The organism is Dethiothermospora halolimnae (assembly GCF_037577855.1).
GTDB lineage: Bacteria > Bacillota > Clostridia > Tissierellales > VENL01 > Dethiothermospora > Dethiothermospora halolimnae.
On record NZ_JBAKFX010000018.1, the window covers coordinates 1 to 57671 of the forward strand.

At 31.2% G+C, this 57671-nt stretch carries 54 protein-coding genes (1 of these 54 running past the window's edge); 49 read left to right on the plus strand and 5 right to left on the minus strand.

What is annotated here, in order from left to right; translation table 11 throughout:
• Positions 1-201 precede the first annotated feature (201 nt).
• The 6 genes from V6137_RS08970 (at position 202) to V6137_RS08995 (ending at position 4895) form a co-directional block, all read left to right on the plus strand.
• Positions 202-405 carry a helix-turn-helix transcriptional regulator gene (locus tag V6137_RS08970; RefSeq protein WP_425447579.1) on the plus strand — a complete coding sequence of 68 codons (204 nt, stop codon included), beginning with the start codon at positions 202-204 and terminating at the stop codon, positions 403-405.
• 162 nt (positions 406-567) lie between these two features.
• Positions 568-1443: a ParM/StbA family protein gene (locus tag V6137_RS08975; RefSeq protein ID WP_425447580.1), complete on the plus strand. Its 876-nt coding sequence runs from the start codon at positions 568-570 to the stop codon at positions 1441-1443.
• Positions 1436-1681 (plus strand): hypothetical protein, encoded by a 246-nt coding sequence (locus V6137_RS08980; RefSeq protein WP_425447581.1) that lies wholly within the window; start codon positions 1436-1438, stop codon positions 1679-1681. Before V6137_RS08975 ends, V6137_RS08980 begins: the two co-directional genes overlap by 8 nt.
• A gap of 249 nt (positions 1682-1930) precedes the next feature.
• Positions 1931-2248, plus strand: coding sequence for a hypothetical protein (locus tag V6137_RS08985; protein WP_425447582.1), 318 nt, complete (start codon positions 1931-1933; stop codon positions 2246-2248).
• The gene (locus V6137_RS08990; protein ID WP_425447583.1) at positions 2248-2556 is read left to right on the plus strand and encodes a hypothetical protein; all 309 of its coding nucleotides are present in this window, start codon (positions 2248-2250) and stop codon (positions 2554-2556) included. Before V6137_RS08985 ends, V6137_RS08990 begins: the two co-directional genes overlap by 1 nt.
• A complete protein-coding gene (locus V6137_RS08995) occupies positions 2553-4895 on the plus strand; it encodes a hypothetical protein (RefSeq protein ID WP_425447584.1) in 2343 nt (780 codons plus the stop codon). Before V6137_RS08990 ends, V6137_RS08995 begins: the two co-directional genes overlap by 4 nt.
• A gap of 80 nt (positions 4896-4975) precedes the next feature.
• Here the strand turns inward: V6137_RS08995 and V6137_RS09000 are convergent, their stop codons facing one another.
• From V6137_RS09000 to V6137_RS09020, 5 genes are all read right to left on the minus strand, one after another.
• The gene (locus V6137_RS09000) at positions 4976-5173 is read right to left on the minus strand and encodes a manganese catalase family protein (protein ID WP_425447585.1); all 198 of its coding nucleotides are present in this window, start codon (positions 5171-5173) and stop codon (positions 4976-4978) included.
• A gap of 13 nt (positions 5174-5186) precedes the next feature.
• Positions 5187-5450: a spore coat protein CotJB gene (locus V6137_RS09005; protein WP_425447586.1), complete on the minus strand. Its 264-nt coding sequence runs from the start codon at positions 5448-5450 to the stop codon at positions 5187-5189.
• 23 nt (positions 5451-5473) lie between these two features.
• Positions 5474-5665, minus strand: coding sequence for a spore coat associated protein CotJA (locus V6137_RS09010; protein ID WP_425447587.1), 192 nt, complete (start codon positions 5663-5665; stop codon positions 5474-5476).
• A gap of 225 nt (positions 5666-5890) precedes the next feature.
• Positions 5891-6235, minus strand: coding sequence for a hypothetical protein (locus V6137_RS09015; protein ID WP_425447588.1), 345 nt, complete (start codon positions 6233-6235; stop codon positions 5891-5893).
• 2 nt (positions 6236-6237) lie between these two features.
• Positions 6238-7503 (minus strand): DUF1576 domain-containing protein, encoded by a 1266-nt coding sequence (locus V6137_RS09020; RefSeq protein WP_425447589.1) that lies wholly within the window; start codon positions 7501-7503, stop codon positions 6238-6240.
• Between the two features lie 158 nt (positions 7504-7661).
• On the opposite strand from V6137_RS09020, the gene V6137_RS09025 reads away from it, so the two are divergent.
• The 43 genes from V6137_RS09025 to V6137_RS09235 form a co-directional block, all read left to right on the plus strand.
• Positions 7662-7937 (plus strand): ArsR/SmtB family transcription factor, encoded by a 276-nt coding sequence (locus V6137_RS09025; RefSeq protein ID WP_425447590.1) that lies wholly within the window; start codon positions 7662-7664, stop codon positions 7935-7937.
• A 473-nt stretch (positions 7938-8410) separates the two neighbouring features.
• Entirely contained in the window at positions 8411-10417 is a 2007-nt protein-coding gene (locus V6137_RS09030) for a CoA-disulfide reductase (RefSeq protein ID WP_425447591.1), read from the plus strand.
• Positions 10418-10449: 32 nt separating this feature from the next.
• Positions 10450-10935 carry a DsrE/DsrF/DrsH-like family protein gene (locus V6137_RS09035; protein WP_425447592.1) on the plus strand — a complete coding sequence of 162 codons (486 nt, stop codon included), beginning with the start codon at positions 10450-10452 and terminating at the stop codon, positions 10933-10935.
• Positions 10936-11188: 253 nt separating this feature from the next.
• On the plus strand, positions 11189-11737 hold the full coding sequence (locus V6137_RS09040) for a rubrerythrin family protein (RefSeq protein ID WP_425447593.1): 549 nt from the start codon (positions 11189-11191) through the stop codon (positions 11735-11737).
• A gap of 566 nt (positions 11738-12303) precedes the next feature.
• Positions 12304-14220, plus strand: coding sequence for a ribosomal protection-like ABC-F family protein (gene abc-f, locus V6137_RS09045; protein WP_425447594.1), 1917 nt, complete (start codon positions 12304-12306; stop codon positions 14218-14220).
• 153 nt (positions 14221-14373) lie between these two features.
• Positions 14374-14613 carry a hypothetical protein gene (locus tag V6137_RS09050; RefSeq protein ID WP_425447595.1) on the plus strand — a complete coding sequence of 80 codons (240 nt, stop codon included), beginning with the start codon at positions 14374-14376 and terminating at the stop codon, positions 14611-14613.
• A gap of 142 nt (positions 14614-14755) precedes the next feature.
• Positions 14756-16471: a PP2C family protein-serine/threonine phosphatase gene (locus V6137_RS09055; protein WP_425447596.1), complete on the plus strand. Its 1716-nt coding sequence runs from the start codon at positions 14756-14758 to the stop codon at positions 16469-16471.
• Positions 16472-16534: 63 nt separating this feature from the next.
• Positions 16535-17239, plus strand: coding sequence for a PrsW family intramembrane metalloprotease (locus V6137_RS09060; RefSeq protein WP_425447597.1), 705 nt, complete (start codon positions 16535-16537; stop codon positions 17237-17239).
• Between the two features lie 315 nt (positions 17240-17554).
• The gene (locus V6137_RS09065; protein WP_425447598.1) at positions 17555-18781 is read left to right on the plus strand and encodes a CapA family protein; all 1227 of its coding nucleotides are present in this window, start codon (positions 17555-17557) and stop codon (positions 18779-18781) included.
• A 111-nt stretch (positions 18782-18892) separates the two neighbouring features.
• Entirely contained in the window at positions 18893-19723 is an 831-nt protein-coding gene (gene cdaA, locus V6137_RS09070; protein WP_425447599.1) for a diadenylate cyclase CdaA, read from the plus strand.
• Positions 19707-21122 carry a CdaR family protein gene (locus V6137_RS09075; protein WP_425447600.1) on the plus strand — a complete coding sequence of 472 codons (1416 nt, stop codon included), beginning with the start codon at positions 19707-19709 and terminating at the stop codon, positions 21120-21122. The genes cdaA and V6137_RS09075 overlap by 17 nt, the downstream gene beginning before the upstream one ends.
• 32 nt (positions 21123-21154) lie before the next feature.
• Positions 21155-22870, plus strand: a complete 1716-nt coding sequence (locus V6137_RS09080; RefSeq protein WP_425447601.1) for a sigma-54 interaction domain-containing protein — start codon at positions 21155-21157, stop codon at positions 22868-22870.
• Positions 22871-23144: 274 nt separating this feature from the next.
• A complete protein-coding gene (buk, locus tag V6137_RS09085; RefSeq protein ID WP_425447602.1) occupies positions 23145-24236 on the plus strand; it encodes a butyrate kinase in 1092 nt (363 codons plus the stop codon).
• Positions 24229-25134, plus strand: a complete 906-nt coding sequence (gene ptb / locus V6137_RS09090; protein ID WP_425447603.1) for a phosphate butyryltransferase — start codon at positions 24229-24231, stop codon at positions 25132-25134. Before buk (V6137_RS09085) ends, ptb begins: the two co-directional genes overlap by 8 nt.
• A 12-nt stretch (positions 25135-25146) precedes the next feature.
• Positions 25147-26223 carry a butyrate kinase gene (gene buk / locus V6137_RS09095; protein ID WP_425447604.1) on the plus strand — a complete coding sequence of 359 codons (1077 nt, stop codon included), beginning with the start codon at positions 25147-25149 and terminating at the stop codon, positions 26221-26223.
• A gap of 14 nt (positions 26224-26237) precedes the next feature.
• On the plus strand, positions 26238-26921 hold the full coding sequence (locus V6137_RS09100; protein WP_425447605.1) for a nucleotide-binding protein: 684 nt from the start codon (positions 26238-26240) through the stop codon (positions 26919-26921).
• 25 nt (positions 26922-26946) lie between these two features.
• Positions 26947-27162, plus strand: coding sequence for a 4Fe-4S dicluster domain-containing protein (locus tag V6137_RS09105; RefSeq protein ID WP_425447606.1), 216 nt, complete (start codon positions 26947-26949; stop codon positions 27160-27162).
• A 19-nt stretch (positions 27163-27181) separates the two neighbouring features.
• Positions 27182-28243 carry a 3-methyl-2-oxobutanoate dehydrogenase subunit VorB gene (locus V6137_RS09110; RefSeq protein WP_425447607.1) on the plus strand — a complete coding sequence of 354 codons (1062 nt, stop codon included), beginning with the start codon at positions 27182-27184 and terminating at the stop codon, positions 28241-28243.
• Positions 28243-28989 carry a thiamine pyrophosphate-dependent enzyme gene (locus V6137_RS09115; RefSeq protein WP_425447608.1) on the plus strand — a complete coding sequence of 249 codons (747 nt, stop codon included), beginning with the start codon at positions 28243-28245 and terminating at the stop codon, positions 28987-28989. Before V6137_RS09110 ends, V6137_RS09115 begins: the two co-directional genes overlap by 1 nt.
• Before the next feature lies 1 nt (position 28990).
• Positions 28991-29530 (plus strand): 2-oxoacid:ferredoxin oxidoreductase subunit gamma family protein, encoded by a 540-nt coding sequence (locus V6137_RS09120; protein ID WP_425447609.1) that lies wholly within the window; start codon positions 28991-28993, stop codon positions 29528-29530.
• 305 nt (positions 29531-29835) lie between these two features.
• Positions 29836-30738, plus strand: coding sequence for a YitT family protein (locus V6137_RS09125; RefSeq protein WP_425447610.1), 903 nt, complete (start codon positions 29836-29838; stop codon positions 30736-30738).
• Between the two features lie 402 nt (positions 30739-31140).
• A complete protein-coding gene (locus V6137_RS09130; RefSeq protein ID WP_425447611.1) occupies positions 31141-33630 on the plus strand; it encodes an immune inhibitor A domain-containing protein in 2490 nt (829 codons plus the stop codon).
• A gap of 467 nt (positions 33631-34097) precedes the next feature.
• Complete coding sequence (gene glmM / locus V6137_RS09135; RefSeq protein ID WP_425447612.1) at positions 34098-35441, plus strand: phosphoglucosamine mutase; 1344 nt, start codon at positions 34098-34100, stop codon at positions 35439-35441.
• 793 nt (positions 35442-36234) lie between these two features.
• Positions 36235-38061, plus strand: a complete 1827-nt coding sequence (gene glmS, locus V6137_RS09140; RefSeq protein ID WP_425447613.1) for a glutamine--fructose-6-phosphate transaminase (isomerizing) — start codon at positions 36235-36237, stop codon at positions 38059-38061.
• Between the two features lie 279 nt (positions 38062-38340).
• Entirely contained in the window at positions 38341-39549 is a 1209-nt protein-coding gene (locus V6137_RS09145) for an AarF/UbiB family protein (RefSeq protein WP_425447614.1), read from the plus strand.
• 16 nt (positions 39550-39565) lie between these two features.
• Positions 39566-41080, plus strand: a complete 1515-nt coding sequence (locus V6137_RS09150) for a phytoene desaturase family protein (protein WP_425447615.1) — start codon at positions 39566-39568, stop codon at positions 41078-41080.
• 290 nt (positions 41081-41370) lie between these two features.
• Positions 41371-43422 (plus strand): sensor domain-containing protein, encoded by a 2052-nt coding sequence (locus tag V6137_RS09155; protein WP_425447616.1) that lies wholly within the window; start codon positions 41371-41373, stop codon positions 43420-43422.
• Between the two features lie 450 nt (positions 43423-43872).
• The gene (locus V6137_RS09160; protein WP_425447617.1) at positions 43873-45231 is read left to right on the plus strand and encodes a uracil-xanthine permease family protein; all 1359 of its coding nucleotides are present in this window, start codon (positions 43873-43875) and stop codon (positions 45229-45231) included.
• 264 nt (positions 45232-45495) lie between these two features.
• Positions 45496-45714 (plus strand): FeoA family protein, encoded by a 219-nt coding sequence (locus V6137_RS09165; protein WP_425447618.1) that lies wholly within the window; start codon positions 45496-45498, stop codon positions 45712-45714.
• A 20-nt stretch (positions 45715-45734) separates the two neighbouring features.
• Positions 45735-47588 carry a ferrous iron transport protein B gene (gene feoB / locus V6137_RS09170; protein WP_425447619.1) on the plus strand — a complete coding sequence of 618 codons (1854 nt, stop codon included), beginning with the start codon at positions 45735-45737 and terminating at the stop codon, positions 47586-47588.
• Positions 47589-47601: 13 nt separating this feature from the next.
• Positions 47602-47742 (plus strand): hypothetical protein, encoded by a 141-nt coding sequence (locus V6137_RS09175; protein ID WP_425447620.1) that lies wholly within the window; start codon positions 47602-47604, stop codon positions 47740-47742.
• 831 nt (positions 47743-48573) lie between these two features.
• Positions 48574-49083, plus strand: coding sequence for a sigma-70 RNA polymerase sigma factor region 4 domain-containing protein (locus V6137_RS09180; protein ID WP_425447621.1), 510 nt, complete (start codon positions 48574-48576; stop codon positions 49081-49083).
• A gap of 118 nt (positions 49084-49201) precedes the next feature.
• A complete protein-coding gene (locus V6137_RS09185) occupies positions 49202-49339 on the plus strand; it encodes a hypothetical protein (protein ID WP_425447622.1) in 138 nt (45 codons plus the stop codon).
• Positions 49340-49471: 132 nt separating this feature from the next.
• Positions 49472-49930, plus strand: a complete 459-nt coding sequence (locus tag V6137_RS09190) for a hypothetical protein (RefSeq protein WP_425447623.1) — start codon at positions 49472-49474, stop codon at positions 49928-49930.
• A 46-nt stretch (positions 49931-49976) separates the two neighbouring features.
• The gene (locus V6137_RS09195; RefSeq protein WP_425447624.1) at positions 49977-51344 is read left to right on the plus strand and encodes a phage tail sheath family protein; all 1368 of its coding nucleotides are present in this window, start codon (positions 49977-49979) and stop codon (positions 51342-51344) included.
• 12 nt (positions 51345-51356) lie between these two features.
• Positions 51357-51794 (plus strand): phage tail tube protein, encoded by a 438-nt coding sequence (locus V6137_RS09200; protein WP_425447625.1) that lies wholly within the window; start codon positions 51357-51359, stop codon positions 51792-51794.
• A gap of 211 nt (positions 51795-52005) precedes the next feature.
• Positions 52006-52443: a phage tail assembly chaperone gene (locus V6137_RS09205; protein ID WP_425447626.1), complete on the plus strand. Its 438-nt coding sequence runs from the start codon at positions 52006-52008 to the stop codon at positions 52441-52443.
• Positions 52444-52607: 164 nt separating this feature from the next.
• A complete protein-coding gene (locus tag V6137_RS09210) occupies positions 52608-55022 on the plus strand; it encodes a phage tail tape measure protein (protein WP_425447627.1) in 2415 nt (804 codons plus the stop codon).
• Positions 55012-55662 (plus strand): LysM peptidoglycan-binding domain-containing protein, encoded by a 651-nt coding sequence (locus V6137_RS09215; RefSeq protein ID WP_425447628.1) that lies wholly within the window; start codon positions 55012-55014, stop codon positions 55660-55662. Before V6137_RS09210 ends, V6137_RS09215 begins: the two co-directional genes overlap by 11 nt.
• Positions 55663-55674: 12 nt before the next feature.
• Positions 55675-56646, plus strand: a complete 972-nt coding sequence (locus tag V6137_RS09220) for an XkdQ/YqbQ family protein (protein WP_425447629.1) — start codon at positions 55675-55677, stop codon at positions 56644-56646.
• Between the two features lie 4 nt (positions 56647-56650).
• The gene (locus V6137_RS09225; RefSeq protein WP_425447630.1) at positions 56651-57121 is read left to right on the plus strand and encodes a DUF2577 family protein; all 471 of its coding nucleotides are present in this window, start codon (positions 56651-56653) and stop codon (positions 57119-57121) included.
• Positions 57122-57523, plus strand: coding sequence for a DUF2634 domain-containing protein (locus V6137_RS09230; protein WP_425447631.1), 402 nt, complete (start codon positions 57122-57124; stop codon positions 57521-57523).
• Positions 57524-57671 carry the start of a baseplate J/gp47 family protein gene (locus V6137_RS09235; RefSeq protein WP_425447632.1) on the plus strand. It continues 893 nt past the right edge of the window, so only the first 148 of its 1041 coding nucleotides appear in the window; the start codon lies at positions 57524-57526; its stop codon lies beyond the right edge, outside the window. It abuts the gene before it with no gap.

Below are 57671 nucleotides of genomic sequence, written 5' to 3' on the forward strand. Positions count from 1 at the left end.
TTATATAACGGAAATGGGAAGGTTATTTTTAACCTTCCTTTTTTTCTTTTTTGCATAAAAAAATAATATAATGGATATCCATTATACTATTTTTTATTAACTGTCTATTTCCCGACAGCCCCTTTCTTTTTTTGTCGAAACTTTTGTAAAGGATTATCAGTTAGCTTGTCCAATTTATATACTATAATGAGGGGTGAGTATATGGAAGTGAAAAATAATCTAAAAGAAATTAGGCTTAAAGAATATATGATAGATAGTAAAACTGAGTTTGCTAAAATGATTGAAGTTAATACACATACATATATTAAATGGGAGAATGGAAATAGTGTTCCGGTTTTAAAAAAGGCTTTGTATGTAGCTAATAAACTAAATAAAAAGGTGGATGAAATATGGTATCTTGAGTAGATACCATATTTTTTTATACTATTTTAGAAAATTTTTCACAAAAAACATACTGGACATGCAATATTTAGAACTAAATGCATATAGATATAGTGTAATACAAAATATTAAAAGTTAATACAGCCTGTATTACAAATTAATAAAAATTATTAAGGGGGCAGGGGTATGATAATTGGTGTTGATAATGGTTACACATACACAAAGAATAGCAAGGGGATTATATTCCCTAGTAAGGTTAGAGAGGGAGAGGATCTAGATATTAATAATGTTATTAGAGTGGAATATCAGGGGAGAAATTACATAGTTGGAGAAAAAGAATCCAATTATACGGTAGATACAAATAAAGCGAATGATGAAAAAACACTATTAAATATTATAACTTCGATAGGAATGAGTGTTAGTAATAAAAGCAATATAAAAGTTATGACAGGACTGCCTCCTTTACACTATAAGGCTCAAAAGGAAACCTTGAAAAGCAATCTTATTGATAGAAACTTTAATATTAAGATAAATGGAGACAACAAAAGTTTTCGTATATCAGATGCAGATGTATTTATACAAGGAGCAGGGCCAGTATTTCAGAACCCAACTAAATATATAAATTCCAAAACTATAGTGATTGATATAGGAGGTTTAACGGTAGATGTATGTTACTTTGAGGGATTGAAATTGCTAAAATACAGAACATACACATTGGGTATGCTTAAACTTTATTCAAATGTTATTTCGCAAATTAACGAAAAACTGGAATTAGACTTAATTGTAGCAGATGCAGAAAAGATTTTAAATGAAGGTATAAAGATTTATGGTGAACAGCAGGATATAACATTTTTAAAGCCTATATTAGATAGTCATATAAATAATATATTAACTAACATTAAATTAGATTTTCCATTAAAGACTATGGACCATATAATTCAAATTGGTGGAGGAAGTATATGTTTGAATTTAGATATACCTAATGCTGAAATATTACCTAATAGTCAGTTTATAAATGCCTATTGTTATGAGGAAATTGGGAAGGTGAGGTTTGATGGCTAGAAAAATAGTTCCTATATCAGTTAAGGATGAAGGGTTAATTAAATACCTGGAGAGCAAAGAAAATAAATCAAGATACATCAGAGAACTTATAAAAAAAGATATGAACAAAGAATTGGATCAATATACAAAAGATCTAATATTAGATTTTATAAAAAATAACTTCAAAGATATAGGAACCTCTAAAAATACAAACTTGAGTAGGTTTAAGAATGAAATTGACAGTATATTTGACACATAAAAAAAGAACCCTTTTTCAAGGGTATAGATATGCCAAGTAACTGAAAGTGTGTTCCGTTCGTTCAGAGAACTTCAACTACACTACACTTCCAGTTTATGCGACAAAATCGAAAATATGCATGTCAACCTTGTACTAATTTATATTTTGCTTGTACTTTTTTATCCGAATATAGATATTATTTCAGCTGCAACAACAAGACCGATTCCAAACCACATAGATTTTCACCAACTTTCTAAAGGGGGATTTATAATGTTAAAGAAAATATTTATTATGTTATTTGTTATTATGTACGTTTGTTTAAGTTTTTATTCGGTGGCTTTTGCAGAGGATGAAGTTGATGAAACAAGACAAAAAATTGACTCCAAAGTTATTAAAATAGTAAAAATTTTAGGTTACTTTGTTATATTGTTATTTGCTATAAAGGATGTTTTAAAAGAATTGCAGATGGGGGATATCCAAGGGATAGGTAGTGTAGTTATTAAATATCTTATTGTATATGCAGTATTACTAGGACTTCCAGTAGCTCTAAGATGGGTTGAGGTATTTATAGAGGAGTTGAAGATGTAATGCTAGATACTATTGATAAAATAAAAGAAATGTTAGAGCCTATATATGAGGTTTTTTATGCCATAATGCACCCTATACAGACTCTTAACAAGCTACTAGACATTTCTTTAGCTTACATTCCAATATTAATTGTAGTTATATTTTTCTTCTATATAGTAACTCAAAGCCCTAAAATATTTAGAGTTTTTACGGCTATGGTATTCTTTTTCGTAATGATAAAAATAGCTATAGTATTTAATATGTCATGGCTCCTACTGGTCGTAGTGGTTGCAGTGTTGGTTATTAGACTACTGGGGGTGGTTATGTGAAGTTATACAAGTATTTCGAGATAGTTAAACCCGAATACATCTATTTAAAACTAACTCCAAATAATAGTGTTAGGAACAATAGTACCGACCAGATTGCTAAGGCTATATGTAGCTTATACAAAAACTTAACTCAATGCATCAATCGTTATGAAAAAAAATTCTTTTATGAACCTAAATCAAAGGTAGCTTATTACATCTATATAGAGAAGTCTAAAGCAGAGTTTTATTTCATTATCAATAAAACATATCTACAATTAATAAAAGAGAAAATCCAAAACTCATGGAAAGGATTAACTATAAAGGAAGTTGAGAAAATGCCTAATTTTAGTGATAAAGCCGATAAATTTTATATGACTTATAAGAAAGAAGATGGATTAAGTCTTAGTGTAGATAAAAGATCTAATAGTTTATTATCATCCTTACTTAATGTAGTTCCAGTAATGAAAGAAGGGGATAAGGTTGGGATATTCTACAACTTTATCCCTTGTAGCCAGTATAGTTGGAGGGCCACCTATGATAAGACTATTCAGAAGTTAAAAGATGGTATGCCAGTAGATAAGCAAAAAACAGGTGGCTTTTTCATAGTCAAAATGCTAGGTTATATAATTACATTTATCCTAGAAATGATAGAAAATGCTATATTCGACCTTGCTAAAGTAGATAAGAAAGAAGATAGTTTATCGGATTTATTTTTCAAGAAACTTAACATGAGGGAATTATCTACTCCTACACAGCAAAAAAAGGACTTAAATGTATTAGACACCCAAATAGTAGTACTATCCGATAGCACAGATAGAAAACGTAAAATGAACAATGCTAGAGCCATAACAACAGCTTACAATCGAATAACAGGGGATAATGAGTTAGTGGCCAAGAAGTATAAAAAGAATTTTAAACCTAATGATCTATACTTTAAAAAGGCAGAAGTTATTAAAATAAGTACGGATGAATGTCAGAACTTTATTCAATTACCTGGTAGAGAACTTCTTGAAGAACATAACTGTATAGAAAAGATAGAAACCCAAGAAACTCAAGTACCTAAACCACTAAGGCATGGAATAATGTGTGTTGGAACTAACACATATAGAGGAATAAAGCAGAGAGGGTTTTTGTCTACAGATAGTGAATATCAGTATTTGACTTTAGTTGCTATTGGACCTACTAGAGCAGGAAAAACTAATTTTATAGCCAATATATCTAAAAATGCAGTAGATAATAATGAATGCATGATACTATTTGACTTTTGTGGAAATAATGAGTTATCTAATGAAGTGTCAAGTGTATTTCCTAATAGCCAAGTCCTAAGTATAGAGTGTGATGATATAGATAATTTGCAAGGATTAGGCTATAACGAAGTACCAAGAGGTAAAAGTACCTTTGAACAATATAGAAATGCTAAGAGGCAAACCTCACAACTTGTAACATTAATAAATAGTATAAATGCTGATGATAAAAAGTTAGCTCCTAGGATGGATAGATTTTTAAAATCAGCTGCATTAGTTGTGTTTATAAATAACGGAACTATAAATGATGTATTTGATGTACTTCAAAATCATAAAAAAAGATATGGTTATATTGAGAAGATACCTATGAATCAGATGAATAATTTGGAAGAATATATTTTAAGTTTGAAGGAATTAGATGATACATCAACAGTAACAGAAGAAACTGAAAAAGATGGGAAAAAGGTTAAGATAAAAAAAGAAGTAGTAACTGGAACTAGGATAAGTAAAATATCAGGTATAATAGACAGGATAGATAGGTTAAAAGATAATACCTACTTAGAAATGATGTTAAAACAAGATTGCAGCAATAATATTGATTTAGTCAAAGAAATGCAGAAAAACCAAGTTATATGTATTAAGATGCCAGAGCATATGTTTTTAACTGAAAAAGAAAAGGATATATATTCTACATATTGGATAACCAAGGTTTGGTTAGCTTTACAGATTAGAAAGTGGCAGATACCAAATAAGAAGCAAAGGAAAAAAGTTAATGTAGTTGTGGATGAATTATACCAAGTTCCTTATACTCAAGACTTTATAAGGAAGAAATTAAGTCAGATGGCTAAGTTCAGTTGTAAAGTTATAATAAGTTGTCACCATTTAAGTCAAATAGGCATAATAAGAGAAGAATTAAAGTCAGCTAATGCAAGTTATATGTTAATATCCGGTTGCGATAAAAAGAATTACAATGAATTAAAAGAAGAATTACATCCATATACATTAGATGATCTTCTTAATTTACCAAGGTTTCACTCTCTAAATTTAATTAAATATACAAAAGGATATGCAAAGTTTATAACTCACTTACCTACAGATATAATTATAGAAACATAATAATAAGTACTCTAGATTTATAACTAAGTTACCAAAACCTATATAAAATACTAATATTATAATTGATAACATGGTGGTACCTATTCTTCGGTACCAATATCTGTCAAAATTCCTTTAGCTTCATCAGTTGGCATAGCCCATCTCTGAGTTAAATATCTTATACCTGCAGACAATTCTCCATCTGCTCCGCCAAACTGTTCCAATATCATTTGGGCTAAGGCAGGATTACAAGAGTCTACTCTAACAGGATATTGTAATTTTTTTTCATAAATCCACATATATTAACCTCCTTTAGTCACATCCACAATAATCTATTTCCCAAGGCCAAGGCCCTTTTATATATTCCCAAGGACATCTACTCATAGACTGATGAGTAAGGGGTCCGTATTTGTTTTCATACATACATTTTAATTCATCATGTTTCTTAACAAAGGAATTGTGTAATCTTAAAGCTCTTTCATCTGTTGGATGAGTATCTAAATATAGATTTGTTTCAACCAAACAAAACTCAATAGCCATTAAGTCTTCTAATAATCTCAATTGTTTAGAGTCCATCAAGACACCTCCTAATATTCAATTTAACAATAATCTTTTTCATATTTATATGGTCTATATAGTTCAGGGAACAGTGTTCCTTTACATAAAGCCTTTCTGGGTTCGTAGACTTTACCCATTACTTGAAAAGGTACATATGCTTCAGCAAGTTCTTTCTTTGGGACCTTTCTAGGATCACAATAATTTTCATAGTCAGGATACATATTTCTATCCATAATCAACCCTCCCGGATTATTTATTTGTTTGCAATAATATAATACGTTAAAATAAGAGGATTTGTTACTCATTCAAATTAAAGAATAAAGAATAGAGAAGAAATAAGAAATAAAAAAATAGATGGACAAGTCCATCTATTTGGGTTGTTGGGGGATTCGTAATCCCCCAACTAATTTACAATTTATAATTTAAAATTTACAATTCCAAAGGTGATACACTTTGGATTATTCTTTGTACCTATAAAGTGTAATCTCCAAAGCATCACCATGGAACACTACTTTTGCCTTATCTACCATGGAACCAACCAAGGAAAGCTCAGTATCACAATCACTTTCCCCTGTTAATTCCCAATAGTATTCTTCATACTCCGATTGCCTAGGAATATCTAATAGTTCTTTTAACTTCTTTACCCTCTTGTCACTACAATCTATAGTATTTGCATCTATATGTATTTTGAAGTGATCATCTCTCTTATTTATTGATATATCCAGATCATCAGTACCGTGGACGAAGCAAAAAGTTATTAGTTCATCCAATATTTTAGATACCCTTCTTATTTCATGTTTCATAATTAATCTCCCTTCTTAAATGCATCAATTATAGGAACTAGTACAGATGCTATAATTCCAGTTGAAAATCCGTTATTATATAGGTTTATACCACCATGTAAATAGCCCACATTCATTACTACAGATAGATGTAAAAATCCAATAATTATACCATAATACCATCCATATTCTCCTACTATGGGAGCAAGGGCTGTACCAAATAGTCCTGCTAGTATGACACCCGTAGATGAAAATGGCCATATGGTGGTGAAACTTGCTAAAAATATACCTAACAAGATGGGAATAGTATTTTTAGGATGTTTACCAAAGGCTCCAAATCCCACTACTGTAAGTAAACCACCTAATATGGGTCCGTTTAAAGTTCCATTTGATATTATAACATAAATCATACCTACTAGGCCCATTATTCCCATATTTATTAATGAAATTTCAAAACTAACTAAACGGGTAAAGTCGGTAACAAGTCTACCTTCATATTCAAGTATTTCTTTATAACCTTTATAGCCTTTATTATTTAAAATAACACCTATAATAATTAATATTAAGAAATATAAGGTTAAAAATAACTTTAGAAAAAGATCATAATCTGTTGATAGTATCACATGACTTTCTATTAATAGACCATAACCCCTCAAAAGTGCTGTTATTACTGTTCCAATGAATCCAGCTGTAAAACCGACATTATATAAGCCATAACCATCATGGGTTTTAAGAAAATGGGCAGAAAGGGGTGGTAATATAAAGCCCACTAATATACCTATCAATATTCCCAGTACTAGACTCAAAGGAAAGGGCAGATTCAATCCATAGGCTATTTCGTTAACTAAAGGAGATAGAGCTGTACCAAACATAGATATAAGAACAATACTTTTAAATTTACGATCTTGATATTTAGCATAAAGTAGTCCTCCAATATATATTGGCCAAACATTAAAAACATTTTTACCGAAGAAAGCAAATCCCGTTACTATATAAACCGCGGCTATGGAAAGACCACTGACCTTAATATCGAATTTCCATAATATAAAAATATTAATAAATGTTAATATTGCCGAATTTATAAAGGTAGCACCTAATCCACCAACTTTAAGATAGTCAGTAAGAAGAATATCAGGATGAACTATTATTTTGTACATACCATTAAAAATTTCCTTTGGTGTATCAACTATAAAAGCAGTTATACTAAGTAAAATTGGAAGTATCAATAATATTAACACTTTCTTTTTTTCATAATCATCGTTATATTTGCCTAAAGTTTTATTTTCCACTATCATACCTCCTATATATAGTTTATCTTTTTTAAAAGATATAATACTAATTAATATAAGTCAATATAACTTATTTACAAGTAATTAAAATATTTGACAAAATTAAAATTATATCGTAATATTATAATGTAACAATGTTAATAATTAGGAGTGAAGATATGGAGGAACTAACAAAGGAACTAGAAAAGAAAGCAGAAATATTAAAAGCAATATCCCATCCCATAAGACTTTGTATTGTGAAAAACTTAATAAAAGAGGGTGGAGCAAACGTAACAACTATGCAAAATTGCCTTGGAGCTCCTCAATCAACGGTATCTCAACACATAGGTAAACTTAAAGCATCATCTATAATAGAAGGTGATAGGAATGGAACAGAGATAACTTATCGTGTAATAAATGCTGATGTTAAAAAAGTTATAAAAGCTTTATTTTAATTTTTAATAAAAATAATTGTTTTACTTTTAACAATTATTTTTAGATAAAATATCATAAAAATTTAATATACAAATATAACGATTTTACGATATAAATGATATATTACTATTTAAAAGGGTAAATTATGTAATAGAAAAGTCAACTGTCTGTTAGCATTGAGAGATTACGATAGAGACTATTGTTCTCAAACGTAGAGGGGAATTCATTCTCCAGAACTCTTTATTAAAGAACAAAAGGAATCTTAGAATGAATTCTAAGCTACAGGTTTTGCTTGTTGGAGGGGTGATAATCTTTTGTTACGAGAGTACGAATCCTAAATAACGGCAAGTTCTTGATAACCAGTAAGCTCCTAATAAACAATATAGAAAGTTTAAATATGGAAAGAAATAATTGGAAAATTATAGATCTCCAACAACAGAAAATTTATAATTTAAAATTCCGAAGCATCCGCTTCGGCAAGGGAGGTATTTTTATGGGTAAAAAAGTATTAATCGTTGGTGGTGTTGCAGGTGGTGCAAGTACAGCTGCAAGACTTAGAAGAATGGATGAAAATGCAGAAATTATAATGTTTGAAAGGGGAGAATATATTTCATTTGCTAACTGTGGATTACCATATTATATTGGTGAGACCATAGAACAAAGAGATGCCCTTTTAGTTCAAACACCAGAAAAAATGAATGCTAGATTTAACATTGATATTAGGGTTAAAAATGAAGTTATAAACATCGATAGAGATAAAAAAGAAGTTGAAGTTAAGGATTTAAATACAGGTAAAACATATAAAGAGTCATATGACAAATTGGTTTTATCACCGGGCTCTACTCCCCTTAAGCCCCCAATAAAGGGAATTGATGCACCAAATATATTTACTCTTTGGACTATACCAGACACAGATAAGATTAAAGATTTTGTAGATAATAAAAAGCCTAAAAGAGCTGTAGTTGTAGGAGGAGGTTTTATAGGTCTTGAAATGGCAGAAAATCTCCATGATAGAGGTATTGATGTGTCAGTGGTAGAAATGGCAGAGCAAGTCATGGGACCTGTTGATTATGAAATGGCACAGGTTATTCATAAACATATAAAATCAAAGGGAGCAAAATTATATCTTAAAGATGGGGTAGACAGTTTTGATTATAAAGATGGAGTTACGACAATTACCTTACAAAGTGGCAAGAAAATAGAAACGGATATGGTGATGTTATCCATTGGAGTAAAACCCAACGGTGACTTGGCTAAAAAGAGTGGTCTTAAAACCAATAAAAGAGGGGCTATAATAGTAGATGAAAATCTAAAGACAGAAGATGAAGATATATATGCAATAGGTGATGCAATAGAGGTTGTTGACTATATAAATAAAAATAAAACTATGGTTCCCCTTGCAGGACCTGCAAATAAGCAGGGAAGAATAGTTGCCAATAGTATTGTTGGAAGAGAAGAAAAGTATAAGGGAACCCAAGGAACTTCAGTTGCTAAAGTATTTGACTTAACGGTGGCATCAACAGGTACAAATGAGAAAACCCTTAAGAAAATGGGAAAAAGGTATGGAAAGGATTATAAGGTTTCAATAATTCATTCAAAATCCCATGCAGGATACTATCCTGGGGCTATACCTATGACCATAAAATTAATATTTAAGTCAAATGGGAAAATACTAGGAGCTCAGATAGTTGGTTATAATGGCGTAGACAAAAGAATAGATGTTATAGCTACTGCCATAAGATTTGATGGTACAGTTTATGATCTAAAAGAATTGGAACTAGCCTATGCTCCGCCATATTCATCAGCTAAAGATCCGGTTAATATGGTAGGTTTTACAGCTGAAAATATCCTTAAAGGAGATATGGATGTAGTATTATGGGATCAACTTGATAAATTAGATAGGGAAAATACAATAATACTAGACGTTAGAGAGCCAATAGAAAGGGAACTTGGTTATATAGAAGGTTCTAAAAATATACCAGTAGACGAATTGAGAGATAGATTAGATGAACTTGATAAAGACAAACTAATAGTTTGTTATTGTGCTGTAGGTCTAAGGGCATATATAGCAACGAGAATATTAATGCAAAATGGATTTAAAGCCAAAAACTTTGCCGGTGGGTATACAACATATAGTTGTGTATTTTGTCAGAATGATGATGAAAACGGAAAATGTGGAGGAGTAACATGTGATGATACATTGGATTTCAGTGATAGTGGGGAAAGTGAAGATTTGGATATAAATACTGATAATTTAGAAGGTAAGACTGTAAAATTAAATGCATGTGGTTTACAGTGTCCAGGACCTATAATGCAGGTCTATCAAAAGATACAAACATTAGAAGACGGAGAAATCTTAGAAGTTAAAGCAACTGACCCAGGATTTGTAAGTGATATTGAAAGCTGGTGCAATAAGACAAAAAATAGGCTATTAAAAACTGAAAAAAATAAAACAGAGTTTATTGCATTTATACAAAAGGGTCTAGGTAAAAAAAACTAAATAATGACTTAACAAACAGTAATGCTAATCAAGTGGTAGTTAATCCTAATGATGATAAGTCTATGGTTGTATTTAGTGGGGACCTTGATAAAGCCATAGCATCATTCATTATTGCAAATGGAGCCGCAGCAATGGGTAGAAAAGTAACTATGTTCTTTACCTTCTGGGGACTTAATATACTAAGAAAGCATGATAAGGTAAAAGTTAAAAAAGGCTTTATGGACAAAATGTTTGGAATGATGATGCCTAGAGGTAGCAAGAGATTAGGTCTTTCCAAAATGAATATGGGCGGTATGGGACCTAAGATGATTAGAAGAGTAATGAAGAATAAAAATATATCCTCATTAGAAGAGCTTATAGAGGCTGCTATAGACAATGGAGTTAGAGTAGTGGCTTGTACAATGTCAATGGATGTTATGGGAATAACAAAGGATGAATTAATAGATGGAATAGAGTATGGTGGAGTTGCAGCCTATTTAGGAGCAGCAGAAGAGTCAAATGTAAACCTGTTTATTTAAAAATCAATTGACAGAGGACAATTGACAATTGACAATTAGATGTACAAATCGGCTGAAGCCGATTTTATATATAATATTTTAGGAGCAAAGCGACTAAAATTACCTTAACTGTCCATTATCCATTGTCAATTGTCCACTATTTAAAGTAAACATATAAAAAATATATTTTTTATATGTTTACTTTAATATATACAGGGTATAGAATGGATTGTGAGAGTTAAAAGATAAAAAATTATCAAAGGGGGCAATAATTATGAATGCAATGACAGCGGAAAATTTAAGATCGGCTTTTGGAGGAGAAAGTCAGGCGCATATGAGGTATAGAATCTGGGCTGATAAGGCAGAAAAAGATGGATTTAAAAATGTAGCTAATTTATTTAGAGCAGTATCCTATGCAGAGGAAGTACATGCTACAAATCATTTTAGGGCATTAAAAGATGAAGCAGGTGACTTTTCGGTAACTTCAGGCGCTGGTTTTGGACTTAGTACAACTAGTGAAAATCTTGAAGCAGCTAGAAATGGAGAGTTACATGAGATAGAGCAAATGTATCCTGCATTTATGGCAGTTGCTGAAAAGCAAGAAGAAAAGGCAGCGATTAATTCAATGAAGTTTGCCATAGAAGCTGAGAAGACCCATGCTGAGCTATACAAAAAGGCTAAAGAAGCAGTAGATGCTGATAAAGATTATGAAACAGAAAAAATATATGTCTGTCCGGTATGTGGATACACAGTTGAGGGTGAAGCACCTGATAAGTGTCCAATATGTCTAGTTAAAGCAGAGAGATTTGTAGAATTCAAATAATACATAAAAGAGCCAATAGAAGGCTCTTTTTCTTTTTCCTGTTCTCTTCACTTTGCACCCTACACAAACGAAGAATAGCATAATATAATTTTTTCATTGAATATTGTGAAAAATCATGATAAAATATATGGGAAGAAACGTAGGGAGGTGTAAAGATGCAAGGTCAAATTTTAGTTGATGTAATTTTAGATAGATTACCAAATACTTCCATATCATTTGCTTTAGTAAACCAAGGGGGTAGTATGTCTAAAATTAAATATTATGTCAACTAGAATGCAAGGGATCCATCTTTACAAATAATAGGTTATAATTAGTTAATAGGCTTAGGTAAAGATACTTGCCTAGGTTTTTTGTTTTTTTGAATATAAAATAAAAAAGTGAGTTTTAAATACTCAATTTATACAAAGAGCTTAGGCATCAACACTTGCCTAAGCTCTTTTTGTTTTTGTACTAATCTTTGCACCAAACAAAGAAGTGGCGAAGCCACTTTTGCACTTAATTTATAATTTATAATTTACAATTTAAAATTAAAAGGCCCACAGGCTTTTATACAGGGGGAGATAAAAATGATAGAGTTATCGCTAAATAAAATAAAAAAATATTATGCTGCCAATAAGATACTTGATGATGTTACCTTTGAGGCTAAAAGTCAAGAGAGGATAGCCATAGTTGGAAGGAATGGAACAGGTAAAACTAGTATATTTAAGATAATATCAGGAATAGAGAAATATGACGGTGGGATAATGGCCATAAGAAAGGGAGCAAAAATTGGTTATTTAGATCAAATACCTGACTATCCTAAAGAGTATAGAGTTATAGATGTATTAAACAAGGCATTTGATAGTATATTTGATATAAAAAGTAAAATGAGTAAATTAGAAAAGGAAATGGGAGAACAGAGTAAAGGGAATATAGAAAAAATAATGAAAGAATATGGCAAATTACAAAGTCAATTTGAACACAAGGGTGGATATGATATAGAGGAAAAAATAAGCAAAGTCTGTGTAGGACTTAAGATAGATGAGGATTTTAAAAATAGAAAGTTTGTTAACCTAAGTGGAGGAGAAAAGACCACAGTAATTCTTGGTAAGATACTATTAGAAAATCCCGACATACTATTATTAGATGAGCCTTCAAATCATTTAGATATTAACTCTGTGGAATGGCTTGAAGAGTTTTTAAAAGAATATAAGGGAACAGTGCTGGTTATATCCCATGATAGATATTTTCTTGATAAGGTTGCAAATAGGGTAGTTGAAGTAGAGGATAAAAAAACTACTACATATGAAGGAAACTATTCCTACTATGTTAAAGAAAAGGAAAAAAGACTCTTAGAACAATATAAGCATTATCAAAACCAACAGAAAAAATTAAAAAGTATGGAGGAAGCCGTAAAGAGATTTAGGGATTGGGGCAATAGAGCAGATAATGAAGATATGTTTAAGAAAGCTAAAAGTATGGAAAAAAGAATGGAGAAGATGGACAAAATAGATAAACCAATATTAGAAAGAAAGAAAATAGGTCTTGATTTTGAAGTAAGCGGAAGGTCAGCTAATGACGTAGTGATAGTGGAAAATATAACCAAATCCTTTGGGGAAAATATGATACTTAAGAATCTAAGTTTAAATATTAAATATGGAGAAAAATTATGCTTGCTAGGGAAAAATGGAACAGGCAAATCTACTCTTATAAAGATATTAACAGGTGATTATAAACAGGATAGTGGCAAAGTGAAAATAGGTTCCAACGTAAAAATAGGTTATTTAGATCAAAATATAAAATTTAATAATGAAAATCTAACTATTTTAGAAGAGTTTAGACAACAGTTTATTATGCCAGAGGGAAAGGCAAGGGGTATATTAGCAAAGTTTTTATTTTATGATACAGATGTATTCAAAAAGGTTTGTAATTTATCAGGAGGAGAGAAAAGTAGATTAAAACTTTGTATGTTAATGCATAGCAATATTAATTTTCTTTTACTTGATGAGCCTACCAATCACTTAGATGTGGATTCAAGGGAGATGCTAGAGGATACATTACAGAATTTTAATGGTACTATATTATTTGTATCCCATGATAGATACTTTGTTAATAAGATATCTGAAAAAATAGTAGAGTTAGAAAATAATAGATTAACAGGCTATTTAGGAAATTATGATTATTATAAAAAGAAAAAAGAAGAATTAATGATAGGCAAGACGAAAAGGAAAGAAAAAGATAAGAAGATGAAGAAGAAAGAAAAAAATATTAAAAGGAATCAAGGGTTAGATGATGATGCTAAAATAAAGCAAGAGATAATTAATGTTGAAAAGGAAATTGAAATAATAGAAGGGGAAATAGCTACGAAAGATAAAGAAATGGAGAATAATTCTACAGACCATGAAAAATTAGGGGAAATATATGGGGAAAAAGAGGAGCTTGAGAATAGATTGAATGATTTATTAGAACGATGGACTGAACTTAATATGTCTATAAAAGAGTAATCAAGTAAAAGATAATGAAATCCTTCAATTCATTCTTGGACATAATAGCATAGGTGAAAAATATGTTATTTATTAAATTAATCCTCTATATAGCATATTATATAACTAAAAGGGAAAAATAATTATAAAATAATAGAGAGGATGATAATTTCATTGGAAGACAATAGGTCAATAGATAGTATAAAGGAACAATTAGAATATCTAGAAGATTATAGTAACAAGAGTTTTGAAAGTTTATCTAGTATAGATTTATTACTTACTTCTGATAATAATGGCTCTACTAAGGATAGAGAGATATCAGATAAGTTTAATGAACTAACAAATAAGTTACAGGATACAATTAAAACTACAAACGAGCTTAAATCCATATTAAATACAAAAACAACAAAGTAGTAGGGTGTTACTACTTTGTTGTTTTATGTTATAATGTTAGAATAATAAAAGGTATTTATCAACATATGTAGAAGGACAATAATATAGGGATTTTTTAGATGATAAGTTGAAACCTTCAATGATTATGAAAAGGGGCGACGTATTGATAAAAACTATTGATAAAAACTTAAAAAGAAATAGTTTAATTATTGACAAAAATTACATTTATATAATTTTAACCATGATTTTTTGTGTATCTGTAATTACAATTTTGAATTTGACTGAGGAAGTAACTTATAAAATTGTGGAAACTGATACCTATCTAATGATGCATATACTGTTGGAGTTTATTTGTGCATTAATTGGCTTTGCTTCTTTTTCCGCTATATATTTTACATTTGATTTATTTAAAAAATTGAGGACAGTAATTTTGGGACAAACCCTATTTGTTGTTAGCTTTATTGATATATTTCATATACTTTCATACAAAGGTATGCCTGCTGTATTTACTGAAAACACAGCTCAAAAGGCAACGGCATATTGGATAGTTGGAAGATTATTTATGGCTATTGGATTATTTTTATTTAGTATAATTTCTGAGTATAGAAAAACAAAACTTAAAAAGATTATATTTCTAGTATTTGGAATTTTGAGTGTTGGATTAATGTTTTATATAGTTTCTATAAAGGGGGACATATTACCTACATTGTTCATAGAAGGGAAAGGTCTTACTGCATATAAAATAGGAGCTGAATATATAATTATTGCAATACAAGTAATATCAGTAATTATATTATTAAGGGAATACTTAAAATCTAAAAATGATTTAACAATAGGAATAATAATAGCATTAATATTTAGTATATCAAGTGAAATAACATTTACTCTCTATAGTAGTGTATATGATACCTATAATTTATTAGGTCACGTTTTTAAAATATTTGCCTATTTTACTATATTTATAATGGTGTTTTTAGATACTGTAAGAAGACCATATATTAGATTGGCGGATATGCAAGGGAAATTAAAACATTATGCTGATAATCTAGAGGTGGCTGTAACTAGTAAAACAGAGGAAATTAGAAATAAGAATCGTAATCTTATGAGGATTAATGAAAAAATGATAGAGGATTTAGAGGCAGCTAAAGAAATACAGCAATCATTATTACCCAGTAAGTATAAAAAATATGGAAATGTAACTTTTAACTCTAAGTATATCCCATGTCAAAGACTAAGTGGGGATTTTTATAACTACTTTAAAATAGACAGAGATAATATAGGATTCTATGTAATAGATGTATCAGGACATGGAGTTTCGGCTGCAATGGTCACAGTTTTTGCCAGTAGAAGTTTAGATGTGCAGACTATCGAAAGTGATGGTGATTATTCCCTTCTGAACCCCAAAGAGGTTTTACTGAATTTTTATAATAACTTTAATAACTCTAGTTTTCCCGATGAAACCCATCTAGTTATGATTTATGGAGTATATAATATAAAAACTGGGGAAATGAAATTTTCCTCTGCAGGTCATAACTGTCCACCTGTATTGGTATCACAAAATAAAAGGGCGAGAAAATTAGATTATATAAGTGGTTTTCCCATCTGTAAATTAGGAGATCTATTTGAACCTGAATATGCTGAATATACTATAAATCTAGAGAAGGGAGAAAAAGTGATTTTTTACACTGATGGTATTCCTGAACTTAAAAATGATGAAGACCAATTCTATTCTGTAGAAAGGTTGAGAAGGTTAGTCAATCACAATAAGTTGAGAGAATCTAATGAGTTGATTGATATAATAACAAATGATCTAAATAACCATAAGTCTTTATCGGATATAGAGGATGATATAACTTTCTTTATAATGGAAGTATCTTAAAGTATTATTAATGTTTTTATATCAAATACTATTTATAAATGTAAATGAAAGGATGAATAGTATTTGACTACTAGACTTTTTATTATAGCGGTTATACCTACTATATCAATAGCATATGCAGTCTATTTAAGTGATAGATATGATAGGGAGCCTATATCATTATTATTTAAAACCTTTATTTTAGGAGCTTTATCGGTTATACCAACTATTGTAGTGGAAAGACTATTTATAAATATAAATATATTTAGTGGCATATTAGGTATGGCCTATGTATCTTTTATAGTAGCAGGATTTACAGAAGAGTATTTTAAACGATTGGTAGTATTAAAGTTGATATATCATAATAAACATTTTGATGAAAAATTAGATGGAATAGTTTACTGTATATTTTCTGCTCTAGGATTTGCCACTGTGGAAAATGTGATGTATGTTGTATTTAGATTTAGTTATAACCCATATGTTGGTTTTTATAGAGGGATTCTTTCAGTACCAGCCCATGCGATATTTGCTGTGACTATGGGATATTATTTATCCTTGGCTAAATTTTCTAAGGATGGGTATAGGGAAAACGAGTATATGAGAAAATCCTTTTATATACCTGTAATACTCCATGGATTATTTAACTTTATATTAATGATAAAGACACCCATATTAGCAGGATTTATTATTCCCTATGTGATATACCTATGGTGGTCTAATCAGAAAAAACTCGATCTATATATAACCGAATCTAGAATAAAGAATGATGAAAGAGATGGTCTAGAATAAGACTAAATTGTTGTTAGATAATTCATGATGTCGTTTTTGGATAGCTCATAACGTTGTTATGGGATGATCTGCAACTTTGTTATTGGATGATTTGTAACTTTGTTATTGGGGGATTCGTAATCCCCCAATATTTTAATGTCATAAAGTAAGGGATAAACACAAACCCTTGTCCCTAGAAAAAACAAATAAGCACCAAAGGTGACTCTGTTCCCATATTGACAAATTTTTATTTTTGTTAAAGGATTTTTCGCCTATTTGTCGAATGTAAGAACATATGTAGAAGTATTTAATTTATAACTATATAAGGAGTATGTTATGAGCAAAAAGAAAACTTTACCATATGTTATGATATTGTTTCTTATATTAAGCATTTTCTCTATAAGATATTTTATGGAAGAAAAGGGAAAAGATACAGAAACATTTAAGAGAGCTACGATTAAGCCTATTGAAAAACCAACAAAATTAATAGAAAAACAATTAAAAGAAATGCATAAATTGTGGGAAGTTCCTAAGTCTAAAGTTAGAGTAGTAGCCACAGGAGATATAATGTTCCATACACCACAACTTCGTAGTGCATACAATCCCAAAGATAAAAGTTATAATTTCTATCCCATGTTTAACAAAATAGAAAAATATATAAAAGATGGTGATCTAGCAATAGGAAATTTTGAGAGTGTTTCATCGGAATCTGATGGTAGATTTACGGGATATCCCACCTTCAATACCCCGAAAACATCTCTAGAGGCTTTATCAAAAGTGGGCTATGATATATTATCTACCGCTAATAATCATAGTTTAGATAGGGGGAAACGGGGGGTAATAGAAACCATTGAAAATATAAATCAATATGGAATGAAAAATATAGGAACCTACAAAGAAGAAAATAATGATATATTAATTGAGAATATTAAAGGAATTAAAATAGCTATGTTATCCTATAGCTATGGGTTTAATGGACTAGATAGTAGACTAACAAAAGATGAATTTCAATATATGGTAAACAAAATAGAAGAGGATAAAATAAAAAATGATATAAAAAATGCAGATGAACAAAATGCAGACATAACAATAGTGGTTATCCATTGGGGCCATGAATACTGGCGGGAACCGTCGGAATATCAAAAAGAATTAGGTGATAAAATGATAGACTGGGGAGCAGATATTATTTTAGGTAGTCATCCCCATGTGATTCAACAATCAAAAATAATTGAGCATAATGGTGAAAAGAAATTTATAATATATTCTATGGGTAATTTTATATCGAATCAAAGAAGGGAAACCCTCAGTATTAGAAATAGAAAATATACTGAAGATGGTGTTATAGTTAATATTAATCTTGAAAAGGATTTTATAGAAAATAAAACAGTAATAAGTAAAATTGATTATATACCAACATGGGTATATAAATACAGAAAGGGTAATAAATATTTATATGAGATTATTCCAGGTCATAAAAGTAGGGAAGATTATAATTTAATCGAACCTGTTATATCCAAAATAAAAGAATCACATAAGAATACAATGGAAAAAATGGCCCGTTAAATAGTAAATCAATAAATTTCAAGTTTCTTCTAGATTTTTTATTTCAAATATTATGTATTTATTATATAATTTTAATAAAGGTTTTTATATCATATTTTAGGGGTGTAGAATTTGCAATATTTAAAAGAATTATTCTTAAATATCTCCATAAGACATATTATAGACATGGCAATAGTAGCCCTTGTTTTTTATAAAGTTTTTTTACTTATAAGGGAGACTAGGGCAGAACAGATAGTAAAGGGAATAGTATTACTATTATTAGCTACTAAAATAAGTCAATGGCTAAAACTATATACTGTACTTTGGATTTTGGAAAAAACCATGACAGTAGGGGTTATAGCATTGCTTATAGTGTTTCAACCTGAATTAAGAAGAGCTCTTGAATATCTTGGAAGGAGTAGGTTTTTTACAAGATCATTTGTGGAAATTAAAGATGAAGACATGAATAATTTAATAGAGGAGATTATTGAAGCAGTGGCATCCCTTTCAAGACAAAAGATAGGAGCTTTAATAGTATTTGAACAGGAAACAGGATTAAATGAAATAGTGGAAACAGGTACTAAAATTGGAGGAGATATATCTACAGGGTTATTAATAAATATATTTATCCCCAATACTCCATTACATGATGGAGCTGTTGTAGTTAGAAAAAATATTATAAAAGCGGCTAGTTGCTTTTTGCCCTTAACAGACAATGCTAATTTAAGCAAAGATTTAGGAACAAGGCATAGAGCAGCCCTTGGAGTTACGGAAAAATCCGATGCATTAGTTGTTGTTGTTTCAGAAGAAACTGGGTCTATATCGGTTGCAGAAAATGGCAAATTGTCTAGATACCTAGATATAAGTACATTACGCCAAACTCTAGTAGATGTATATAAGCCTGAAAAGCAAAAACAAAGTATACTCTCTAAATGGAGGGGTAAAAATGAAGAAAAAGAGTAATAGTAATATAACACTTAAAATATTAGCCGTTTTTATTGCCGTTTTAATGTGGACCTATGTGATGAGTGAAGTTAATCCCAGAGTTTCCAAAGAACTCCAGAGCATTGATGTTGAACTTATGAATTTGAATTTTGCAAAGGAATCAAATTTAGTTCTTATGGAACCCAAAGAACCTAAGGTAAATGTTAAATTAGCTGGTAGAAGAAATGATATAATAGGTATAGATAAGGATGATGTTAAAGCAACTGTGGACTTAAGAGGTGCCACAGAGGGGATTAATAAATTTCCTATATATTTGGAAACATCAAATAAGGTAGAAGTGGTGGACTATTATCCCAAGGAAGCGCTGGTAAATTTTGATGCCATTGTGTCTAAGGAAAATAAAGTTACATTGAGAACTTTAGGAAAAGTTAAAAAAGGCCATAGTCCAGGGGATGGAACAGTAAAGCCTCAATCAGTATACATTAAGGGGCCTAGAACTTTAGTTAATACTGTTTCTCAAGTTGTCGCTATGGTAGAGTTGACTGAAGTTTCAGAAGATATAAAAACTACTGTTCCTTTAAAAATTATAAATGATAAGGGAAAAGAGATTATAGGCCTTGAAAAAGACCCAAATGTTGTAGAGGTAAATATACCAATATATAAGGTTAAAAGTGTTCCCGTAGAAGTTAACACTAAAAATGAACCTTTTAAAGGATATAAAGTGACTAATATATCAGTGGAACCTGAAACAGTAGATATAAGGGGATATGAAGAAGGTATAAAGAATATAACTAAGGTGGAGACTGAAGAGTTGGATATAGGATATCTTAGCAATGATATAACTAAAGAGGTTAAACTATTACCAATTAATAATGGTGAGATATTAAATAATGGTGTAGTGAAAGTGAGTGTAGATGTTGAGAAAATCATAAAAAGGACATTTAAGTATGGTGTAGGTGATATTACTATTACAAATCAACCGGGAGATCTAGAAATAGATAAAGAAAATTCCACTCAAGAGATTTCTATCACCATACAAGGGGTGGAAAGCATTGTCAATAATGTAGAGAAAGATGATATAACTCCCTACATTAATTTAAAAGATTTAGAGAAAGGGGCTCATAAAGTATCTTTAAATGTAATAGGAGGATCTGATTTTGAAGTCGTATCTAAATCAAAAGAAGAAATAGACATAATTTTAAAAGAAGTAAATTCAGAAGAAGTTATTACAAATAATGAAGATGATAACGATAACAAATCAAATGATAATAGTAAAGAAAAGGAACCAATAAGTGGTAATGATGAAGGATTAGAAAAATATGAAAATGAAACAAAGGATAATGAAAATCAAGGAGAAAGTACTGATGCTGAAGAAAATACATCGGATGCTAATAAAGAAGAGAACTTAGATGAATAGAAATAAAAAACAATAATATAAGGGTGATATGATTGAGAAAAGAATTAGAAGTGATTCTTAATTCAACCCATGATGCTATGATAGCAGTTGATAAAGAGGGTATTATTACCCTCTTTAATAAAGCAGCTGAAAAGCTTACTAAGATAAAAATCGGAGATGCAATGGGAAAGCCGGTAAAAAAAGTAATAAAAAATACAAGGCTTATGGATATATTAGAAACTGGAAATTCAGAGTTAAATAAGAAGCAGGATTTAAATGATATAAAGATAGTGACTAATAGAATGCCTGTGAAAAATGAAAAAGGAAATGTAGTAGGAGCTGTTGCAGTATTTAGAGATATAACTGACATGCTTGATTTAACAAGTCAAAACATTGAACTTGAAGAGATTCAAAGTATGTTAGAGGCTATATTTTATGCAACCCAAGATGCAATAAGTGTTGTTGACCAGAGTGGTACAAATGTTATGATAAATCCAGCATATACAAAATTAACTGGCTTAACAAGGGAAGATGTAGTTGGGAAGCCTGCTGAGGCTGATATAGCTCAAGGGGAAAGTATCCACATGGAAGTATTAAAGACACGAAAGCCAGTAAAAAATGCCAGAATGATGGTTGGACCTAATAAGAAGGAAGTTCTAGCAACAGCTTCTCCTATAACTGTAGATGGGCAATTAAGGGGAAGTGTAGGGGTTTTACATGATGTATCGGAACTTATGAGATTAAATAGGGAATTAAGTGCTGCAAAACAGATAATAAGAAATTTAGAAGCTAAATATACATTTGATGATATAATAGGTAAAAATAAATTAATAAAGGCTTCTATAGATAAAGGGAAGAAAGCAGCTAATACACCTGCAACTGTTATTCTTAGGGGAGAAAGTGGTACTGGAAAAGAACTATTTGCCCATGCAATCCATAATGCAAGTAATAGAAGGTTTAATCAGTTTGTAAGGGTGAATTGTGCAGCTATAAGTGAGAACTTACTTGAAAGTGAGCTATTTGGGTACGAAGAAGGCGCCTTTACAGGGGCTAAAAAAGGTGGTAAAAAAGGTTTTTTTGAGCAAGCCAGTGGAGGAACTATATTTTTAGATGAGATAGGTGAGGTTAATTTAAGTACCCAAGTGAAGTTACTAAGGATACTTCAGGAAAAAGAAATTGTTAAAGTAGGAGGAACTAAGGCCATAGACGTTGATGTAAGAATTATAACTGCCACAAATATGGATTTGGAAAGGGCAGTTAAAGAAGGTAGATTCAGAGAAGATTTATATTATAGATTAAATGTTATACCAATAACTATACCATCCCTTAAGGAAAGGAAAGACGATATATACCCATTAGTTCTTTACTTTATAAAAAAATTCAATCAAGAATATGGTAGAAGTATCATAGATGTTTCTGCTATGGCAATAGAGGTTTTGAAGAAACATGATTGGCCTGGAAATGTTAGAGAACTTGAAAATGTAATAGGAAGATCAATTATAAATATGAGACCTAATGACAATATAATACTAGCAAAGCATTTGCCTAAAATAAACGATGAAAAAGATATTCAATCGGATTTAGAAAAAATAGTAGATAATATTAATGGTGACAAAGAGCTAACTTTATCCCAAGTAATAGGTGAAACAGAAAAAAAATATATAACGGATATATTAAAAAGGTACAATAACAATAAAACAGAAACTGCTAAAGCCTTGGGGATTTCCATAAGAAGTTTATATTATAAAATGGATAAATACAATATATAGAAAAAATGCGTGCAATAAATTGCACGTATTTTTCCTTTGTGCAATAAAATTCATGCAAAAAAATGCAATTAAATTATATGTATATTTTAATAAGATTAAGGTTTAAAATATTAAGAAAAATTAACAACTATTTAGTAGACTGGAAAAAAGCATTTTTTTTTGGTATATTATTAATAGGAGTTTAAAAATACTGTATACATAAAATGGTTGGCATAAAAATTGCATATTTAATATATTGGATTAAATTTCGGAAAAAAAGTATAGGGGTGAAATGATGGAAAGAAAGTACATTCTTGCAATAAATCCAGGTTCAACTTCTACAAAGGTGGCTTTGTATAAAAATAAGGAAAAGGTTACCACAAAGAAGATAGAGCATAATACAGAAGAACTTGAAAAATTCGAGAAAATAACAGAACAGTATCAATATAGGTTAGATATGATATTAAATTGGCTAGAAAAAGAAAATATAAAGACCAAAGAGTTAAGAGCAGTAGTTGGCAGAGGTGGTCTTTTAAGATCTATGCCCGGGGGAACCTATTTAGTAACGGATAAGATGATAGATGACTTAAAAATAGGCATACAAGGGGAGCATGCCTCAAATCTAGGTGGGATTATTGCAAAGGGAATAGGAGATAAAGAGGGGATTAAATCCTTTATTGTAGATCCTGTTGCAGTTGATGAGTTTGAAGAAGTGGCTAGAGTATCTGGTATGCCTGATATTAAAAGAAAATCGTTGGTTCATGCACTAAATATAAAAGCAGTATCCCACAGGGCGGCTAAAGAGCTAAAAAAAGATTTATCAGAAATAAATTTAGTGGTAGCCCATTTAGGTGGAGGAATATCTATAGCTCCTGTTAGAAAGGGCAGGATTATAGATGTTAATAATGCCAATGAAATGGGACCATTCTCTCCAGAAAGGGCAGGGGGACTTCCTGTTGGAGATTTAGTAAAAATGTGCTACTCTGGGGAGTATACTTATAAGGAGATTAAAAAGAAACTAAAGGGTAAAGGTGGACTTGTTGCATATCTTGGCACTAATGATGCTAAAGAGGTTGTTGATAAAATAGAAAATGGAGATAATAAGGCTAAACTAGTATTTGAGGCCATGGGCTATCAAATAGGTAAGGAAATTGGACAAATGTCTGTTGCGTTAAATGGAGATGTAGACAAAATAGTTATAACTGGTGGTCTTGCCCATGCAAAAATGTTGACAGATTATATAGAAGATATGGTTAAATTTATAGCCCCTGTTACGGTATATCGTGGGGAAGATGAACTTGAAGCATTAAATGAAGGCGCCCTTAGGGTATTAGAGGGGGAAGAAAAGGAAAAAATATACGAAGAAGAGGTGAATATAAATGATTAAGACTTTTAATGATGTTTTAAATCTAGCAAAGGAGAGAGGCCCTAAAACTATATCTGTTGCAGTGGCCCAAGATAAAGAAGTATTGTTAGCAGTTAAAAATGCAGTGGATAAAGAAATAGTAAAGGCAATATTAGTCGGTGATAGTGAGAAAATTAGAGAAATCTCTGAAGAAATAAACTTAGATATTAATGGTATTGATATTGTTGATGAAAAGGATGTAACTGAAGCTTCAAGAAAAGCAGTGGAATTAGTTAGTTCAGGTAAAGCCCATATAGTAATGAAGGGACTGGTTGATACATCTATAATATTAAAGGCAGTATTAGATAAAGAAATAGGCCTTAGAACAGGTAAAGTACTTAGTCATGTGGCTATATTTGATACTGAGTGTTATGACAAATTGTTATTTGTTACAGATGCGGCGATGAATATAGCACCAACACTAGAACAGAAAAAAGAAATAATAGAAAATGCAGTATATGTTGCCCAATCAGCGGATATCAATGAACCTAAGGTTGCTGCAGTTTGTGCAAAGGAAAAGGTTAATCCTAAGATGCCAGCAACAGTTGATGCCAAGGAATTAGAAGAAATGAATAAAAAAGGTGAAATAGAAGGATGTATAGTAGGTGGTCCCTTTGCCCTTGATAATGCAGTTTCTAAAGAAGCAGCCAAGCATAAAGGTATAGATCATCCAGTAGCAGGAGATGCTGACATTATATTAGTTCCAACAATTGAAACTGGTAATGTTCTTTATAAAGCACTAAATTTTTTAGCCAACTCTAAAAGTGCAGGTATAATAGTTGGAGCAAAGGCACCAATAGTATTAACATCAAGAGCCGATAGTGATGAAGCAAAATTAAATTCAATTGCTTTAGGTGTATTAATGGCATCTAAAAAATAGGAGGGACGAGAAATGACAGAAACATATAGATTGTTAGTTATAAATCCAGGATCTACATCCACTAAGATAGCTATATTTGATAATGAAAAGCTAGTATTAGAAGAGACATTAAGACATTCTTCAGAGGAGTTAAAAGATTTTGAAACTATATTTGATCAATATGAGTTTAGAAAGAATATAATCCTTGAGATATTAAATGAAAAGGGAATAAATATAACTAAGTTAAGTGGAGTAGTTGGTAGAGGTGGATTATTAAAGCCTATATCAGGGGGAACATATGAAGTAAATGATAAAATGCTAGAAGATTTAAAGGTGGGAGTTCTAGGAGAGCATGCATCCAATATAGGTGGGGTTATAGCTTATGAGATAGCTTCCCAACTTAATATACCATCCTTTATAGTAGACCCAGTGGTTGTGGATGAAATGGACGATGTTGCAAGGATATCAGGAATGCCTGAGATTGATAGAAAAAGTATATTCCATGCTCTAAATCAAAAAGCTGTTGCAAGAAGGGCTTCAAAAGAATTAGATAAAGAATATGAAGATACTAACTTAATAGTAGCCCACCTAGGTGGAGGAGTTTCAGTTGGTGCCCATAGAAAAGGTAAGGTTGTAGATGTTAATAATGCATTAGATGGAGAGGGACCATTTTCGCCGGAAAGAAGTGGTGGATTACCAGTTGGAGATTTAGCAAAACTATGTTACTCAGAAAAATATACATTGGCAGAAATTAAAAAGAAAATAAAAGGTAAAGGTGGACTTATTGCTTACCTTAATACTAACGATGGTAGAGAAGTAGAAAAGATGATAGAAAATGGAGATAAAAAAGCAGAGTTAGTATATAAGGCTATGGCATATCAAGTTGCCAAGGAAATAGGAAGTTGTTCAGCCGTATTAAAGGGAGATGTAGATGGTATTGTTCTTACCGGTGGTATAGCCTATGATAAAAACTTCGTTTCATGGATTAAAGAAAGAGTAGAGTTTATATCTAAGGTATTTGTATACCCAGGAGAAGATGAACTTATAGCATTAGCTCAAGGTGGTCTGAGAGTATTAAGGGGAGAAGAAAAAGCAAAACAATACTCATAAAGATAGGTGATGAAATGTTAAATGATAATAGAATTAGAATCATAACAGGACACTATGGAAGTGGTAAAACAGAGTTTGCAGTAAATTACGCAGTAAAGTTAGCTAATGATAAAGAGAAAAAAGTAGCTTTAGCAGACTTAGATGTTATAAACCCTTATTTTAGAAGTAGAGAAAAAACAAAGGAACTTTCAGAATTAGGTATAAAAGTTGTTGGGAGTTCTGTTAATACTCCAAAGGCAAATGTAGATGTTCCTGCCGTATCGGCAGCAATTTATGGATTACTACAAGATGAAGAGTGCAATGCAGTATTAGATGTAGGTGGAGATCCCACAGGGGCTAGGACCCTTGGTAGATATAATCAGTATTTTAAAGAGGGAAATTATGACATGTTGTTTGTTATAAATGCTAATAGACCCGAAACTCAAACTGTAGAAAAAGCAATTGAATACCTTAGAAGGATAGAAGCGGTATCAAGGGCAAAGGTAACTGGGCTAATTAATAACACCCACTTACTAAAAAGTACAACAATAGATGATGTATTAAGGGGTCAAAAATTAGCAGAGGAAGTATCAAAGGAAATAAATATACCAGTTAAGTATGTATCATGCCTAGAGCATGTTGCAGATAAATTACCTAAAGATATACAAGGTGAGGTATTCCCGATGAAATTATTTATGAGGGAAGATTGGATGCTATAATTACTAAAAAAGGGAGGGTTGAAAAATGGCAAAAGGTAAAGTTACTTTTGAAGTGGATCGTTGTAAGGGATGTGAGCTATGTACTACAGCGTGTCCAGTAAATATAGTAGTAATGGATAAAGAGAGAATTAATATAAAAGGATATCACCCAGCTACAGTTAAAGAAATGGACAAATGTATAGGATGTGCAAACTGTGCCACAGTATGTCCAGATGTAGTTATAACAGTTGAAAGAGAATAATTTTAAGGAGGGATATTAAATGGCTAAAGTATTAATGAAAGGTAATGAGGCTATAGGTGCTGCAGCTATTAAGGCTGGATGTAACTATTTCTTTGGTTACCCAATTACACCACAAAGTGAACTTCCTGAATATATGGCTAGGGAGCTACCAAAGGTAGGAGGAGTATTTTTACAATCAGAAAGTGAGGTTTCTGCTATAAACATGGTTTATGGAGCAGCGGGAGCAGGAGCAAGAGTAATGACAGGTTCATCAAGTCCTGGTATTGCCCTTAAGCAAGAGGGGATTTCTTATATAGCAGGAGCAGAACTTCCATGTGTTATAGTAAACATTGTAAGGGGAGGTCCTGGTCTAGGCGGTATTCAACCTGCCCAGTCAGACTACTATCAAGCTACAAGAGGTGGAGGAAATGGTGACTACAGACATGTAGTTTATGCACCAGCTAGCTTACAAGAGATGGTTGACTATGTAATAGAATCATTTGATGTTGCTGATCAATATAGAATTCCAGTTATGATAATAGGTGATGGAATGATAGGTCAGATGATGGAGCCAGTTGAGTTTAATGATCCTAAGCCAAGAAATCTGGCGGCTAAAGATTGGGCTACAGTAGGTACAAAAAATGAAAGAGAGCATAATGTAATCAATTCATTATTTATAGATCCTCAAGAGCTAGAAGATCATGTTATAAGACTTGAGAAAAAGCATGAAGAAATTAAGAAAAACGAAGTAAGAGTTGAGGAAGTTAATGTAGAGGATGCAGACGTAGTAGTTGTAGCATATGGAACTACTTCAAGAATTGTAAAAAATGCAATGGCAAAATGTGAAGAAGAGGGAATAAAGGTAGGACTTATAAGACCTATTACTTTATGGCCATTCCCAGATGGCTCATTTGATAAGATTACTGATAAAACTAAAGGTGTTTTAACAGTTGAAATGAGTACAGGTCAAATGATAGATGACGTTAAGATAGCATTAAATGGAAGAAAGCCTGTTCATTTCTATGGAAGAACTGGTGGTATGGTTCCAACTCCAGATGCTATAGCAGACGAGATTAGAAAGATCGCAGGGGGTGAAAAGTAATGGCAACTGTTTTTGAAAGAAGTAAAGGTTTAACAAATAAAGAATTTACTTACTGTCCAGGATGTACCCATGGTATCATTCACAGATTGGTAGCAGAGGTTTTAGAAGAACTTGATGTTTTAGGAAAAGCAGTAGGTGTAGCTCCAGTTGGATGTTCAGTTTTCGCATATGACTTCTTTAGCTGTGATATGCAAGAGGCTGCCCATGGTAGAGCACCAGCTGTTGCAACTGGAATAAAGAGAGTTCATCCAGATAATGTAGTATTTACTTATCAAGGTGATGGAGACTTAGCATCAATAGGTACTGCTGAAATAGTTCATGCAGCTCATCGTGGTGAAAGAATAACTACAATATTTGTTAACAATGCTATATATGGTATGACAGGAGGCCAAATGGCTCCTACTACATTAATTGGTCAAAAGGCTACTACAGCTCCATATGGTAGAGATGAAGCGGATACTGGTAAACCAATTAGAATGTCAGAAATGTTAGCTACAATAGATGGAGCTAAGTTTGTGGAAAGGGTTTCAGTACACAATGCAGCAAATATAAGAAAAGCTAAAAAGGCTATTAAAAAAGCTTTCGAACTTCAATTATCAGGAGAAGGATTCGGAATAGTAGAAGTATTATCAACATGTCCTACTAACTGGGGAGTAACTCCTGTAGAAGGACTTAAATGGTTAGAAGAAAATATGATTCCTTACTATCCATTAGGAAACTTCAGAACACCTGAGGAGGTGGAGTAGAATGCAAGAAAGAGTAATAATGGCAGGATTCGGTGGTCAAGGTATAATGTCAATGGGACAACTTTTAACATATGCTGGTATGATAGAGGGTAAGCATGTATCATGGTTACCATCCTATGGACCAGAAATGCGTGGAGGTACTGCTAACTGTAATGTTACAGTTTCAGATGACCCAGTAGGCTCACCTATAGTAACTGAGGCTACAGCAGCTATAGTTATGAACCTACCTTCATTAGATAAATTTGAATCTGATATAGTAGAAAAAGGTAATCTACTTATAAATAGCTCTCTTATAGAAAAGAAAGCGGAGAGAGAAGATATAGATGTATATTATATTCCAGCTAATGATATAGCAAATGAACTAGGTAATAGTAAAGTTGCAAATATGATTATGCTAGGAGCATATCTAGAACTAACTAAAGCAGTTAAAAGAGAGTCAATTTTAGAGGCATTAAAGAAAGTATTCGGAGAGAGAAAAGCTCACTTACTACCTTTAAATGAAAAGGCTTTAGATAGAGGAGCGGAAGAAGTTAGGAAGTAAAGAATAAATAATAAATAATAAAGAATAGATAATGAGCAAAGTGGCCTTAGGCCACTTTGTTTTGTTGTAGAGCTTAATATATTCAATTCAGATTGGGGGATTTGTAATCCTCCAGCTGATTTTTAAAACAAATAATTAACTATATCACAAAAATCTAGAATTACAAAACAAAACCCTCACATTATTTTATAACAATATCTTAACAAAAAACATGTTACTTTACGGTTGCAATATGGAATATATATAGTATAATAACTTTAAAAATAAAGAGGGATTTCCCTCGAACAAGAAGAGAGGTTTTAAAAGTGCAACTTGCAAAAAAGGCAAGTTCTAGTTTTAAAAAAGTAAGTTTAGACTCTAGTAGCTTGGCTGAACCATTGACGAAATTGGGTGCCATATTTTTAGGTAATCTACTGTGTTCCATAGCTTTTAATGGATTTTTTATTCCAAATCAATTAATAAGTGGAGGAACAGGGGGAATAGCTATAATGACCTATTACCTAACAGAGATACCAACCGGGTTAGTAGTATTTTTACTTAACCTACCATTGTTTTTCGTAGGTGCTAAGATCATAGATAAAAAGTTTACCATTTATAGTTTCATATCTATGATAACACTATCATCTTTATTAGGTTTAACAGCTGATATACACAAGTATATTGAGATTGATGACTTACTATTAGCATCGATATTCGGAGGTATTTTAAATGGTGTAGGAATGGGACTTATGTTTAGAAACAAAGTGTCCCAAGGTGGTTTAGACATAGTAGCTGCTATATTTAGAAAGAAATTTAATATGAATGTAGGTACAGTATTGATGGGAGTGAATACTATCATAGTTGCATCATCATCAATATTATTTGGATTAAAGCCTGCAATGTACACTATTATAGCACTATATATTGCATATCAAATAGTTGATAAGGTACAAAAGGGTCTAGATACTAAAAAAACTGTTGTGATTATATCAAAAAACTCAGAAAAACTAGCTAAAGAGATAATAGGAAACTTAAAAAGAGGTGTAACTTTTCTAAATGGAGAAGGAGCATATAATAATGATAATAAGAAAATAATATATTGTACAGTAATGTCCACACAGGTTGGAAAATTAAAAGATATAGTTGAAAAAATTGATAGTGATGCCTTTATTACCATTAATGATGTAGAAGAAGTTAAAGGTAAAGGGTTTAAAGATATAGGAATATAATGAAACGAAAAGGGAAGAGATCGAAAAAGATCTCTTCCCTTTTCGTTTTATTATTACAAATTATAAATTTTAAATTGTAAATTAAAAGACAAAATGCACGAGCGTATGGGAGGATTTAGGAAGTTAAAAATCTCGCTGTTAGTTACAGGAAGTTAAAAATCTCGTTGTTAGTTACAGGAAGTTAGGAATCTCGTTGTTAGTTGCTGGGGGATTCGTAATCCCCCAGCTCACAAATATTTCGATACAATTAAAATAATTTTACACAAATGAAAATAATCCAACTAAAATATTTGAAATTTCACTATATTTATAATATAATACATATATAGTTACAATAATGAAATATTAAATATAGTTTCATTATTATTAAATTTATCACAATAATTATTAGGGGGAGTTTTTATGGGAAAAAGGTTCTGTGGCTTTACATTATCAATTGTTTTAATATTCACACTTTTCATCTCTAGCACCAGTTTGGCAACGACCGATACAACAAAGGAAGAGGAGATATTTGTTGCTAAGCCGTTAGTGATTCTTATGGATTATAAAGACTATAGTCATAAAGATCTTATGGAAAAAGAGGAATGGACTATAAATGGCTTTGAAGGGGATCATTTTACCAAAGAGTTCTATGAGAAAATGTTTTTTGGCGAGGATACATATAAAGGCTCCGATGGAAGAGATTTTATAACTATGAATAAATTTTTTAAAGAATCATCAGGAAATACTTACTCTGTAAAGGGAGGAGTAGCCGGCTGGTATACCGCTAAAAATAATGCTAAATATTATGGAGCTAATACAGATGGTAGTGACCAAGATGATGCCACTAGACTGGTTATGGAGGCAGTAGAAAAGGTAGCAGCTGATCCTAATATAGATCTATCCGATTACGATGTAGAAGACAAATGGGATAAAGACAAAGATGGAAACTATTATGAGCCAGATGGAATAATAGATACATTAATAGTAGTTCATGCAGGTAGAGGGGAAGAATGGGATAATGGGTTAGGAGAAGATGCCATATGGCCATTTAGAGCAGGGCTAAGTTGGTATGATACCACCGATTATAAAATGTATGAGGTAACAGATCATAAAGGAGAAAAATGGTTAGCAGAAGACTTTACAGTATTTGAACAGGATTTACCCCTTGACTTATTAATTCATGAATATGGTCATGTATTGGGATTACCCGATTTATATTCCACATCAGGAGGAAATCCTCCAGTTGAAAATTGGTCTCTTATGGGAGGAAGTTATACAGGAGTAATACCGGGAACATTCCCAAATGATTTTGGAGCTTACTGTAAAGAATATTTACAAGATAAGTTTGAAAAAATGTTTAAAAATGATAAAGAAAATAATTTTAAAGTAGATTGGCAAAATAAAGCAACTTATAACTATGAAGATATTAATTCATCTGGAATAGATGTAACTTTAGATCAGACTAGCTTAAAGGGAAATAATAAAGATGCTGTTAGGATAGATTTACCACAGAAAAAGACTATTATAACTACACCTACTAGTGGAAAGTATGCTTATTTTAGTGGTAATGATAATAATTCAGAAAATTTTATGACCACAGATTTAGATTTAACAGGGAAAGAAAGTGCTAAGCTAACATTCAAAACTTGGTATGATATAGATCCAGGATTTGATTTTGCTTCTATTATGGTCAAGGAAAAGGGAAAGGAAGATTGGACAGCCATAGAAGGTAATATAACTACAACAGAGGTTGATGATTGGGTTAAAGAAAATGAAACACCGAAAGAAATAGAAAAGAGGAATCCAGGACATGGTATAACAAATGACTCAGGAAATGAATGGGTAGATGCGGAGTTTGATTTAACTGGGTATGTTGGCAAAGAAATAGATCTTGCAGTGCGTTGGTATAGCGATGGTAATACACCAGAGAAAGGAATATATATTGACGATATAGAAGTTATAGGAGATGGAGATGTAATACTATCTGATAATGGAGAAAAAGAATCTGAATTTAAGCTGGAAGATTTTAGTAAGAATGATGGAATAGTTAAATCAGAACATTATTATATACTTGAATGGCGTAATAACACTGGAAAAATAGATAAGCTATATACTTCGTGGAGTGAAACTGCTTCATATGATCCAGGCCTTGTGGTATGGTATATAGATAAGATGTGGATCAATGATATGGGAAGACCAGATCAAAATACAGAAGCCCACACAGGCTATGCCTTTGCTGGGGTAGTAGATGCAAGTCAAGAACCAGTTTTATATGAATATACTTCAGGGGATAAAAAAGGAGAAAATGGTATAGAAAGAGTTGGGTATCAAATGTATGATGCTGCATTTAGCTTAAGGGAGAACTCTGGATTTAATAAAAAGGGTGATACTTATAAAGTTTGGGATTCTGACATAACCCCAAGGTCAGTATTTGATGATTCTAGGGATTATACAAGTAAAAAGTCAGATCCTCAAGGAGGACTTAAGTTACCTAAATATGGATTAAAGTTCCTAGTTACAGAGGAGAGTAGTGATAGAAGCACCGCTAAAATCCATATAATGAGAACCGATAGATTAAATAAAGAAATGGACATAAGAGATATAGAGGTTAATGGCTCTAAAGTAACAGTGACAGTGGAAAAGGGTGAAAAAGAGTTATCTAGTAAAGCCACTTTATCTTATGTATTAGATAGTGAAGAGGGGTTAGTAGAAAAAGTCATTACTTTGACAAAAGACACTAGTGGAAATTATACAGGTTCCATAGCTGAAATAAATAAAGTAAATAGAAAAGGCATTTGGAAGGTAAGTCACGTAATAATAGAAGATAAAGAGGGAAACGCAAAAGCATTCTATAATTCAGATGTACATTCAGGTTATGGAATAAATTTGTCAAGTGGAAACATAAAGTAAAAAAATAAACCTTACTTTATCAATACTTTGGAGGATCTCTGATCCTCCAATTTTTTAATGTTTAATAAACTTACTTTTTTTATAAAAAAAGTAACTGCCTATAATAAAGTGATATTAGGCTATATAGAAGTTGTGAAAAATTTTAATGTTTGCATAGTAATAACCACATATTTTTTATTTAGGTCTTGAATATATTCAGGACGACTTTGAAGCCATACATAAATTTATGGACTCCCCAGCTCCCTGCTCTCTGCACCTTGCACAGAACAAAGAAAGAACAAAGTCACCTTTGTTCTGAAACTTTTTTCGCTATAATTCGTCTAATGAATTAGTCTCCATTATACTTTAGAAAATAGCTATTATAATAGATAACAAATATTTGGAATATATATATTTTTATATTACATTGTACAAGCTATTGTAATATGATATTATTAAAAAGACTATATATGATTTAGGAGGTTATTATGGGTAGTTTTTTTGGAACAGATGGAGTAAGGGGTATTGCAAATAAGGAATTAACCTGTGAACTTGCATATAAGCTAGGTAGAGCAGGAGCATATATTTTAACAGAGGGTAAAAAAAATGCTAAAATAGTTATAGGAATGGATACAAGAATATCGGGAGATATGTTAGAGTCTGCATTAGTGGCAGGTATATGCTCAGTAGGAGTAGATGCCCTATGTATTGGAGTTGTACCTACACCGGCAGTTGCCTATCTAACTAGAAAATATAAAGCAGATGCAGGCATAGTTATTTCAGCATCCCATAATCCTGTGGAATATAATGGAATTAAATTCTTTAATGATAATGGATATAAATTAACTGATGAAATAGAAGATAAAATAGAAGGTATAATCAAAAATGATGATAAAATAGAAAATCCAGTGGGAGAAAAGGTTGGTAAAAAGGAAGTTGTAGATAATGGAGTAAAAGAATATACTGATTACTTAAAAACAACTATAGATGTTGACTTTACAGGACTTAAAGTTGCGATGGACTGTGGTAATGGAGCCTGTTATGAAGCGGCTCCAATGTTACTTGAAGAATTAAATGCAGATATAAAAGTAATAAATGATGAGCCAAATGGCATAAATATTAATGTTGAATGTGGATCTACTTGCCCAGAAAAAACACAGGAACTGGTCAAAGAAATAGGGGCAGATATAGGAATAGCTTTTGACGGAGATGCCGATAGACTTATAGCAGTTGATGAAAATGGAGATATAGTAGATGGTGACTATATAATGGCCATATGTGGTGAGTACTTAAAATCTAAAGGGAAACTTCCCAAGGATACAGTAGTTGCCACTGTTATGAGTAATATGGGACTTGATATTTATCTTAAAGAAAATACTATGGATATAGTAAAAACTAAAGTGGGAGATAGATATGTTGTTAAAGAAATGCTAGATAAGGGATATTCTTTAGGTGGAGAACAATCGGGACATATAATATTTTTAGATTACAACACAACAGGAGATGGCTTATTAACAGCTATACAATTAATATCGGTATTAAAGGAAAGTAATAAAAAGATGTCTCAACTGGCTAAAGGTATGAAAAAATTACCTCAGATCCTTGTAAATGCTAAGGTATCTCAAGAAAAGAAAAAAAATTATTTAAATGATAAAATAATAAAAGAAGAAATAACTAAGGTAGAAGAAAGGTTTAAAGGAGAAGGTAGAGTCCTTATAAGACCTTCAGGTACAGAACCCCTAGTTAGAGTAATGATAGAGGGAAAAGACACAGATGAAATAAAAAAAATAGCAGAAAACTTAGCAGGAATTATAGAAAAAAGACTTAAGTAAGGAATAAGTTGATAATTGAGAATTGAGAGTGGAGAGTTAAGGTACAAATCAGCCTTGGCTGATATCAGAGTATTGACAAAGTAAGTAAAAATGTCCGCCAGTCCTCGGATTTGGAAAATATATAGAAACGGTCGAAAATAGAATTCCAAACTCGCTATGCTCAAACAGTGGAATTCAAGCGATTTTCTCCCTTATTCTATATTTTCACAAATCCTGCGGAATGGCTCCCATTTTTACTTACTTTGTCTAAAGAGGCTTTGTCAACAGACTGAAATCAGCCTTGGCTGATATAACATATAATAAACAGCCATTAAACTTTGCATCAACAACGACCATTAACTATTAACTCTTAACTAGAAAAAGTAATAGCTTCGATTTTAATCGAAGGTCACCACAATTTTCAACTGTCAATTGTCAATTAATTAAAGGGGGGGATGAAAACAAAAAACAAGTAGATTCAAATTCATTCGAAGGTTTCCATTGGTAAATTAAATAATATTAAAGCGCCAGGACTTAGAGGGGACCCCTTTAAGTTGACGAGGACATGGTTTAGCGAAGGTCGGCGGATGCCATGCGGTGTTACTACCATCGATAGATGCCGGACAAAACACATAAGTGATTATGTGCACAAATAACGGTTGAGTAGTTAAAAAACCAACTTAGGGTGGGTTTTTTTGTGATACGCAAAAAGTTTTAATTCAAAGGTTTTGATGGATACGGAAGCCATCAACTAAGGTTTATATTAAGTAATCTGTAACTTGAAAAATAAATATGGAAAGGTGGAATAAATTAAATGTGTGGTATAGTTGGATATATAGGAGATAATAAAGCGGAGAATATTTTAATAGATGGATTAGCAAAGTTAGAATACAGGGGATATGACTCAGCAGGAATAGCTGTATTAAGGGATAGTAAACTAGTAATAAGAAAATATAAAGGTAGACTATCTGTACTAGAAGAAAAGCTTAATAAAGAAAATCTAAGTTCTAATGTGGGAATAGGTCATACAAGATGGGCAACCCATGGAGAACCATCAGATGCAAACTCTCATCCCCATGCCAATGGGAATGACACAATAGCAGTTGTGCACAACGGGATTATAGAAAACTTTATGGAACTAAGGGAACAACTAGAAGAGGAAGGTTATAAATTTAAATCGGAAACAGATACAGAAGTAATATCCCATCTTATAGATTATTACTATAAGGGAGATATACTTGAGGCTGTAAGAAGGGCAATCAAAAGACTAGAAGGAGCTTATGCTATCGCAGTTACATCTAAGGATGAACCGGATAAATTAATAGCAGTAAGAAAAGACAGTCCATTAATTATAGGAATAGGAAATAATGAAAACTTTATAGCATCTGATATACCTGCCATATTAAAATATACAAGAAATGTATATATATTAGATGATGGAGAAATGGCAGTTATTAAAAAGAATGAAATAGAATTAATGAATATAGAGGGAGATAAAATAGATAAAGAAGTGTTTAATGTAACATGGGATGTGGAATCAGCAGAAAAAGGTGGATATGACCACTTTATGATAAAGGAAATATATGAGCAACCAAAGGCCCTTAAAGAAACTCTATCTCCTAGGATAAATGATAAAAAGGAAATCAACTTAGACGGAATAAACTTAACGAAGGAAGAAATAGAGAAGTTTAGCAGAGTCTATATAATAGCTTGTGGTACTGCATACCATGCAGGGCTATTAGGAAAATCCTTAATTCAGAAGTATGTAAAGATACCCGTAATAACTGATGTTGCATCGGAATTTAGATATAGTGATCCATTTATAGATGAGAACACCCTTATGATAGTAGTAAGTCAATCAGGGGAAACGGCAGACACATTAGCGGCACTAAGGCTTGCTAAAGAAAATAAAGCAAGGGTTATGGCAGTTACCAATGTGGTAGGAAGTACTATTTCAAGGGAAGCGGATGATGTAATATATACTTGGGCAGGACCAGAAATAGCAGTTGCTTCAACAAAGGCATATACAACTCAAATGTTATCCTTTGGATTAATAGCCCTTGATATGGCAATAAAGAAAGGAACATTATCAAAAGCGGAGGCAGATAAAGTAATAGATGAGCTAATTAGTGCATCAGATAAAGTAAAAAGTATACTAGAAGATGTTAAATTAACAGAGGAAGCAGCAGAAGAAATATATAACAAAGAAAATGTATTCTTTATAGGTAGGGGAATAGACTATGATGTTGCTAGAGAAGGATCATTAAAACTTAAAGAAATATCATATATTCACTCAGAAGCAATTCAAGCAGGGGAGTTAAAGCACGGAACATTGGCCCTTATAGAAAAAGGAACTCCAGTGATAGCCCTTGCTACTCAAGATAAATTATACGATAAAATGCTAAGTAATATGAAAGAAGTAAAAGCTAGAGGAGCCCATGTAATAGCAGTTGCTAAAAAAGGAAATAAAGAAGTAGAAAAATCAGCAGATAAAGTAATATACATTCCAGATGTATTAGATGAATTAGCATCTATACTAAGTGTCATACCTTTACAATTATTATCATATTATGTAGCAGTAAAAAGAGGTTGTGATGTTGATAAACCAAGGAATCTCGCCAAAAGTGTTACTGTGGAGTAAGTATTTCCTGGGAAATTTGTCGGTTGGGAAATATAAAAATATAAGATAATATCATAATTAAAGTCATATAAATTTAGACTAAAAAGATCTAAGTTTATATGGCTTTTTTGTATAATAATTAATTATTTATAAAAATAAAGGATCATATATGGACTTTGTCATATGTGTTTTTGAGTTAATTTCCATAATTTAAAATATAACTTAATGCTTTATTAGCCTAAAATAGGGTAAATAAAAAGTAAATTATATTCAACTAGAAAAGGGGGAGGTGGGGATGGCATGAACATAATATCTTTTTTCGGTCTAATAAGGGAAATATTTAAAAAAGGAAAGCCTGACTTGGAAAAAATCGAAGAGAAGGGGCTGTTAGCAGTAAAGATAGGTCAAGTGTTTGCCCTTAGGATTGACTTTTTATCTCCTGAAAAGTGTACTTATCTTTCTAAATTATATCAAGATAATAGTTTTTTACCTAAGGAAGACTACGAAGTATTAATAAAAAGATATACAGGACCCTATTGGAGAGACAGATTTTTAAGTATAGAGGAAAAGCCCCTTGCCAGTGCATCAATAGCCCAAGTTCATAGGGGGAAATTGCATACAGGAGAAGATATTGTAATTAAACTTGTTAAGAAGGATTTTGTTAGTGATTTTAAGCAAGATGTTAATAAAGTGACCTCATTATTTAAATTTATAACTTTTTTCTATCCAAAGTTAAGAAGAGTAGCTAATCCTGTGGAATTACTTAAAATGATTAAAGATGATACTTTATCAGAGCTAGATTTAAACAATGAAATTAAAAATCAAAATATTCTTAAAAAAATTTATAATAATAATAAAGCTAAGTTTGATTTGAGTGATTTAAAGTTTCCAAAAGCTTATAAAAACTTATCCAATGAAAGGGTTTTAGTGACAGAGGAAATAAAGGGAGAGACATTTGAGAAATTATTACAAAGAAATGAACTGCCCTATGAACAACTATTAAAGTTGTTTCATATACATGGATTTTATATGTTTGTTATAGGAACTTTCCATGGTGATCTTCATCCAGGAAATATTATGCTTAAAGATGACAAAATATATTTTATAGATTGCGGAGCCATAGGACAAGTATCTAAAAACTTAAGGGTAGGTCTCTTTAGATTTATGAAACATTTAAGCTACTATGAGTTTGAAAGCTGTGCTAAAAGTTTAAATGACATGTCAGATGTTAAGTTAAAAAAAGATGACTTTAAAAAGTTCCAAAAAGATTTTTTAAAGTTATATAAAGACTTTCCTAATAAAACAGTGTCGGAGGTAAGTCTGACAAAACAGATGATGGCAACAATAAAGCTTGGAGTTAATCATGGTATGGATTTTAATAAAAATATATTTTCCATAATAAAAAGTCTAATGTATTTAGATGGTATGGTTATAAGGTGCAATCCAGATGCAGTATTGATGAAAGATATGAGGGCTAATGTAGAAGAGTTAGAGAAAACAATAGACTAAAGTTAGGGGGATGATTATGACAAAAAAAGTATCTATTATAGGAGCTGGACCAGGAGGTTTAACATCGGCAATGATTTTAGCTAATCAAGGCTATGATGTAACAGTATTTGAAAAACAGGATTATATAGGTGGACGAACATCATCTTTTACTCTAAATAACTATACCTTTGATTTAGGGCCTACATTTTTAATGATGGATTATATTTTAAAAGAGATATTTGAAAATACAGGTAGAGATTTAGAGGATTATATCGATATAAAAGAAATTGATCCCCTTTATAGACTAGTATTTAAAGGAAAAAGGGAGTTTTACCCAACTAGGGACCAACAGGTTATGGTTAAGGAAATAGAAGAGATGTTTCCTGGTAATGGAGAAGGTTATAAAAAATTCATGAAAAAGGAAAAAGAGAAATTTGAAAAGTTAATTCCATGCTTACAAGTGCCATATGGAAGAAGAAGAGATTTTCTTACTAAAAGATTCCTTAGATCCATTGGCTATTTAGATGCCCATATAAGCCTTTATGATAAGTTAGGAGAGTATTTTAATGATGATGATCTTAAAATAGCTTTTACATTTCAGTCTAAATATTTAGGTATGTCTCCATGGGAATGTCCAGGAACCTTTAGTATTTTGTCATATATAGAACATGGAGGGGGAATATATCATGTAATGGGGGGACTTAATCAGATTACAAAGGCTATGGCGAAAGTGGTTGAAGAAGAAGGTGGAGAGATTAAATTATCCACTGCTGTAGATAAAGTTATTATAGAAAATGGAAAGGCAATAGGGGTGAAGCTAGAAAATGGAGACATAGAGTATAGTGACCATGTTGTATTAAATGCTGATTTTGCCCATGCAATGAATAATTTAGTAGAGGATAAACATAAGAAGAAATATACTAATAAGAAACTAGAAGAAAAGAAATATTCTTGCTCTACATTTATGCTGTATTTAGGTGTGGATAAGATATATGATATTCCCCATCATAATATAATTTTTTCTGATGACTATAAAAAGAACGTAGACGAAATAACAAAATATAAAATATTATCTGAGGATCCGTCTATATATATTCAAAATGCAAGTGTTAGTGACTCTAGCCTGGCACCGGAAGGGAAGTCCACCATTTATGTCCTAGTACCTGTGGCTAATAATAGTGGCAATATTAACTGGAAAGAAGAAAAATCAAAATTAAGGGAAAAAGTTCTAGATATTATGGAAAATAAAGCAGGATTAAAGGATATAAGGGAGCATATAGAAGTGGAAAGGATAATAACTCCCATAGAATGGGAAGAAGAAAAAGACGTATATAGGGGAGCAGTTTTCAATCTAGCCCATAATGTTGGTCAAATGTTATACTTTAGGCCCCATAATGAATTTGAAGAATTTGAGAATTGTTATTTAGTAGGAGGAGGAACCCATCCCGGCAGCGGGTTGCCAACTATATTTGAATCGGGAAAAATATCATCTAAATTAATAATGAAAAAGGATGGTATTAAGGTTAAAGAAAAAGTAACAAGTAAAGCTTAAAATAATCTATCATAGTAATATTTAGTAAAAGGTATACTAGAATAATTGTAACAACTATTATGTCTATGGTCCTAATTTTTATAGGGATAGTTATTAGATTTAAAAATAAATATATAGCTAAAAAGTAGGGTTAAACTAAAACTAACCTTACTTTTATAATTTCCATAAAAACATAGATAGTTTTGAAAAGTGAATTAGATAAAAAATACAAATTGACAATATTCGACCAATTAAATATAATCAAAGTTAGATATGAATTTTAAATATACTTAATTGGATGGGAGACTTTTATGAAAAATATAATAGATATTATAAATTTGAATATAGAAGAAAACTCTATTAGCCCAAAGAGAATAGGAATGAAAATAGTAGGGATATATTTATTTGTTGGTGTGCTATGGGTTGGATTATCAGATAAAATTTTATCAATGATCTTTAGTAATTTTAGTATATATGGTAAAGTACAATTATTCAAAGGGTGGCTCTTTGTTATATTAACAGCTATCTTATTATTTCAGTTGATTTATAATAGCTTAAAAAAAATCAAGAAATTAATATATAAGGTGAATGAAAGTAATGAAGAGTTAAATACACTGAATGAAGAATTAATTGCTGTAGAAGATGAGCTGGAAGATAAAATATTAGCATTAGATGATATGAAAACTCAACTTAAAAATGAGAGGGATTTTGCCAATAACATACTAGATGGAGGTAATTTGTCCATTATCATATGGACCTTAGACGGAGTAGTTGTTGATATAAATCAATATACTTTGGAGTTATTAGGATACAATAGGGATGAAGTATTATACAAGAAGCTTTTTGATAGTATTGTACCAAAGGAAGAGATGGATAGTATAAAGTATGTATTAGATAATATAGAAGAAAATAGATTTTTAAATGATTTTGAAAATAAAGTTATAGCAAAGGATAAAACTGAATTTATATTTTTATGGAATAATAATATTATTAAAGGTACTGATAATAAAAAATATATAGCATCCTTTGGGGTAGATATAACAAAGCAAAGGCTTCAAGAAAGAAAGATATTTAATTTAGCCTATTATGACTCCTTGACAGGACTAAATAATAGGTCTAAATTAGAAAGAATGATTAATGAATATTTACAAGATGATGATATAGAAAATTTTGCAATAATATATTTTGACTTAGATAATTTCAAGAATATTAATGATACATATGGACATACTTATGGAGATAATTTATTAAAAAGTATATCACAAAAACTGCTGAAATTAACGAACGATAATATTATGTTATTTAGGTTAGGTGGAGATGAGTTTTTATATGTGTATAAAAACTATTCAAACAAAAAAGAAGTAGATATTCTAAGAAAAAAAATAATGAATGTATTCAAAAATCAATGGAGCATAGAAAATTATGAATTTTATATAAGTATAAGTGTTGGTATATGTTATTATCCTGAACATGGAAATACTTATACTGAGTTGTTACGTAATGCAGATACTGCGATGTATAATGCCAAAAGAAATGAAAAAGGTACCTTTAGGGTTTTTGATAAAAATATGTATTGTGAAATCAAAAATACTGTTGAACTTGAAAAGGATTTAAGAAAGGCCATATTAAATGAAGAATTTTATTTAAATTTTCAACCGATAGTAGATTTAAGTACAGGGAAAATAAGGTCATTTGAAACCTTAATTAGATGGCATCATCCCCATAAGGGATTTATACCTCCTAATAAATTTATTGATTCAGCGGAAAAAAATGGACTTATATATATTATTGGAAATTGGGTTATAAGTGAAGTATTTAAGATTCAAAGACAGAGGAAAAAAGAGAATAAAAAGGATATTAAGATATCAATTAATCTTTCTCCAAATCAGTTGGACCATGAATCATTTATAGAATTTTTAGAAGATCAAGTAGAGGTATATGACATAGATACAAGTTTAATTGAGTTTGAAATAACCGAGATGTCCCTTATAAAAGATTTCGATAAAGCGGTTATTAAACTTAATAAGATGAAAATTATGGGATTTAGTATAGCCCTTGATGATTTTGGAACTGGATTCTCTTCTATAAACTATTTAAGGAAGTTACCTATAGATTATATAAAAATAGATAAATCCTATATAGATAATATACATACTACTTTAAAGGATTTAAACTTGGTTAATATAATTATACAAATGAAAGAAATATTTAATTATAAGATTATAGCAGAGGGTATCGAATATGATAGACAGGAAACATTGTTAAAAAATCTTAGATGTGATTATGGACAAGGTTATTTGTTTTATAAGCCTATGGGGTATGACAAGCTCAATGAGATACCAGAGGAAAATATATGGGAATAGAAAGGAGATGAAAGTCTTCTTTTTTCTTGTTAATAGATATATGCTTCCTTGTATAAAGTTAATAATATATTAGCTATTTTATAGTATAAATCCAATATAAATTGTAGAAAGTTTAACAATTGTGAAAACGTTATTGTAAAACTTATTAACTAATGTTAAAATGATAATAAGAAAAATTGATACTTTCTTGGCAATGTTAACCTCTTTTATAGAATAGTTAACATTAATAAGTATCTATAAGATAACTAAATAGCTCAATATCGACCCGGCAATGGTTTATGAAAATATGTTTATTTAGCATAAACAGGTCAAGGTATGGATGTAATTTTAAAGAAAACGTTTTTATTATAATGGTCTAATTCATTTCGTTTCCTAAAAGGATGTTTCTTTATTATGCAACCATAAATGACTTGAGTTTCTAGAAAACATTAAACTATTGGAGGGATTTTTTTGAGCAAAAAACAGAAAAGTAATTCGGTATTTGACTTGAATGGAAGACCGTCGGTTGGCAAAGCAATACCTTTATCAATTCAGCACGTTTTAGCTATGATAGTTGGTAACATAACCCCGGCCATTATAATTGCAGGGGTAGTTGGAATGGGGTCAGCAGATAAGACTTCCCTTGTACAGGCTGCAATGTTTGTTGCAGGAATCGCTACTTTAATTCAGTTGTATCCTATTTGGAAAGTAGGCTCAAGGTTACCTATTATTATGGGTGTAAGTTTTGCTTATGTGCCTACGTTAATTAGTTTAGGTAGTGAATATGGTATAGCAGGTATTTTTGGTGCTCAGTTAGTAGGGGGACTTGTTGGTGTTTTAGTTGGTATATTTATTAAACCTTTAAGAAAGTTTTTTCCACCTATTGTTGCAGGGACAGTTGTATTAACTATAGGACTATCTTTATACCCAGTAGCTATTAATTATATCGGTGGTGGAGTAGGAGCTGAAAATTTTGGTTCCCTATTATATTTAGGAATAGCATTTATAACACTGGCAGTTGTACTAGTCTGTAATCACTTTGCAAAAGGGTATTTTAAGCTAGCTTCAATATTGGTTGGTATAGTTGTTGGTTATATTATTTCTTTAATAGCCGGTATAGTAGATTTTGCTCCAGTACGTGAAGCCGCTTGGTTTGAATTACCTAAATTTGGTCATTTCGGTATGGAATTTCATGGACCAGCTATTTTTTCTATGGTTCTTATATATATTGTTAATTCAGTTCAAGCAGTTGGAGACTTTTCAGCCACAACAGTTGGTGGTTTAGGAAGACAGGTTACAGATGATGAGTTATCAGGAGGTATAATAGGTAATGGTCTTACAAGTGTAGTTGCATCTTTCTTTGGAGGTTTACCAACAGCTACATTTAGTCAAAATGTTGGTATAGTTGCAATGACAAAGGTAGTAAGTAGATTTGTTTTAGCTTTAGGGGCAGGATTTATATTACTTGCAGGATTTATACCTAAGTTTGGAGCATTAATGACAACTATTCCCCAAAGTGTTCTTGGTGGAGCTACTATTACAGTATTTGCAATGATCACAATGACAGGGGTTAAACTTATTATTCAAGATGAATTATCGGGTAGAAATGTAACGGTTGTTGGATTAGCAGTGGCCCTTGGAATGGGAATAACTCAAGTTCCAGAAATACTATCTCAGTTTCCCCATGAAGTTACAGTTATATTTGGAAACTCAGCGGTAGTTATAGCTACAATAGTGGCATTTGTATTAAATATAGTTTTACCTAAAAAGACTATAGCAGATGAAGAAAAAGAAAGAAAGGCAATGGAGGCAGAGCATGAAGTTGCTTAAAAAATGATACATGGCAAAAGCCATGTATCATTTTTTTAAACTAAAAATATCTTGACATATTTATAACAGATTAATATACTATAGATAGTGATAACAGTTATCACTATCTATAGTATATGTGTAAGTGAAAATTTAATAAATTTACATATTGTATTTGTGATTTGAATCAATGAAATTATTACAGATTTTTTTTAAACTAATAATGAAAATAGATTTCAAATAAAATATATTATTAATAATCAAAATGGTGAGGAGGCAAGTTTGATGACATTAGGAGATATAAAAAATGGAGACCATATTCGCATATTAAATATACCCGATGAAAAGGTAAGAGCTCAAGCATTTAGGTTTGGGATATCGGAAGGTGCATCTGTAGTTTGTATTGAGAAAATACCCAAGGGACCAGTTATATTGAAAAAGAATCTACAGGAATTAGCTATAGGAAGAAGATTAGCCGAAAAAATAACAGTAGAAATGGTATAGTTTTTTAAGGAGGTTTAAAAATGGATTGTTGTAATATTAGTCATCAGATAGATATTCCAAAAGGAGCTAAAAAAATTGTTTTAACTGGAAATCCCAATGTAGGGAAATCCATATTTTTCAATTCCTTTACGGGTGTTTACGTAGATGTTTCCAATTATCCTGGGACAACCCTTGATATAAGTTCAGGAAAATATAATGATGATGTTGTCATTGATACTCCAGGAGTATATGGAGTTTCTTCATTTAATGATGAAGAAATAGTTGCTAGGGATGCTATTGCATCGGCTGACGTTGTAGTAAATGTTGTGGATGCAGTTCATCTAGAGCGGGATTTGTTTTTGACTCAGCAGGTTATTGATATGGGAATACCGGTTATAGTGGCATTAAATATGATGGATGAGGCCCAGAAAAATGGATTGGATATCGACATAAAAAAATTAAGTAAAGAACTGGGAGTACCTATAATACCTACTATAGCTCCAAAGGGAGAAGGTTTAGAAGAAGTAAAGGAAAGTGTTAATAAAGCTAAAGTGGGAACCAGTAGTCTGAAGCTAGATAAGAAGATGGATGGATTAATAGCCCAAAACATAAGAAAATCTGAAGCCATGTTAATTCTTGAGGGAGATCCCCATGTTGCGGAAAAGAACAACATTAGTCCAATGGACTTTAGGGAAGAAATTTATAAAGGCAGAAGAGAAAGAGTAAATGAAATTATAGATAAGGTTGTAAAGGAAACAAAATCAGGAAATAGCTTTAAAACTAAACTTGGAAGATTAATGGTAAAACCTATAACAGGTATACCAATGCTATTAATATCATTATATTTATTATATCAATTTGTTGGTGTGTTTATAGCCCAGACTGTAGTTGGCATAACTGAAGAAACATTTTTTATAGAAAAATATGAACCCTTTATAACAGGAATAGTTACTAAGTTTGTAGATGCAACTTCTTTAGTGGGAGAATTATTGGTAGGAGAGTTTGGTCTACTTACTATGGCGGTTACTTATACATTTGGTTTATTACTACCCCTTGTTATAGGATTCTATTTTTTCTTAGGTTTATTAGAAGACTCGGGGTATATGCCTAGAATAGCAGCCTTAGTTGATAGAATGCTAACTAAACTTGGGTTAAATGGTAGGGCTATTATTCCTATGCTACTTGGTTTTGGCTGTGTAACTATGGCTACCATAACTACTAGATTACTTGGTTCTAAAAGGGAAAGGATTATTGCAGTATTTTTATTAGGCCTTGCTATTCCATGTTCAGCCCAGTTAGGGGTAATAGCGGGACTTATAGCACCTCTAGGAGCAAAATTCTTTATTATATATGTATTAGCTATATTTATTGTATATGTGTTAGCAGGTACCTTGTTAAACAAAGTTTTACCGGGAGAGTCAACTGATCTGTTAATAGATTTACCACCATTAAGATTACCTAGGTTAACCAATGTTCTTAAAAAGACATATATTAAATCTTTATCTTTTATAAAGGAAGCTGGTCCTATATTTGCAATTGGAGCTGTTGTAATAACACTAATGTCTAGATTTGGAATATTAGAAGCAATACAAGATGCTGTTGCTCCTATAACTACTGGATGGTTAGGTCTTCCTAAAGAAGCGGCAACCGCATTTATTATGGGTATAGTAAGACGTGACTTTGGTGCTGCAGGCTTAAGTGCTTTATCAATGAGTCCAGCTCAAACAGTTGTATCATTAATAACTATAACACTATTTGTACCTTGTATAGCTGCTATGATGATAATGATAAAGGAAAGAAGTTGGAAAGAATCATTAGTAATATGGTTTGGAAGTTGGATCACAGCATTTGTAACGGGAGGTATTGTAGCTAAGTTATTTCTTTTGATACCATAAAGGAGATGTTATTGTGGGTTGTAATACAGATAAAGGCATAAGAATATGTTCTCAATGTAAGTATGAAATAAAAGATCCTAAGGCTATAAGATGTCCAAGATGTTTTAAAATACTACTAAAAAAATGTTCGGAATGTAAAGGTTGTAGTTTTTAAGAAATTTAATATAGTACGTTTTTCAATAACATAAAAACATGGATATTAATATCCATGTTTTTTTATGTTATTTAATTCATAGATTTTAATCCTTTGCTGATGAACTTGAAACTAAAATACCATAATTTAAAAATTTTATGATTACAATTGTATAGAGTAAATATACATAAGCTTAGTACGAAATTTTTACATCGTCAGGTGTAAATAACAAATGTTTTACTTTAAGTATGATATAATGACAAAATTATTCACTAAATAAAGGGTAAATAGATATATTTGGTGAATATAATAAATAATAACAAAAAACAGTTGGATAAAGTTACTGATTAATATTTATAACTAAATATTAAAATATATAAATGAAAGGGGCGATTATAATGGGAATATTGTGAATATTGCAATAAGTTGATAAAAATACAGAGAATATAAAATGAAATTTAAAAATCCAGAAATAATTAAATGTACCAATCGATGTAGTATTGATTATAAAGTAGGGCGACGAAGGGGGAATTCATGTTGATATGGATTTTGTCTTCGTTTGTTTTTTATTAGAATTATTATTTAGAAAACCAGAAATATAAAAACAAATAGAAAAAATTTAAATAAGTATATGGTAATTAATTGAATAATAAAATCATTAATGATATAATATTATTACCGAACAAACGTTCGGAAAAAAGGAACATTTACTGAACACTTTTACTGAAGAATTAGATGTTAATATTGTATTATGAGTAAAGTATATAATTACATTTAAGTATTAATTTGAGGCTAATTATTATATATACAATTTTTATAAATAGGTTTTATTAAAAAAAGGGGGAAGTACTTATGAATAAAAAGTTACTAAGGGAAGCAGACAAATGGTTAAAGGAATATAAAAAAAATAAAGAATTTTATAATTTACTGTGTGAAGATATAGAATTTGCTGAGAAAAATTTAATAGCAGAAGATAAATTAAAGGGGATATCCTATGATGGAATACGAGTTTCAAAGACCAATGTGGTAAGTAGACAAGTAGAAGAACAGGTTGTTAGGATATTTGAAAATTTAGAACAGAAAAAGATCTATAGAGATTCATTAGAATATGTTCTACATAGAACAGAAAAAGCTATTGAATGTCTTGGAGAAGAGGAGAGAAAGCTAATTAAATTAAGGTATTTAAATAGGGAAAGCCTTTCGTGGCAACAGGTAGCATTTAGGTTAAATAGGTCGGTTGATAATGTTAAGGGGAAACTTAAAAATAGGAGTCTAAGGGAATTTGTAAATATATATTGGGGAAGATCTTATAAAGATTTTTTACAAGAGAACACAAGGGGGACACTTTTAAAGGAAAAATAAGTGTTAATATATTATTGTAAGAAGTTATATATAAAACTTCGAGCACCCCTCCAAAGAGGCAGTCAGTTTATTGGCTGTCTTTTTTCTTTGGAAATTATTATTAAAAGAAGGTGTAACAATGAGGAAAAAGACAAAAATCAGAAAAAGTATATTAGAAAAATCACAATGTAATAATTGTGTTTGGTTAAATCGTGTGGATGAAAAACATGTTTTATGTCCCTTTAATAACTGTATTAAAAAATGGCTTGGTAAATAAAAATTTTTAAAAATAAAGCTTAAACTCTGTAAAGGAGGTGACAGATCAATGGATATTATAAACTTATTTTTTATTGATGAATATGGTTGATTATAGCTTTTAGTAAAATATTGGCATATAGGAAGTGATTATATGATAACTGAAGAGTTAGAAAGCATAATAAGATTTATGTCTGATAGACATAAATTAAAGGTGTATAGAAACAGATTAGATAAAAAAATAATTAAGCCCTGTGTTTTTTATCCTATACCCAAAATAGAGAGTAAATACTTATCTTCATCGGAATATAGAAATGACTATATTTGGTGTATTAGGTTCTATGATGGTGTAGATAAAAAGGTGGATAAAAGCATCTATGATACTGTAATCTCTATTTACACTGATATTGTTGAAAATAAAAACTTAATACCAATTTACTATAAGGAAGAATTAACTGAAGATAGTATAACTATACAAAAGGTTGAAATTGAAGAGTTGAAAAATGAAGTTATAGTATTAAGGCTTCATTGGACTTCTTTTTATCAGTATGAAAGGGATACAGTTGATAAAATTGAGAAATTTAATTTTGATAGTGATATTAAAGATAATTGAAAAAAACAAAAATAAAAGATTCATTCAAGAAAGGGGAAGATAGATAATGCCAGGTGGTACATTTAATCCATTAGTAGGTAAAGTAAGACCAGGAATGTATATGAACTTTGAAGCTGTTACTCAAGATAGAATCAAGTCTCAAGAGAGGGGTACTGTTTTAATGCCACTACCCAATGCTAAATGGGGACCAGCAAAAGAGTTTATAACCATAACAGACCCATCGGAAACATATGATTTACTAGGATATGATATAAATGATAAAGAAATGTTATTAATTAAAGAAGCATTTAAAAACTGTAAGAAGGTTATAGCTTATGTATTAGCAGAAGGAGAAAAGGCTAAAGCTAGGGTAGGAGATTTAGAGATTACAGCTAAACATGGTGGAGTAAGAGGTAATGATATAAAAATAGTCATAGCTAAAGACTCTAATGATAGTAAAAACGTTATAACATATTTAGGAGATAATATAGTAGATGAACAAAATGTTAATGGCATATCAGATCTAAAGGATAATAGATTTGTAGAATTTACTAAAGGAGAAGTTTTGCCAGCTAAAAATTCAGTAGAAAAAACTCTAATGGCTCCAGCAGAGGAGCTTGTGGAAACAGCGGGTACATCCCTTAAAGGGGGAAGTAATGGTGTTTATTCAAACATTGATATTACTGAATTTTTAAGTGAAAGTGAAACCCAATTCTTTGATTGTATAGCTTTTCCTATAGAAGATCCTTCGTATCAGTCAAGTTTTAAAACAAAATTAGAGTATTTTAGAGATGAAATAGGGAAAAAAGTTATGGGTGTTACTTCTAACTATGATGGAGACTTAGAGGGACTTATAAATGTTGTAAATGGAGTAGTTTTAAATGATGGAACTAAACTTTCTGCAAGAGAAGCCGTTGCATGGGTAGCAGGAGCAACATCAGGAGCCAACATAAATGAATCCTTAACCCATAAGGTATATCAAGATGCGGTGGATGTTAATCCAAGATTAAAACATGACCAAATAGTTGAAGGGCTACAAAAAGGTTATTTTATATTCACAAATACTGGAGATAAAGTGATTGTAGAGCAGGACAGAAATAGTTTAACTACATTAAGTGCTAAAAAGACTAAAAAGTGGACTAAGAATAGACCCCTTAGGGTTATGGATGCAATAAACAATGACTTATTAAAAAGTTTCAATGGTACCTATGCAGGTAAATTGGATAATAATGATGATGGACATAGTATAGCTAAAGCTTTAATAACAAAATATTTAACAGCATTACAAGATGTTAATGCTATTAGAAACTTAAATAAAGAGAATGATGTTATTATTGATAAAGAATTATCGGTAGGAGATGAGTTATATGCAGATATAGCTGTTCAACCTATGGATGCAGCAGAAAAATTCTATTTCACAGTGAAAGTTCGATAGGAGGTATAAATAATGGGAATTTATTCAGGTAGACATACAATATCAGCAAGGGAAGGTAGAGCTTTTTCAGACGGTGAAGAAATCTTAAATATGATAAAATTTGAGATTAAAGCTGAAAAAATTAAGGTGGAATTACCTATAGTAGGTAGAAGAACTAAAAGTAACAAAACAGTTGGAATAAAATATACAGGAACAATAACACAGTATAAGAAAAGTAGTGCTTTTGCTAAGATGATTCAAGAGTTTAAAGAAACAGGAAAAGATGTATATTTCGATATGCAAGGGGTATTAGAAGACCCATCAAGTGAACTAGGAGCAGAGCGTATAGTGGCTATAGGTTGTAATATAGATAGTGCAACTTTAATAAACATAGACATTGAAAGTGATGATGTTGTTAAGGAAGAAATACCTTTTACAATTGAAGATGTAGAGATACAACAGGCTATTTAAGTGATAGTTGAGAATGGAGAATTGAGAGTGGAAAGTAAGTGGGAGAAGTGGTTTATACCACTTTTCTTCATTTATAAACTTAAACCCAATAAAATTTTAGTTTTTTCGGATTGATAATCTCCATCTAATTTAAATAATTATTAGTTGCTGGGGGATTCGTAATCCCCCAGCTAATTTAAATTAAAAATGAAATTAAAAGAGGAGGATTAAAATGACAAATAAAAATACTAGAGATTTAAGTTTCTTTATGAAAGGTAAAGCAAATGAAGCGATGACCAGGGAAGTAATTATATCAAAAAGATATACTGATGAAAATGGAAATCCTATTCCAGTTTTATTAAAACCAACTACAACAGAAAAGGTTGAAAGATTCCAGAAGGAATGTACCGTAATAAAAGGTAAGGGAAATGGTGCTAAAGAGGTCGTTGACAATATAAGATTTGCAGGAAAATTAGCAATAGAATGTTGTGTATATCCTGATTTTAAAGATAAAGAGCTTCTTAAGTCCTACGAATGTGTAGATCCAATTGATTTGATTAAAAAGATATTTAGCCTACCAGGGGAATATGCAGAGTTAATGAATCAAGTTCTTAGTATAAATGGATTTGATGAAGACTATGAAAAGCTAGTAGAAGATGCAAAAAACTAATTAAAAGCGGTGATTATATGGCTGTATATAGTCATCGTTTATTTCAGAGGCATCATATACTACCCCAAGATTTTTATGAAATGGATGATTGTAAAAAAGCTTTCATTATAGCCTCCGAGCAAATACAAATTGAAGAAGAGAAAAAATTAGATAGGAGGTGACCTATGGCAAGTTTAGCAAAGGTATTTAATATAAACGAAAGAATATCAGGCAACTTAGCAAAAACCACAGAGGTAATTTCAAAATTTCAAGGTAATTTAAAGAAGATGGCCCAAGTTGGGGAGACCTCGGCAAACAAAGTTAATAAAAAAATAAAAAAGTTATCAACCGATAGTAGTAAGAGTTTTAATGAGTTAGAAAAAGCTGCAATAACTATAAAAAATCCTATAGAAGAAGTATTAAACAATAAAATAAATATAGAAGCCTTGGTTAAAACAGAAAACCTAGAAAAAATAAAGGATATAACGAAGGAAGTAACGGGAATAGACTTAGGAGAAATAAAGTTTAGTAAAGAGGGATTAACAAAGGTAATAGATCAAGTAAAAAATAGTAAGTTAAATATGAAGGCCTTAGTTGATACAAAGAACCTAGAGAAGATAAAAAATATAACAAAGGATGTAACAGGGATAGATTTAGGAGAAATAGAGGCAAGTAAGGAACAGATAACAAAAACAATAGAGCAAATAAAAAATAGTAAAATAAATATGAAAGCCTTGGTTAAAACAGAGAACCTAGAAAAAATAAAGGATATAACGAAGGAAGTAACGGGAATAGACTTAGGAGAAATAAAGTTTAGTAAAAAGGGGTTAACAAAGGTAATAGACCAAGTAAAAAATAGCAAGTTAAATATGAAGGCCTTAGTTGATACAAAGAACCTAGAGAAGATAAAAAATATAACGAAGAATGTAACAGGGATAGATCTAGGAGAAATAGAGGCAAGTAAGGAACAGATAACAAAAACAATAGAGCAGATAAAAAATAGCAAAATAAATATGAAAGCCCTGGTTAAAACAGAGAATCTAGAAAAAATAAAGGATATAACAAAGGAAGTAACGGGAATAGACTTAGGAGAAATAAAGTTTAGTAAAGAGAGATTAACAAAGGTAATAGATCAAGTAAAAAATAGTAAGTTAAATATGAAGGCATTAGTTGATACAGAGAACCTAGAGAAGATAAAAAATATAACAAAGGATGTAACAGGGATAGACTTAGGTGAAATAAAATTTAATAAAGAAGGACTAACTACCTTTATTAATCAAGTGAAAAATTGCGAAATAAATATAGATGCTTTGGTAAATACAGAAAACTTAGGTAAGATGAATGATGTCTTAAAGGATGTAACAGGGATAGATTTAGGAGAAGTAGAGTTTAGCAAAGAAGGTTTAACCAACTTTATAGATCAAGTAAAAAATAGTAACTTTGATATAAAAGCTTTAGTAAATACAGAGAACTTAGGAAAAATCAATGATGTTTTAAAGGATATGACAGGAATAGACTTAGGAGAGATAAAGTTTAATAAAGAAGGTATTAGTAGTTTTATGGAAAGTGTTAAAAATGCTAAGTTTGACTTGGGAGCTTTAGTCAATACTGAAGGATTTAAAAATATAGCTGCTTCAGTAACAGAAATCTCTGGAATAGAACTTGGAAATATAAGTTCCTCTATAGAAGGATTGAAGGGATCTTTTTCAAATTTAGCTAGCCAAGGACTTGCTGGAGTCAAAGAAGGACTTGGAGGATTTCTTGATAAAATTGGATTAGCAAAAATAAAGACAGGGGCACTTATAGCTAAACAATACGCAATGGCAGGTATAACTAAGGCCGTAACAGTGGTTCAATGGCTGTGGAATGCAGCATTAAGTGCAAATCCCATAGGGTTGGTGATTATAGCAATCGCCGGTCTAATAGGGGGTCTAGTTCTTTTATATAAAAAGTGTACATTTGTAAGAAAGATAGTAGATGGATTCTGGAGTGGACTTAAAAGTGGTGCTGAGATGGCGGTAAACTTTGTTATAAAGATGATTAATAAGTTTATAGGATGCTTAAATAAAGGTATTAAGCTTATTAATAAAATTCCAGGAGTAGATATACCAGAGATTCCAGAAATTCCAGAGGTATCATTTACAGATAAAAATAAAGAAAATAAAGTAGAAAAGGGACAGGAAGCACCAGAGCTAGTTAAGGGAGTACAAATGGTTCCTGAAGGACCAAAAACTTTAGATGGTTCTGATATGAATTTTAATAATAATAAAATACCAACTGGAACAGAAACATTACAAGAAAAAACCAGCTATACAAAGGATATAAATATAAACCACGATTTTAATAATATTCCCGATAGTAAGGGGAATATTGATTCTTCTAGTAACTTTAATAACATATCAAAAACAGAAACCAATGAAATAATATATGGCTCATCTAAACAAAGGGAAACTGTAAATAATGATAATAGAAATTATTCAGTGGTCTTTGGAGATAGGGTGATTGAAAAGAAAGCAAATGTGGATGAGATTTTAGATAGTATTAGAAAAGTATTAGAAGATGGTATGAATACAGGAGGTGAAGAGGTATTTGAAATCTAAATATCAATTTTGGCTTAGTTTTAATAATGGAGAACAAAGATTACAACTTCCGGTAAATCCTCCTAAAATAAAAATAGAAAATGGTATGAAAAATGAAACAATAGATGTATCTAATCTTGGAGAAATAACCGTTATTCAAAAGTCTACACCTAAAAAAATTTCAATAGAGAGTATTTTTCCAGCTAATGATGGTCCCTACTGTGAGTATAAAGATATCCCAGAGCCCCAAGAAGCCGTTGACATAATAGAAAGTTGGCAAAATAGTGAAAAGCCCATAAGATTTTTAATAACAAATACAAATATAAATTATCCTGTATCTATAGAAAAGTTTACCACCACAGAAAAGGCTGGGGATATTGGAACCATATCCTATAACTTAGAATTAAAAGAGTATAGATTTATAGAAGTAAAGGAAATGGAAGAAAAAAATGGGGAGATTAATATTGGTTCAAAGGAAGAAGAAAGAACCGATGAAAGAAGTATACCAAAACTTTATATAGTAAAGGCTGGAGATTGTCTTTATAAAATTGCAAAGTCCCAGTTAGGGGATGGATCAAGATATGGTGAAATAGCCAAATTAAATAATATAAAGCCAGACTATACTATATACCCTAATCAAAAGTTAAAGCTTCCCAATTAAGAGGTGAGGAGTTTGTTACAGCTAATACTAGTTAAAAAGGATAAATCAGTGGATATTTCAAAGTTAGTAGAAAAGATAACTTGGAAAGGTAAAAAGCTAAGGGCTCCACGAAGTGTTGAAGTATCCTTTGTGGATACAGATAAGGGATATCATAAGAACGTAGGCATAAAAGAAGGGGACGGTTTAGTTTTTATTTGGAAAGAGAATGAATTGTTTAGAGGAAATGTATTTAGTATAAGTAGAGGCAAAAGCGCTAAATCAAAGATGGTTGCCCATGACAATCTCTTTTATTTAGTAAATAATAAGGACTCTTATGTTTTCACAGAGCAGTCCCTAGATAAAATAGTCAGCAGAATATGTAGTGATTTTCAAATACCAACAGGTGAATTGACATCATCAGACTATATTATCCCCTATCAAGTTAGTGATTCTAAAGTGTTATATGACATAATACTAAAAGCTATGGACACCACATATAACCAGACTGGTAAAAGATATTATCTAAGGGCTAAAGAGGGGAAAATAGATTTATTACTAAGAAAAGAAAATGTAAGAAAATGGATTTTAGAAGATGGTAAAAATTTAATAAATTATAACCATAACTCTTCTATAGAAAATACAATAACTAAGGTAAAAATGACAACAGGAGAAGGGGACGAAACTATAATAAAAACAGCAGAAGATGGAAGTCTGGTAGAGCAATTTGGAGTTTTACAATATTATAAAAAAGTAAATGACAAAATAAATGAAGGACAGCTACAAGAAAGGGTGGATAAAGCCTTAAAAGAAAAGGGAAAAGTCGAAAAACAAATATCCATTGAAGCTATAGGCATAGAAGATATAATAAGTGGATGTGGAGTAAATCTAGCTATACCAGAGCTTGAGATAGAAAAGGGATATTATGTAGATGAAGATACCCATACCTTTAAAGGAAATAAACATACAATGAAGCTTAAACTTACTGAAACCATGGAATTGGGGTGATAGTATGATAGATATTATAAAAAAAGTATCAAGTCAAGTGGCAAAAACTTCTGGCATAAATATAATGGAAGCCATAATAACAAAGGAACCACCGGAAATTGAAATAAAGATTAAAAATAACGATAAGCTAATAATCCCTAAGGACCTTATTATAGTATCGGAACATTTACTAGAACATACTAGAATAGCTACTATAAAAATGGTGGAGCATATAGATTCTGAAACTGATGAACAGTTAACATCGCCTATTAGTGGTACAAGTAAAACATGTCAAGGAGCAATGCCTCCTATAAACTTTACCTTTCAAGGGACTGGTACTAGCTTAGACCTTACCCATAAACACATATTAGAAACCTTTACAATGGAAGATGGAGAGATAACCTTTAGATGCTGTTTAAAAGAAGGGGATAAGGTTATGGTTATAGCTTTTGAAGAGGGACAAAAGTATTATATCATGGATAAGGTGGTGAGTTAGATGCCCCTTACACCAAATATAAAGATTCCTAAGATAGTAAAATCCACAGTAGGTCCATCTAAAACCTATAGACTTGACACAAAAGCTAAGCGGATAGTAGGAAAGATTGATGAATTAGAAGCTATAAAGCAGTTTGTTATGAAGGCAATAAGAACCGTAAGATACTCAAACTTAATATATAGTCATAAGTTTGGATGCCAAATAAAAAACTTGCTGGGAAAGGGACTAACAGAAGAATATATCAAATCAGAAGTGCCTCGGTTAATAGCTGAGGCATTAATTTATGATGAAAGAATTATAAAGGTCCATAGCTTTGATATAGAGGTTAAAGAGGATAAAATGTTTGTTGAGTTTATAGTAGATAGCACTGAAGGAGAGTTAAATATAAGGGAGGTGATATGATTGTTTGAAGATAGGACATATGAAAATATCTTAAATGAAATGCTTAATGAAGTTCCCCATGACTTAGATAAAAGAGAAGGTTCTATTATATACGATGCATTGGCACCTGCCGCATTAAAAATGGCCCAAGTGTATGTGGATTTAAAAA

Coding starts and splice junctions, on each gene's coding strand:
- V6137_RS08975 (WP_425447580.1), top strand. CDS start 568: ATGATAATTGGTGTTGATAATGGTTACACATACACAAAGAATAGCAAG.
- V6137_RS09110 (WP_425447607.1), top strand. CDS start 27,182: ATGGCTAAAGTATTAATGAAAGGTAATGAGGCTATAGGTGCTGCAGCT.
- V6137_RS09065 (WP_425447598.1), top strand. CDS start 17,555: ATGAGCAAAAAGAAAACTTTACCATATGTTATGATATTGTTTCTTATA.
- glmS (WP_425447613.1), top strand. CDS start 36,235: ATGTGTGGTATAGTTGGATATATAGGAGATAATAAAGCGGAGAATATT.
- V6137_RS09150 (WP_425447615.1), top strand. CDS start 39,566: ATGACAAAAAAAGTATCTATTATAGGAGCTGGACCAGGAGGTTTAACA.
- V6137_RS09005 (WP_425447586.1), bottom strand. CDS start 5,450: ATGGACTCTAAACAATTGAGATTATTAGAAGACTTAATGGCTATTGAG.
- V6137_RS09200 (WP_425447625.1), top strand. CDS start 51,357: ATGGGAATTTATTCAGGTAGACATACAATATCAGCAAGGGAAGGTAGA.
- V6137_RS09185 (WP_425447622.1), top strand. CDS start 49,202: ATGAGGAAAAAGACAAAAATCAGAAAAAGTATATTAGAAAAATCACAA.
- V6137_RS09205 (WP_425447626.1), top strand. CDS start 52,006: ATGACAAATAAAAATACTAGAGATTTAAGTTTCTTTATGAAAGGTAAA.
- V6137_RS08985 (WP_425447582.1), top strand. CDS start 1,931: ATGTTAAAGAAAATATTTATTATGTTATTTGTTATTATGTACGTTTGT.
- V6137_RS09030 (WP_425447591.1), top strand. CDS start 8,411: ATGGGTAAAAAAGTATTAATCGTTGGTGGTGTTGCAGGTGGTGCAAGT.
- V6137_RS09025 (WP_425447590.1), top strand. CDS start 7,662: ATGGAGGAACTAACAAAGGAACTAGAAAAGAAAGCAGAAATATTAAAA.
- glmM (WP_425447612.1), top strand. CDS start 34,098: ATGGGTAGTTTTTTTGGAACAGATGGAGTAAGGGGTATTGCAAATAAG.
- V6137_RS09165 (WP_425447618.1), top strand. CDS start 45,496: ATGACATTAGGAGATATAAAAAATGGAGACCATATTCGCATATTAAAT.
- V6137_RS09195 (WP_425447624.1), top strand. CDS start 49,977: ATGCCAGGTGGTACATTTAATCCATTAGTAGGTAAAGTAAGACCAGGA.
- V6137_RS09120 (WP_425447609.1), top strand. CDS start 28,991: ATGCAAGAAAGAGTAATAATGGCAGGATTCGGTGGTCAAGGTATAATG.
- V6137_RS09180 (WP_425447621.1), top strand. CDS start 48,574: ATGAATAAAAAGTTACTAAGGGAAGCAGACAAATGGTTAAAGGAATAT.
- buk (WP_425447604.1), top strand. CDS start 25,147: ATGACAGAAACATATAGATTGTTAGTTATAAATCCAGGATCTACATCC.
- V6137_RS09040 (WP_425447593.1), top strand. CDS start 11,189: ATGAATGCAATGACAGCGGAAAATTTAAGATCGGCTTTTGGAGGAGAA.
- V6137_RS09105 (WP_425447606.1), top strand. CDS start 26,947: ATGGCAAAAGGTAAAGTTACTTTTGAAGTGGATCGTTGTAAGGGATGT.
- V6137_RS09155 (WP_425447616.1), top strand. CDS start 41,371: ATGAAAAATATAATAGATATTATAAATTTGAATATAGAAGAAAACTCT.
- V6137_RS09010 (WP_425447587.1), bottom strand. CDS start 5,665: ATGGATAGAAATATGTATCCTGACTATGAAAATTATTGTGATCCTAGA.
- V6137_RS08990 (WP_425447583.1), top strand. CDS start 2,248: ATGCTAGATACTATTGATAAAATAAAAGAAATGTTAGAGCCTATATAT.
- V6137_RS09130 (WP_425447611.1), top strand. CDS start 31,141: ATGGGAAAAAGGTTCTGTGGCTTTACATTATCAATTGTTTTAATATTC.
- V6137_RS09000 (WP_425447585.1), bottom strand. CDS start 5,173: ATGTGGATTTATGAAAAAAAATTACAATATCCTGTTAGAGTAGACTCT.
- V6137_RS09230 (WP_425447631.1), top strand. CDS start 57,122: ATGCCCCTTACACCAAATATAAAGATTCCTAAGATAGTAAAATCCACA.
- V6137_RS09100 (WP_425447605.1), top strand. CDS start 26,238: ATGTTAAATGATAATAGAATTAGAATCATAACAGGACACTATGGAAGT.
- buk (WP_425447602.1), top strand. CDS start 23,145: ATGGAAAGAAAGTACATTCTTGCAATAAATCCAGGTTCAACTTCTACA.
- abc-f (WP_425447594.1), top strand. CDS start 12,304: ATGATAGAGTTATCGCTAAATAAAATAAAAAAATATTATGCTGCCAAT.
- ptb (WP_425447603.1), top strand. CDS start 24,229: ATGATTAAGACTTTTAATGATGTTTTAAATCTAGCAAAGGAGAGAGGC.
- V6137_RS08970 (WP_425447579.1), top strand. CDS start 202: ATGGAAGTGAAAAATAATCTAAAAGAAATTAGGCTTAAAGAATATATG.
- V6137_RS08980 (WP_425447581.1), top strand. CDS start 1,436: ATGGCTAGAAAAATAGTTCCTATATCAGTTAAGGATGAAGGGTTAATT.
- V6137_RS09190 (WP_425447623.1), top strand. CDS start 49,472: ATGATAACTGAAGAGTTAGAAAGCATAATAAGATTTATGTCTGATAGA.
- V6137_RS09075 (WP_425447600.1), top strand. CDS start 19,707: ATGAAGAAAAAGAGTAATAGTAATATAACACTTAAAATATTAGCCGTT.
- V6137_RS09210 (WP_425447627.1), top strand. CDS start 52,608: ATGGCAAGTTTAGCAAAGGTATTTAATATAAACGAAAGAATATCAGGC.
- V6137_RS09145 (WP_425447614.1), top strand. CDS start 38,341: ATGAACATAATATCTTTTTTCGGTCTAATAAGGGAAATATTTAAAAAA.
- V6137_RS09225 (WP_425447630.1), top strand. CDS start 56,651: ATGATAGATATTATAAAAAAAGTATCAAGTCAAGTGGCAAAAACTTCT.
- feoB (WP_425447619.1), top strand. CDS start 45,735: ATGGATTGTTGTAATATTAGTCATCAGATAGATATTCCAAAAGGAGCT.
- V6137_RS09115 (WP_425447608.1), top strand. CDS start 28,243: ATGGCAACTGTTTTTGAAAGAAGTAAAGGTTTAACAAATAAAGAATTT.
- V6137_RS09015 (WP_425447588.1), bottom strand. CDS start 6,235: ATGAAACATGAAATAAGAAGGGTATCTAAAATATTGGATGAACTAATA.